Annotated in this window: 52 protein-coding genes and 2 riboswitches (2 of these 54 running past the window's edge); of the genes, 26 read left to right on the top strand and 26 right to left on the bottom strand. The window is 46.1% G+C overall.

Translation table 11 applies throughout. The features are described from left to right. A protein-coding gene (tkt, locus tag MAR181_RS17295) for a transketolase (RefSeq protein ID WP_013797885.1) crosses the window boundary here: on the bottom strand, positions 1 to 1,319 show its 5' portion. Its footprint begins 682 nt before the window's first position; only the first 1,319 of its 2,001 coding nucleotides appear in the window; the start codon lies at positions 1,317 to 1,319; its stop codon lies beyond the left edge, outside the window. A 214-nt stretch (positions 1,320 to 1,533) separates the two neighbouring features. After that, positions 1,534 to 1,609, top strand: a riboswitch (SAM riboswitch). Between the two features lie 77 nt (positions 1,610 to 1,686). Between tkt and metK the strand changes: the two genes are divergently transcribed. From metK to MAR181_RS17320, 5 genes are all read left to right on the top strand, one after another. Beyond that, on the top strand, positions 1,687 to 2,850 hold the full coding sequence (gene metK / locus MAR181_RS17300) for a methionine adenosyltransferase (RefSeq protein WP_013797886.1): 1,164 nt from the start codon (positions 1,687 to 1,689) through the stop codon (positions 2,848 to 2,850). 88 nt (positions 2,851 to 2,938) lie between these two features. Then, entirely contained in the window at positions 2,939 to 3,673 is a 735-nt protein-coding gene (locus MAR181_RS17305) for a 16S rRNA (uracil(1498)-N(3))-methyltransferase (RefSeq protein ID WP_013797887.1), read from the top strand. A 97-nt stretch (positions 3,674 to 3,770) separates the two neighbouring features. Next, positions 3,771 to 5,276, top strand: coding sequence for a TolC family outer membrane protein (locus MAR181_RS17310; protein WP_013797888.1), 1,506 nt, complete (start codon positions 3,771 to 3,773; stop codon positions 5,274 to 5,276). A 221-nt stretch (positions 5,277 to 5,497) separates the two neighbouring features. Beyond that, a complete protein-coding gene (gshB, locus tag MAR181_RS17315) occupies positions 5,498 to 6,445 on the top strand; it encodes a glutathione synthase (RefSeq protein WP_013797889.1) in 948 nt (315 codons plus the stop codon). Positions 6,446 to 6,449: 4 nt separating this feature from the next. Next, on the top strand, positions 6,450 to 7,310 hold the full coding sequence (locus MAR181_RS17320; RefSeq protein ID WP_013797890.1) for an energy transducer TonB: 861 nt from the start codon (positions 6,450 to 6,452) through the stop codon (positions 7,308 to 7,310). Positions 7,311 to 7,387: 77 nt separating this feature from the next. Here MAR181_RS17320 and rpoH read toward each other — a convergent pair whose 3' ends face one another. The 4 genes from rpoH to ftsY all read right to left on the bottom strand — a co-directional run bounded on the left by rpoH (position 7,388) and on the right by ftsY (position 11,349). Further along, positions 7,388 to 8,254, bottom strand: coding sequence for an RNA polymerase sigma factor RpoH (gene rpoH / locus MAR181_RS17325; RefSeq protein WP_013797891.1), 867 nt, complete (start codon positions 8,252 to 8,254; stop codon positions 7,388 to 7,390). A 129-nt stretch (positions 8,255 to 8,383) separates the two neighbouring features. Further along, positions 8,384 to 9,391 carry a permease-like cell division protein FtsX gene (gene ftsX, locus MAR181_RS17330; protein ID WP_013797892.1) on the bottom strand — a complete coding sequence of 336 codons (1,008 nt, stop codon included), beginning with the start codon at positions 9,389 to 9,391 and terminating at the stop codon, positions 8,384 to 8,386. Then, positions 9,391 to 10,062, bottom strand: a complete 672-nt coding sequence (ftsE, locus tag MAR181_RS17335; protein WP_013797893.1) for a cell division ATP-binding protein FtsE — start codon at positions 10,060 to 10,062, stop codon at positions 9,391 to 9,393. The genes ftsX and ftsE overlap by 1 nt, the downstream gene beginning before the upstream one ends. Positions 10,063 to 10,098: 36 nt before the next feature. After that, positions 10,099 to 11,349: a signal recognition particle-docking protein FtsY gene (gene ftsY / locus MAR181_RS17340; protein ID WP_013797894.1), complete on the bottom strand. Its 1,251-nt coding sequence runs from the start codon at positions 11,347 to 11,349 to the stop codon at positions 10,099 to 10,101. A gap of 172 nt (positions 11,350 to 11,521) precedes the next feature. Here ftsY and MAR181_RS17345 point away from each other — a divergent pair, with 172 nt between their 5' ends. From MAR181_RS17345 to MAR181_RS17395, 11 genes are all read left to right on the top strand, one after another. Next, positions 11,522 to 12,838 carry a peptidase M16 family protein gene (locus MAR181_RS17345; protein ID WP_013797895.1) on the top strand — a complete coding sequence of 439 codons (1,317 nt, stop codon included), beginning with the start codon at positions 11,522 to 11,524 and terminating at the stop codon, positions 12,836 to 12,838. Continuing rightward, complete coding sequence (rsmD, locus tag MAR181_RS17350; protein WP_013797896.1) at positions 12,838 to 13,446, top strand: 16S rRNA (guanine(966)-N(2))-methyltransferase RsmD; 609 nt, start codon at positions 12,838 to 12,840, stop codon at positions 13,444 to 13,446. The genes MAR181_RS17345 and rsmD overlap by 1 nt, the downstream gene beginning before the upstream one ends. Before the next feature lie 192 nt (positions 13,447 to 13,638). Continuing rightward, positions 13,639 to 15,525 (top strand): methyl-accepting chemotaxis protein, encoded by a 1,887-nt coding sequence (locus MAR181_RS17355; protein ID WP_013797897.1) that lies wholly within the window; start codon positions 13,639 to 13,641, stop codon positions 15,523 to 15,525. 157 nt (positions 15,526 to 15,682) lie between these two features. Continuing rightward, positions 15,683 to 16,864, top strand: coding sequence for a homoserine O-succinyltransferase MetX (gene metX / locus MAR181_RS17360; protein WP_013797898.1), 1,182 nt, complete (start codon positions 15,683 to 15,685; stop codon positions 16,862 to 16,864). Then, the gene (gene metW / locus MAR181_RS17365) at positions 16,854 to 17,450 is read left to right on the top strand and encodes a methionine biosynthesis protein MetW (protein WP_013797899.1); all 597 of its coding nucleotides are present in this window, start codon (positions 16,854 to 16,856) and stop codon (positions 17,448 to 17,450) included. Before metX ends, metW begins: the two co-directional genes overlap by 11 nt. 51 nt (positions 17,451 to 17,501) lie before the next feature. Further along, positions 17,502 to 18,107 (top strand): XTP/dITP diphosphatase, encoded by a 606-nt coding sequence (locus tag MAR181_RS17370; RefSeq protein WP_013797900.1) that lies wholly within the window; start codon positions 17,502 to 17,504, stop codon positions 18,105 to 18,107. Next, positions 18,104 to 19,273 carry a radical SAM family heme chaperone HemW gene (gene hemW, locus MAR181_RS17375; protein WP_013797901.1) on the top strand — a complete coding sequence of 390 codons (1,170 nt, stop codon included), beginning with the start codon at positions 18,104 to 18,106 and terminating at the stop codon, positions 19,271 to 19,273. Before MAR181_RS17370 ends, hemW begins: the two co-directional genes overlap by 4 nt. Before the next feature lie 373 nt (positions 19,274 to 19,646). Then, entirely contained in the window at positions 19,647 to 21,230 is a 1,584-nt protein-coding gene (locus tag MAR181_RS17380) for a BCCT family transporter (protein ID WP_013797902.1), read from the top strand. Between the two features lie 61 nt (positions 21,231 to 21,291). Next, positions 21,292 to 21,399, top strand: a riboswitch (yybP-ykoY riboswitch). An 85-nt stretch (positions 21,400 to 21,484) separates the two neighbouring features. Further along, the gene (locus MAR181_RS17385; protein ID WP_013797903.1) at positions 21,485 to 22,051 is read left to right on the top strand and encodes a TMEM165/GDT1 family protein; all 567 of its coding nucleotides are present in this window, start codon (positions 21,485 to 21,487) and stop codon (positions 22,049 to 22,051) included. Positions 22,052 to 22,062: 11 nt separating this feature from the next. Then, complete coding sequence (locus MAR181_RS17390) at positions 22,063 to 23,919, top strand: DUF294 nucleotidyltransferase-like domain-containing protein (RefSeq protein WP_013797904.1); 1,857 nt, start codon at positions 22,063 to 22,065, stop codon at positions 23,917 to 23,919. Positions 23,920 to 23,922: 3 nt separating this feature from the next. Further along, a complete protein-coding gene (locus tag MAR181_RS17395) occupies positions 23,923 to 24,633 on the top strand; it encodes a 3'-5' exonuclease (RefSeq protein WP_013797905.1) in 711 nt (236 codons plus the stop codon). A 24-nt stretch (positions 24,634 to 24,657) separates the two neighbouring features. On the opposite strand, the gene MAR181_RS17400 is transcribed toward MAR181_RS17395, so the two are convergent. The 7 genes from MAR181_RS17400 to MAR181_RS17430 all read right to left on the bottom strand — a co-directional run bounded on the left by MAR181_RS17400 (position 24,658) and on the right by MAR181_RS17430 (position 33,774). Beyond that, complete coding sequence (locus MAR181_RS17400; protein WP_013797906.1) at positions 24,658 to 25,716, bottom strand: LacI family DNA-binding transcriptional regulator; 1,059 nt, start codon at positions 25,714 to 25,716, stop codon at positions 24,658 to 24,660. Positions 25,717 to 25,865: 149 nt separating this feature from the next. Beyond that, positions 25,866 to 27,485, bottom strand: a complete 1,620-nt coding sequence (locus MAR181_RS17405) for an alpha-glucosidase family protein (RefSeq protein ID WP_013797907.1) — start codon at positions 27,483 to 27,485, stop codon at positions 25,866 to 25,868. 72 nt (positions 27,486 to 27,557) lie between these two features. After that, complete coding sequence (locus MAR181_RS17410) at positions 27,558 to 28,652, bottom strand: ABC transporter ATP-binding protein (RefSeq protein WP_013797908.1); 1,095 nt, start codon at positions 28,650 to 28,652, stop codon at positions 27,558 to 27,560. A 71-nt stretch (positions 28,653 to 28,723) separates the two neighbouring features. After that, a complete protein-coding gene (locus MAR181_RS17415) occupies positions 28,724 to 29,866 on the bottom strand; it encodes a carbohydrate ABC transporter permease (protein ID WP_013797909.1) in 1,143 nt (380 codons plus the stop codon). Between the two features lies 1 nt (position 29,867). Next, a complete protein-coding gene (locus MAR181_RS17420) occupies positions 29,868 to 30,878 on the bottom strand; it encodes a carbohydrate ABC transporter permease (RefSeq protein WP_013797910.1) in 1,011 nt (336 codons plus the stop codon). A 118-nt stretch (positions 30,879 to 30,996) separates the two neighbouring features. Beyond that, positions 30,997 to 32,349, bottom strand: a complete 1,353-nt coding sequence (locus tag MAR181_RS17425; protein ID WP_013797911.1) for an ABC transporter substrate-binding protein — start codon at positions 32,347 to 32,349, stop codon at positions 30,997 to 30,999. 453 nt (positions 32,350 to 32,802) lie between these two features. Next, positions 32,803 to 33,774, bottom strand: a complete 972-nt coding sequence (locus tag MAR181_RS17430) for a carbohydrate kinase family protein (protein ID WP_013797912.1) — start codon at positions 33,772 to 33,774, stop codon at positions 32,803 to 32,805. 203 nt (positions 33,775 to 33,977) lie between these two features. On the opposite strand from MAR181_RS17430, the gene MAR181_RS17435 reads away from it, so the two are divergent. The 7 genes from MAR181_RS17435 to ushA all read left to right on the top strand — a co-directional run bounded on the left by MAR181_RS17435 (position 33,978) and on the right by ushA (position 42,565). Then, positions 33,978 to 34,718, top strand: a complete 741-nt coding sequence (locus MAR181_RS17435; protein ID WP_013797913.1) for a response regulator — start codon at positions 33,978 to 33,980, stop codon at positions 34,716 to 34,718. After that, positions 34,708 to 36,174: an ATP-binding protein gene (locus MAR181_RS17440; RefSeq protein ID WP_013797914.1), complete on the top strand. Its 1,467-nt coding sequence runs from the start codon at positions 34,708 to 34,710 to the stop codon at positions 36,172 to 36,174. The genes MAR181_RS17435 and MAR181_RS17440 overlap by 11 nt, the downstream gene beginning before the upstream one ends. Positions 36,175 to 36,385: 211 nt before the next feature. Next, positions 36,386 to 37,633: an ABC transporter substrate-binding protein gene (locus MAR181_RS17445; protein WP_013797915.1), complete on the top strand. Its 1,248-nt coding sequence runs from the start codon at positions 36,386 to 36,388 to the stop codon at positions 37,631 to 37,633. A gap of 91 nt (positions 37,634 to 37,724) precedes the next feature. Next, on the top strand, positions 37,725 to 38,654 hold the full coding sequence (locus MAR181_RS17450) for a carbohydrate ABC transporter permease (RefSeq protein ID WP_013797916.1): 930 nt from the start codon (positions 37,725 to 37,727) through the stop codon (positions 38,652 to 38,654). Continuing rightward, the gene (locus MAR181_RS17455; protein ID WP_013797917.1) at positions 38,647 to 39,531 is read left to right on the top strand and encodes a carbohydrate ABC transporter permease; all 885 of its coding nucleotides are present in this window, start codon (positions 38,647 to 38,649) and stop codon (positions 39,529 to 39,531) included. The genes MAR181_RS17450 and MAR181_RS17455 overlap by 8 nt, the downstream gene beginning before the upstream one ends. A 69-nt stretch (positions 39,532 to 39,600) precedes the next feature. After that, positions 39,601 to 40,710, top strand: a complete 1,110-nt coding sequence (locus tag MAR181_RS17460; protein ID WP_013797918.1) for an ABC transporter ATP-binding protein — start codon at positions 39,601 to 39,603, stop codon at positions 40,708 to 40,710. A gap of 247 nt (positions 40,711 to 40,957) precedes the next feature. After that, positions 40,958 to 42,565, top strand: a complete 1,608-nt coding sequence (ushA, locus tag MAR181_RS17465) for a bifunctional UDP-sugar hydrolase/5'-nucleotidase UshA (protein WP_013797919.1) — start codon at positions 40,958 to 40,960, stop codon at positions 42,563 to 42,565. A gap of 70 nt (positions 42,566 to 42,635) precedes the next feature. On the opposite strand, the gene MAR181_RS17470 is transcribed toward ushA, so the two are convergent. The 3 genes from MAR181_RS17470 to rph all read right to left on the bottom strand — a co-directional run bounded on the left by MAR181_RS17470 (position 42,636) and on the right by rph (position 45,218). Further along, complete coding sequence (locus MAR181_RS17470) at positions 42,636 to 43,649, bottom strand: alpha/beta hydrolase (RefSeq protein WP_013797920.1); 1,014 nt, start codon at positions 43,647 to 43,649, stop codon at positions 42,636 to 42,638. Positions 43,650 to 43,779: 130 nt separating this feature from the next. Further along, positions 43,780 to 44,286 (bottom strand): hypothetical protein, encoded by a 507-nt coding sequence (locus MAR181_RS17475; protein WP_013797921.1) that lies wholly within the window; start codon positions 44,284 to 44,286, stop codon positions 43,780 to 43,782. A 212-nt stretch (positions 44,287 to 44,498) separates the two neighbouring features. Next, positions 44,499 to 45,218, bottom strand: coding sequence for a ribonuclease PH (gene rph, locus MAR181_RS17480; protein WP_013797922.1), 720 nt, complete (start codon positions 45,216 to 45,218; stop codon positions 44,499 to 44,501). Positions 45,219 to 45,365: 147 nt separating this feature from the next. On the opposite strand from rph, the gene MAR181_RS17485 reads away from it, so the two are divergent. After that, positions 45,366 to 46,232 (top strand): YicC/YloC family endoribonuclease, encoded by an 867-nt coding sequence (locus MAR181_RS17485; RefSeq protein WP_013797923.1) that lies wholly within the window; start codon positions 45,366 to 45,368, stop codon positions 46,230 to 46,232. Positions 46,233 to 46,418: 186 nt separating this feature from the next. On the opposite strand, the gene MAR181_RS17490 is transcribed toward MAR181_RS17485, so the two are convergent. Genes MAR181_RS17490 through MAR181_RS17520 form a run of 7 tightly spaced genes read right to left on the bottom strand, consistent with a single transcriptional unit; the run spans position 46,419 to position 52,843 of the window. Then, entirely contained in the window at positions 46,419 to 47,852 is a 1,434-nt protein-coding gene (locus MAR181_RS17490) for an ATP-binding protein (protein WP_013797924.1), read from the bottom strand. Beyond that, complete coding sequence (locus MAR181_RS17495) at positions 47,842 to 48,498, bottom strand: response regulator (RefSeq protein WP_013797925.1); 657 nt, start codon at positions 48,496 to 48,498, stop codon at positions 47,842 to 47,844. Before MAR181_RS17495 ends, MAR181_RS17490 begins: the two co-directional genes overlap by 11 nt. Before the next feature lie 3 nt (positions 48,499 to 48,501). Further along, positions 48,502 to 49,137 (bottom strand): tetratricopeptide repeat protein, encoded by a 636-nt coding sequence (locus MAR181_RS17500; protein ID WP_013797926.1) that lies wholly within the window; start codon positions 49,135 to 49,137, stop codon positions 48,502 to 48,504. Between the two features lie 51 nt (positions 49,138 to 49,188). After that, entirely contained in the window at positions 49,189 to 50,010 is an 822-nt protein-coding gene (locus tag MAR181_RS17505) for an SDR family oxidoreductase (protein WP_013797927.1), read from the bottom strand. Positions 50,011 to 50,018: 8 nt separating this feature from the next. Continuing rightward, positions 50,019 to 50,702, bottom strand: coding sequence for an iron-containing redox enzyme family protein (locus MAR181_RS18570; protein WP_013797928.1), 684 nt, complete (start codon positions 50,700 to 50,702; stop codon positions 50,019 to 50,021). A 9-nt stretch (positions 50,703 to 50,711) separates the two neighbouring features. After that, a complete protein-coding gene (locus tag MAR181_RS17515) occupies positions 50,712 to 52,229 on the bottom strand; it encodes an AMP-binding protein (RefSeq protein ID WP_013797929.1) in 1,518 nt (505 codons plus the stop codon). 8 nt (positions 52,230 to 52,237) lie between these two features. After that, on the bottom strand, positions 52,238 to 52,843 hold the full coding sequence (locus MAR181_RS17520) for a thermostable hemolysin (RefSeq protein ID WP_013797930.1): 606 nt from the start codon (positions 52,841 to 52,843) through the stop codon (positions 52,238 to 52,240). Between the two features lie 162 nt (positions 52,844 to 53,005). On the opposite strand from MAR181_RS17520, the gene MAR181_RS17525 reads away from it, so the two are divergent. Together MAR181_RS17525 and MAR181_RS17530 are read left to right on the top strand one after the other, a co-directional pair. Further along, complete coding sequence (locus MAR181_RS17525) at positions 53,006 to 53,584, top strand: histidine phosphatase family protein (RefSeq protein WP_013797931.1); 579 nt, start codon at positions 53,006 to 53,008, stop codon at positions 53,582 to 53,584. Positions 53,585 to 53,688: 104 nt separating this feature from the next. After that, positions 53,689 to 54,003 carry a hypothetical protein gene (locus MAR181_RS17530; RefSeq protein ID WP_013797932.1) on the top strand — a complete coding sequence of 105 codons (315 nt, stop codon included), beginning with the start codon at positions 53,689 to 53,691 and terminating at the stop codon, positions 54,001 to 54,003. 16 nt (positions 54,004 to 54,019) lie between these two features. Here the strand turns inward: MAR181_RS17530 and MAR181_RS17535 are convergent, their stop codons facing one another. The 4 genes from MAR181_RS17535 to MAR181_RS17550 form a co-directional block, all read right to left on the bottom strand. Beyond that, complete coding sequence (locus MAR181_RS17535) at positions 54,020 to 54,589, bottom strand: nucleoside 2-deoxyribosyltransferase (protein WP_041651449.1); 570 nt, start codon at positions 54,587 to 54,589, stop codon at positions 54,020 to 54,022. Between the two features lie 134 nt (positions 54,590 to 54,723). After that, entirely contained in the window at positions 54,724 to 55,638 is a 915-nt protein-coding gene (locus MAR181_RS17540) for a LysR family transcriptional regulator (RefSeq protein WP_013797934.1), read from the bottom strand. A gap of 142 nt (positions 55,639 to 55,780) precedes the next feature. After that, the gene (locus tag MAR181_RS17545) at positions 55,781 to 56,932 is read right to left on the bottom strand and encodes a M20 aminoacylase family protein (protein WP_013797935.1); all 1,152 of its coding nucleotides are present in this window, start codon (positions 56,930 to 56,932) and stop codon (positions 55,781 to 55,783) included. Positions 56,933 to 56,938: 6 nt separating this feature from the next. After that, positions 56,939 to 57,671, bottom strand: the final stretch of a protein-coding gene (locus MAR181_RS17550; protein WP_013797936.1) for an aldehyde dehydrogenase family protein. It continues 782 nt past the right edge of the window; only the last 733 of its 1,515 coding nucleotides appear in the window; its start codon lies beyond the right edge, outside the window; its stop codon occupies positions 56,939 to 56,941.

The following is a 57,671-nucleotide window of genomic DNA, read 5'->3' on the forward strand; positions in this document are numbered from 1 at the left end:
TCCATAAACATCATGAAAGTCGCACCATAATTGATGAAACCACCATGTAATGATGCTCCGTTCATGATGCCACTCATACCAAACTCACGCACACCGTAGTATACATAGTTACCCGCAGGGTCATCTTGAATGCCTTTAGAACCAGACCAAAGCGTCAAGTTAGAGCCAGCAAGGTCAGCTGAACCACCTAATAGTTCAGGTAAGATGGCACCAAATGCGCCAATGGCATTTTGTGAGGCTTTACGACTGGCAATGCTTTCGCCTTTATCTTGGCACTCTTGGATGAAAGCTTGCGCCTTTTCTTCAAAGTCCGCTGGCAAATCACCTTTGATGACACGACGCTCAAATTCAGCCGCCAATTCAGGGTAAGCGGCTTGATAGGCTGCAAATTTCGTTTGCCATTCCGTTTCGCGAGTCGCGCCCGCTTCTTTAGCATCCCAACCTGCATACACATCGGCAGGCACTTCAAATGGCGCATGTGACCAGCCTAAAAACTCACGTGCCGCCGCAATTTCTGCGTCACCCAGTGGTGCACCATGACAATCATGGCTGCCAGACTTATTAGGTGAGCCAAAACCAATGATGGTTTTGCAACAAATCAATGATGGTTTACCCGTTTCGGCTTTCGCGGCATCAATCGCAGCTTTAATGGCTTCAGGATCATGACCATCCACATCCGCAATGACATGCCAACCATAAGATTCAAAACGCTTCGGCGTGTCGTCCGTAAACCAACCTTCAACATGACCGTCAATGGAAATGCCATTGTCATCCCAGAAAGCGACCAACTTGCCCAAACCTAACGTGCCAGCAAGTGAACAAGCTTCATGTGAAATACCTTCCATCAAACAACCGTCACCTAGGAAGCAGTAGGTGTTGTGATCAACAACGTCATGACCTTCTCGGTTAAATTGCGCCGCCAAGGTTTTTTCCGCAATCGCCATACCAACCGCGTTACTGATACCGGCACCCAATGGTCCCGTGGTTGTTTCAACGCCATCGGTATAACCGTATTCTGGGTGACCTGGTGTTTTAGAGTGTAACTGACGGAATTGCTTTAGCTCTTCGATTGGCAAGTTATAGCCAGACAAATGCAACAAAGAATAAATCAACATAGAGCCATGGCCGTTCGACAATACAAAACGGTCACGATCAACCCATTTAGCGTTCGAAGGGTTATGCTTTAAATAATCGTTCCATAGTACTTCGGCAATATCAGCCATCCCCATTGGAGCACCTGGGTGACCTGAGTTAGCTTTTTGTACGGCGTCCATACTGAGTGCGCGTATGGCGTTAGCAAGTTGTTTCCGAGACGACATGTTGGTTCCACTCCTGGTAGCTTAACGAACAATAGAAAGAACATTTTCCATAGGGTAAAGATAGCATGCAATGCCAACCCTACTCATTTGCCTCATTTTTGGGCCAAGAAAAAGTATTTTCATTAAATCTGCACCATCCTAACAAAAAAACCGCCTCTTGCCTCATATAAATCCGCTTTTCATCTTGCCATCTGTGCAATTTTCGGCCATCATCCACCACTACAGCGTCGATTTGTTTCGGCTTGCGGACGCTATATAAAATCAGCTAAACAGAAGCAGCACAGATGCCTGTTTAGCGACCTACATGCTAAGCGGGTTTTTTTATGCCTTTTTAGCGCTTTTTCATTTTTTGATAGAGGCACTAAACATGTCAGAATATTCATTATTTACTTCAGAATCGGTTTCTGAAGGCCACCCAGATAAAATAGCAGACCAAGTTTCCGATGCCATTCTTGATGCCATTTTGGCCGAAGACACTGAAGCACGTGTCGCCTGTGAAACCCTAGTAAAAACCGGCATGGTTTTAGTTGCAGGCGAAGTCCGTACTAATGCTTGGGTCGACATCGAAGAAATTGCACGAGGCGTGATCCGTGAAATTGGTTACAACAGTTCCGACATGGGCTTCGACTGGGAATCATGCGCTGTCATGAACGCCATAGGCAAACAGTCTGCTGACATTGCCGTGGGCGTTGATGAAGCAGGTGAAAAAGAATTGGGCGCAGGTGACCAAGGTTTGATGTTTGGCTTTGCCACCAACGAAACCGATGTATTGATGCCAGCTCCTATTACTTACGCACACCGTCTGGTTGAACGCCAAGCACAGGTTCGTAAAAACGGTACTCTGGACTTCTTGCGCCCTGATGCCAAAAGCCAGGTAACCTTCCGTTATGACGAAAATGGCAAACCTTGTGCAATCGATGCCGTTGTTTTATCGACTCAACATAGTGCAGCGGTAAAACAAGCGGATCTTCGTGAAGCCGTGATGGAAGAAATCATCAAGCCGGTTTTACCAGAAGAGTGGCTATCGAAAGAAACCAAATACTTCATTAACCCAACTGGCCAATTCATTATTGGTGGTCCTGTTGGTGATTGTGGTTTAACCGGTCGTAAAATAATCGTTGATACTTATGGCGGCATGGCTCGTCATGGTGGCGGTGCTTTTTCTGGTAAAGACCCATCAAAAGTTGACCGTTCTGCTGCTTACGCTGGCCGTTACGTGGCGAAAAACATCGTCGCTGCGGGCTTAGCTGACAAGTGTGAGATTCAAGTGTCTTACGCCATTGGTGTTGCTGAACCGACTTCCATCAGCATTAACACTTTCGGCACAGGCAAAATCAGCGACGCGAAAATTGTTGAGCTGGTACGCGAATTATTTGATTTGCGTCCAGCAGGCTTGATAAAAATGTTGGATTTAAAACGCCCAATTTATCTACCAACAGCGGCCTACGGTCACTTTGGCCGTACCGGAGACAACTTCACTTGGGAAAAAACCGACAAAGCCGAGCTATTGCGTAAAGCGGCTGGTTTATAATTGCGTTAATTTCCGCTATAAAAAGCCTTCTTGTGTTGATGCACAAGAAGGCTTTTGTGTTTTTATCTCTTTATCATTAGGACAAGGTATGCGAATCCCAAGAATTTTTATTGACATCGAATTAAGTGAGAACGCAACGATTGCCTTGCCTGACACCAGTTTTCAACATCTCTGTAAGGTTCTAAGATTAAAGTCAGGCCATCCCATACGAGTATTCAATGGTCTAGGTGGACAATTCCATGCCACCTTATGTGACGTTGAAAAGCGCACAGCCAGCATTGCGATCGGAGCATTTGAAGCCTTAAACAATGAATCTGCCGTCAAGGTAACCATAGGTCAGACCTTATCCCGTGGTGAGCGCATGGACTACGCCATTCAAAAATCGGTCGAAGCTGGTGTGTTTGCAATCCAGCCCTTATTAAGTGAACGCTGCGAGGTAAAATTAGAAGACAAACGCATGCAAAAACGTTTGTCTCATTGGCAGCAAGTTGCCACCAGCGCGGCCGAACAATGTGGCCGTGGAATCGTACCAATCGTGCATCCACCCTTAGAGTTAACCGAATGGGTTGGGGATTGTAACGATATGTTAAAATTCACCTTACATCATCATAGTGCCAAACCCATCAAACAGTTTGATCTGCCCACCCATAAACACATTGCTTTACTCATAGGACCGGAAGGTGGATTAACCGAAAATGAAGTGCAACACTCTGAAAAACAAGGGTTTAACCCTATCACATTAGGGCCACGAGTATTGCGCACAGAAACCGCCCCCGTGGTCGCACTGAGTGTAATTCAAACCCTGTGGGGGGATATCCACTAAACGAAACAATTAATACTGGCTAACAGAACTGCTACATATTCTTAAAGAAAATCCCTTTAAGATTTTATCCAGTGAAATTTTAAGGATACGCGATCATATGCTTTACCGAACTGCTTTAACTTGCATGCTCTACATAGGGACATTTGTTCTGCCTGCAAACAGCTATGCATTAACATTAGAGCAAGCGACTTACACCGCCATTGAAAACAGTCCTACCGTCATGCAAGCCATCGCAAAATACCGCGAATCCAAAGAAAATGCTGATCTCGCACGACGTAATGGCTATTACCCAAGTGTTGACCTAGCGGCTGGCATTGGCCATGAAACCACTTACGGCGATGATGATTCATCGGATGACATTGGCCTTACTCGCCGAGAGCTATCTTTATCCTTGAATCAACCTATTTTCAGTGGCTTCGCCACTCAGAATGAAGTAGATCGCTTAAACAGTGAGGCGGAAGCCGATCGCTGGAGCGCTTTAATATCAGTTGAAAATGTCGCTCTTGAAGTTGCGCAGGCTTATGCCAACATCTTACGTTTCCGTGAATTAGTAAATCTGGCAGAAATAAACCTAGACACACACCAACGAATTTACAAACAGATTAAATTGAAAACAGATACCGGCGTTGGGCGTCAATCTGATCTTAGCCAAATCACCGCACGTTTAGCGAAAGCACATGCAAACCACTTCGCCGCCGTAAACAATTTGCGCGACGCTGAAAGTAATTACAACAAAGTCGTAGGCGAGATGCCCCCAAAAGATCTTATCTATCCGGTTCCCGATCGCGCCTTATTGCCCGAAGATTTGGACAGTGCCATTAATCAAGCCTTATCAAAAAACCCTGCCATTGAAGGCGCCTACTGGGACATCGTCGCAACTGAGAACCTTCAGAAAGTTACTGATGCTGATAAATACCCAGACATAAACTTCGTATTAGAAAGAACATGGAACAATAATATCGACGGTGATGAAGGCCCCAATGAAGACCTGATCGCCATGATTCGACTAAATTACAACATTTATAGCGGTGGCTCACTGAAACGTAAAAAACAAGCCGCTGTACAACAGAACATTCAAGCTACGGAAATCCGTCGCAGTACCATTCGTGATACCGAACTCACGGTTCGATTGGCTTGGGCTGCATTTGAAGCAACAACCGGACAAAAAAAGCATATCCGTCAATACGTTATTGCCACTAAAGAATCCCAGGTTGCTTACGAAAAGCAATTTCGTCTTGGACGTCGAACACTGCTAGACGTACTAGACAGTGAAAATGAGCTCTTTCAAGCTCGCCAGGACTATGTCAATGCCGATTACGATGAACTCTTTTCGGAGTTCCGCTTGTTCAATGCCAAAGGCGAATTAATGCGCGCTTTCCGAATTTATCGTCCACCGCTACTGGGTTTTGAAGATGAGTTTGAGACCCCTCAAACAAGCACGCAACCAAAACAAAGTGCCACAGAGGATTTGCAAACCCTAGAATCTAAAGTGGTGCCTGTCGATGGCCTTGACACAACAGACACATCAGCATCAACCGAAAGCCAAACGCCACAAGAAAGTGAGTTATTCCTAGAGGCTGATGAGAACTCAGGAAGCTGGTGATAACAAAAAGGGCGAATTCTGTATTCGCCCTTTTTGTTGACGAGGATCGATGGCCTTTGCGAAAGCTAACACCTCATCACTGAATATCTCTCACTGATTCAAACTATTGAAAAAACAGGGCTGTTTTTTCTTCTCAGCGCCCCCATATTTCTATAGCATCACTAGATATTACTCGGCTATTTCTAAACACCGCCGTCTACTCGTTTTGAGGAAGTACCACAATGACCATTAAACTCGGCATGGTAATGGATCCTATTTCATCCATTAACTACAAAAAAGACACCTCACTCGCCATGTTATGGGCCGCCGCTGAAAAGGGCTGGGAACTCATCTACATGGAGCAAAAAGACCTCTTTCTAGATAATGGCAAAGCGTATGCCATGGCCCGTTCTTTAAGCGTTTATAAAGACCCTAAACATTTCTACGACCTTGGCGAAGAAGAACGTATTGCCTTAGGAGACTTAGACATTATTTTGATGCGTAAGGATCCACCATTTGATGGGGAGTTTGTTTACAGCACCATGATCCTTGAACAAGCAGAACGTGATGGATGTATGGTAGTGAACGATCCGAAGAGCCTACGTGATTGCAACGAAAAACTTTTTGCAACCCAATTTCCTCAGTGTTGCCCACCAGTGTTGGTAACTCGCCGTGCGGATTTACTGAAAACCTTCCATAAAGAACATGGTGATGTGATTTTCAAACCCTTAGATGGTATGGGTGGTACATCCATTTTCCGCCTTAAACCCGATGACTCAAACGTTAGCGTCATTATTGAGACGCTCACTAACATGGGCCAAGAGCAGATCATGGCACAAAAATTCATCCCTGAAATCAAACAAGGTGACAAACGTATCTTGGTTGTGGATGGTGAGCCGGTTCCTTATGCTTTGGCGCGAATTCCAGCATCTGGAGAAACTCGTGGTAATCTGGCCGCTGGTGGTCGTGGGGAAGGTCGCCCTCTAACAGAGCGAGATCATTGGATTTGCCAACAAGTCATCCCCTCGTTAAAAGAAAAGGGCTTACTCTTTGTTGGTTTAGATGTCATTGGTGATTATTTAACGGAAATTAACGTCACCAGCCCAACCTGTGTCAGGGAGTTAGACAATCAATTTGATCTAAACATTGCCATGACGTTAATTGAAGCCATAGAGAAACGCTTAACCTAATATCATGCGAGTTGTCGATAAATTCTCCGTTACCCTCTTCATTGCTATTAGCCTGCATTTGCTAATGGCAATGTTGGTGAGCTTTGACTTTGAATTACCTGCACCTAAACCCAATACGCTCGAAGTAACTTTAGTTCAGCACACCAGTAAAGCACCAGTAGAAGCGGATTTCATTGCTCAAGCAAACCAAGAAGCAAGCGGTACTGAGCTAAGAAAAAAGAAATTGACGACCACGGAAGAAGCGCAATTTTTATCGGACAAGATTCAAGAAATCTCGCCCCCGGTACAACCACAATTAGCCTCAGCTGACCCCATTGAAGAACCCAGTTTATTGGCCACACAAGATCAACAAGCGGTCCTTGAAGTCGCAAAAGAGGTTGAACTAGAACCAAAAACCTTAGAAGAGCGTTTCCGAGGTGAAACCCAAATCCCCAGCCATTTATCCAATGACATCGCGACATTAGAAGCCCTACTAGACCAACAACGCCAATCATACGCCAAACGCCCCCGCATTAGACGTTTGACATCCGTTTCAGCGAAAGCCGCGGTCGATGCAAAATATTTAGACGATTGGCGTCGTCGAATTGAGCGTATCGGTAACATTCATTATCCTGAAGAGGCAAAACGTAATCACCTATATGGGGAGTTACGTCTCGCCGTTATTATCTTACCGAATGGCTATGTGGACGACATTGAAGTCTTACATTCCTCTGGTGTACGGGTGCTTGATGACGCGGCCATGAGAATCGTCCGTTTGGCCGAACCTTTCCAAGTGTTCCCCAGCGAACTCAAAAAAGAAGTGGATAAGCTTGAGATCATCCGAACCTGGCGCTTCATTCCAGGCAACCAGTTGCGCAGCCAGTAAATAGATTCAACATGGCACGCCGCAACCACAGACACAAAAAAGCCCTCACTAAGAGGGCTTTTTGATATCAAGTTTATTTAGTCGAATTGCCCGTCGCCCATAGCGACACGAATCTTCTTCATCGCATTCTTTTCAAGTTGGCGAATACGCTCTGCGGAGACACCATACTCATCAGCCAATTCATGCAGAGTCGATTTACCATCAGACAACCATCGTTGTACCAAGATATTTCGGCTACGCTCATCAAGATCCGCCATAGCAAGCTCAAGACGCTGATTAGAATCCTCTTCCCAATTGCCGTTTTCCAACAACATGGCCGGATCGGAACGGTGATCTTCTAGAAACTGAGAAGGTGCTTGGTAAGCACTGTCGTCATCGTCATCTGCAGACGCATCAAATGCCATATCAGATGCGCTCAAACGGCCTTCCATTTGACGCACGACATCTGGTGTCACACCAAGGTCACTGGCAACCGATTCCACCTCAGAGTTACTAAACCAAGATAGGCTCTTTTTCGCACTACGTAGATTAAAGAACATCTTACGTTGCGCTTTGGTGGTCGCCACTTTCACAATGCGCCAGTTTTTCAGAATGAATTCGTGTATTTCAGCTTTGATCCAATGCACTGCAAACGACACCAAACGCACACCCACTTCTGGGTTAAAACGCTTCACCGCTTTCATCAAGCCGACGTTACCCTCTTGAATCAAATCACCTTGAGCCAAACCATACCCAGAGTAACTTTTCGCAATGTGCACAACAAACCTTAGATGCGACATAACCAATGTACGGGCCGCTTCTAAATCTTCTTGATAATATAAACGTTCTGCCAGTGCTTTTTCTTCCTCCGCTGTCAGAATCGGAATTCGACCAACGGTTTGTACATAAGACTCAAGATTCTGACCCGGAGTCATCATATCGATAGGCTGAAGAGCTTTACTCATCTCTATTTCCACCTTTTAATTTTCCATACCTTGTATGACAAAATACTAACAAGTTAATTCTGCGTGTGTGTGACATAAATGTGAATAAAACGTGGCGAATTCAATCTCAGTGTAATGCGCCTGTTTATGTCACTGCAGTTCAATATTGGCAATGTGTCGGTTGACGGCAATCCAAGCCCCAAAAACACCAACAAATGCACTAATAGTTAAACATAAAACAATCTCATCTGCATTAAAAGTCTGCAGTTGAAAGTCGCTTTGATACAAATCAATCAAGCGCTCGGCTGGTGCACTCACCCACCAGCTGAGTACCAGAATACAAAGGCTAGCAAACACACCGCCTAAAATGCCAAACCAAAACCCCATATATAAAAAAGGTCGACGAATATAGGCGTCCGTCGCGCCAACTAACTTCATCACCAAGACTTCATCTCGACGACTCTCAACAGCCACTCGAATGGTATTACCCACGATTAACAGTACAGCAATCACGAGCAATACTGACAAGGCGTAAGAAAAACGTTGGCCAAAACTCAGTATATTGGCAAGGCGCTGTAACCATTGTGCATCTAATTCGGCGATATCAACTTCAGGCTTGGTTGCTAATTCATCTCGTAACGCCTGCAAACTCGACAACGTCGTGACATCAACGGCTTCTCTCGGAATGACTCTCAAGACAATCGGCAAAGGGTTTTCAGACAAAGAGGATAAAGTTTGCTCATAGCCACTGGAGCGCTCAAAGTAACGTAGGCCTTCTTCTTTTGAAATATATTCAACAGACGCCACATCTGGTTGGGCCGAAATCTGATGAGACAACGCCAGCGCCTCTGTGTCTTCCAAATTTGGAAAGAGATAAAGCGTAATCACGGATTGCCTTTCCCATTGATCTGTAACGGTTTGAACATTTTTCAGCACCACATAGAGACCACCAGGTAAAGACAGCGCAATGGCAATCACCATCACCGTCATCACACTGGCTAGAGGATAACTGAGCAAACGCGCAAAACTCTCTTTCAAGGTGGTTTTATGCTGCAGGAAATACAGGTTCGCGTTAAAACTGGATCGCGTTGGCCAATGATGTTTTGAGGCTTTTACGGACGCGCGTGTGGCGCCTCGCTGACTCGGCTTCTGTGCCATTAAGCGAATCCCCCATCATTAACCATGCGCCCTTGATTTAAGGTCAATACGCGATGACGCATGCGCGCCACTAAGGCCAAATCATGACTCGCCACCAGCACGGTCACACCGACACGGTTAAACTCCTGAAAGAGGTTCATGATTTCAGCAGACAGCTTGGGATCGAGGTTACCTGTCGGTTCATCAGCCAGCAGCAATTGCGGTTTATTCACCACGGCTCGAGCGATGCCCACGCGTTGTTGCTCGCCACCCGATAACGCCATTGGATTGAATTTTTCTTTTTCCAATAAGCCCACTTTGTCCAGCGCTGCACGCACTCGCTTTGCGATCTGTTCGTGATCTGCACCACTGACTTGCAAAGGCAAAGCCACGTTGTGAAACACACTGCGATCCAATAACAATTGGTGGTTTTGAAACACCACCCCAACACGACGACGATGTTGTGGAATCGCTCGTCGGCTTAAGGTTCGCAAATCCACACCATCAATCAGAATTTGACCGGAAGTCTGACGTTCAATCATCATCATGAGTTTCATCAGTGTACTTTTGCCGGCCCCAGAGTGGCCGGTCAAAAATGCCATTTCACCTTGTTGCAAATGAAAACTGACTTGCGATAAGGCTTCTTGACCACTGTCGTACTTCTTTCCAACGCGCTGAAATTCGATTTCCACTCTACTTCACTATCCTGATTATTAGATGGCTTGTACTTAGTCTTGATCCCCTGTGAACAGAGCATCAATAAATTCTTGCGCCACAAATGGACGCAGGTCATCAGCCTGCTCACCTACACCGATGTAACGTATTGGCAGACCGAACTGTTTCGCTATAGCAAAGATAATACCGCCTTTTGCGGTGCCATCAAGTTTCGTCAGGGTGATACCACTGACGCCAACCGCCTCTGAAAACAACTTGGCTTGACTGATGGCATTCTGACCAGTTCCCGCATCCAATACCAGCATAACTTCATGCGGCGCTTGCGGATCTAGCTTTTTCATCACACGAACCACTTTCGACAACTCATTCATGAGGTTTTGTTTGTTTTGCAAACGACCAGCGGTATCGGCAATGACAACATCAATATTTTTCGCTTTTGCTGATTCAATCGCATCGTAAATCACCGACGCCGAATCCGCTCCAGTATGTTGTGCAACCACTGGCACATTATTACGCTCGCCCCAAACCTCTAACTGTTCTACGGCCGCAGCACGAAAAGTATCCCCAGCCGCGAGCATCACACTCTTACCTTGAGCTTGATACTTCTTCGCCAATTTACCAATCGTAGTGGTCTTGCCCACGCCATTCACGCCCACCATTAAGATTACAAAAGGACCATCCGCATTAGTCGGTTCCAACTCCTGTTGGGATTGCCCTAAAATTGCTTCCATGTCGGCTTTTAAATGCGTTAACAAAGCATCTGCATCTTTTAGCTCTTTGCGATTAAGTTTGTCTGTCAGGCCTTCAATCAAAGTACGAGTCGCATCAATCCCAACATCCGCCATCAACAGCTGTGTTTCAAGCTCTTCAATCAGATCATCGTCTACTTTTTTACTGCCACTGATGATTGACGATAAACCGTTCCCCAAACCACTTCGTGTGCGAGTTAACCCAGATTTAATGCGTTCAGACCAAGACAGGCTCGAAGCGTCTTCAGCAACTTCAACTGAAGCAACAACGGCTTCTTGCTGATTAGGCACTGTCGAATCTTCTGTCTCATGTGTGCCTTCCTCATACTTAGCTTCGACCGTTTCCTGTGATTCGACGGAGAGTTCTTGGGCATTTTGAGATTCTGTATCCTTTTTCTTGGCCTGATCTATATCTGCGCTCATTTTTTTCACAAAACGACGACGAATTACAAACGCCAGCAAAGCCATCAAGGCACCAATCACTATAGGAACATAACGGGCGTATTCACCAAGATAAGGGGTAAAAAAAGCAATAATCTGATTAACAACTTCCATTCAATTCGTCTCTTTGTTTTGGCTGATGCAGTAAACACCAGTGAAATGCTATCATAAGGACTTGCGCCATTGTGATGGACGCACAAAATGACTATTTTATCATCATTCTGATTCGCAATCAGGCCTGTTTTCACACAAATTGCCCTGTTAACAGGCTGCCTAAAGGTTCATTATGCGCGACAAAAATAAGCCTCTTTTTAGCCGACCTGTGTTGGCTGCTATTATGCTGTTCTCCACATTAGCAATCTGGCTACTAAATCTCACCGCTCCGAGCGCGAAATTGCCGACGCCAAGCATTGAACAATGGACTACCGATTCAGGTATTCCTGTCATCTGGCTCAACCAAACAACATGGCAAGGCAGTGACAAACTCGAAATCCGTTTTTCCTTTCGCGCCGTAACCACAGACACCAAATTAATTCAGTCGACACTTGCCATGTTGATGAGTGACGCGTTACCACTCAGTACCGCTTCGATCAATCAAAGATTGTCTCCTTTGGCTGCCAGTGCGAATACTTACTATGATCATGAGAACCAAATTCTTGGATTGACCGTCAGTAATAACCCTTCTTATCTCGTACCAAGTCTCAAGCTCACCAAGAACTGGTTAACCCAAACAGCGTTCAAACATCGTACCTTCGACAATTGGCAAGAACGCAACCCTTACCAACAAACCGTTCAGCATGAGTTAGAGCAGATACTGTTTTTTCAACAAAACACACCGCCAATTAATCAAATCACCCTGGACGATGTCACAGAGTATTATCAAAAAATGACTCAAACCGTCGCAACGATTTATCTGGTTGGCGACATGACCGAACAAAGCAAGAACATTGTAAAAGCCGGTTTAAACGCCATTACAGAGCAATTCTCATCCGCTTTTGTTGCTGAAAATAGCCACTCAGAAACCATTGAGTTAGCATCCTTAAGCGCACTGATTCAGCAAAATCAGGGCATATTATGGCAAACTCGCAGTGCCCTTGCTCTTTCACCCGTTAGCAGCGTGCAACAATGGCTCAGCTTACAAATTTGGGGCGCCGATCTAGTAGAAAGTTTAAACGCGCAAGAGAATATCGACTTTGTTCAACTCGCCTTAGCCCTATCACCTCATCACCCTTGGGTTTGGTGGAACGTCCAATATGGTCAAACGAATCAACGCGCAGAAGCTAGTAACATTGCAACGGGGGAACCAGACATCAGCCTAAAAAGCTTTGTTTTTGTTGAACAGGTTCCTTCCATCAAGAGTAAAAAAAGATTTGAGCAATTACAGGAAAACCTCATTGCCCAGTTAGAAAAAAACACCTTATCACCCACCTGGTGGAGCGTCATTGCAGGGCAATTCACCCATCAAGACAGCGAGTTGACGCTGGAAACCTTTGCTCAAGAGTATAAGGAAGCCGTCGACAATTTCCGTTATGAAGACTACCAAGCGGCTCTAAAACAATTAATCAATGCGCAAACTTATCAAGAGATTCAGGTTTACCAATAATGAGAAAACACGCCCCCAACAACAATCACGCCAGCAAGACCAAAAGCAAGGCAACGAAACTCCGAATTATTGCTGGAGAATGGCGTTCTCGTCAGTTACCTATCCCGAACGTAGAAGGTTTGAGGCCAACACCCGATCGAGTTCGCGAAACCCTGTTTAATTGGATCAATCCTTATTTACCTGGTGCAGTCTGCGCTGACGTATTTTGTGGCTCAGGCGCATTAGGCTTAGAAGCCTTATCCCGTGGCGCGAAGCATTTAACTTTTGTCGATAACGCCAAGTTGGTCACCAAACAAATGACAGACAACTTGGCCACTTTGCAAACACAACAAGCTCAAGTCATTCAACAAACAGCGGACGCCTATCTAGGCCAACCAGCTAATCAAGCATTTGATATCGTGTTTCTGGATCCGCCATTTCGAAAAGGCTGGCTGGAAAAAATCATTCCGCTATTGGAGCAAGGCTGGTTAGCCAAACGAGCTTTGGTCTACATTGAAATGGAAAAAGAAACACCTCTCCCTCTATTGCCTGAACATTGGCAACTCAGTAAGGAGAAAGTGGCCGGCCAGCTTGTTTACCGATTGTTTGAGGTATCAACGCAACCTTAAATAAGCTTTATTCCCCTTTTTTCAAACGCGTTTGCCCCATTTAGAGGCAAACGCCCTCTATCGATACTCAACACCAGTAGACTCCACCTATCACAGCGCAAGTCATTGATCTGTGCACGGTATTTGCATGAGTCAGGTTACTTTATTCATTCATGTTTTTATCAACCGCCCACAAGGCAGGTAGGTCTAATAATGTTGAAAAACCTTTCTTTTAAAATCAAGCTCATGCTCTTACTCGTTTCCGCTGTCATCGGTTTTATCATTGTTACTTTCGTCGCCATTGAAGGGCTATCCGCTCAACAAAGTGCAAATACTAACGTGAGGACACTGTCAAAAATCCAAACATCTAATGATCAAATTAGCATTAACTTGCTGGCAATAGCCGATAGTTTTCGATCGATTTCAAGCGATAATATCGACCACTACATTCAACAGGTCGAAAACCAAGAGCAGCAAAACACCGAGCTCACACAAGCCAATATAGAAAGAACCAATAACGACAACTTAAGCGTCACATTACAAGGCAATCTTGAAATCATCCGTCAATACAGCAACATTTTATTAGACCTTGCTCGCGAACAAAACATTGTCGGATTCGACTCAACATCAGGGATGCGTGGTCAGATCGATCAGCTTGGCAATCAAATAACCGAAGACATCAGTAACCTAAGCTTGCTCAAGCGTGAATTTTCTAGCGTACGCCAAGCAGAAGCCAGCTACCTTTCAGATCCAACCGCTGAAAATCTGGAAAAATTCACCCGTAATTTTGAAAAATTTGATCGCCGTATTTCCAACTTTGGTTTCCAAAGTACCCATGGCGTAACGGCCAATGCTTATCGTGATGCGATACTTAAATACGGTCAGGAATACCAAACGCTTCTGGCCACAGAAAATCTGTTTAATCAGCAAAAGTTGGCCTTCCAGAGCAGTCAAACCAAAGCAAGCCAAATCATTGAACAACTTATGACAGAGGCCGAAACAGAGGCCGAAAGCCGATCCAGCCAAGCCAATGCAACACTGCTAACAGTAAGCTTCGCGGTGATTGTATTTGCCACATTGTTAATGATGGCCATAGGCCGCAGTGTCAATGAATCACTCAAGAACATCATCAGTGATTTAAATAAAGTGAAGCAAGGCGACATGTCTTCCAAAGCCAATATCAACAGAAAACGTCTGGACGAATTTGATCAGTTGGGACAATCGCTAAATGAAATGACCGAGGGGTTAGGCGATGTATTAAAGGATGTGGTCACCACAACCGATACCTTTAATACCATGTCCAGCGATCTAAACAACAGTATCAGCGACATCACCACCAGTAACCATTTAGTGAATCAACGTACTCACTCCTTGGCCACGGCAACAGATGATATCTCAAATCGCTTAACCGAATTGTCGAACACCACGGACACACTTAAAAATCAGTCTAACGATACTTACCAATCTGCCAAGTCTGGTGCCGATACCATCAATCTCGTGTTGACCAGCATTAACGATACCGTGAGCATTGTTCAAGTCACCAGCGAACAATTAAATCAACTCGGACAATTATCAAAAGACATTGATAACGTCATCGCCATGATTAATGATCTCGCCAACCAAACGAATTTATTAGCACTTAATGCCGCGATTGAAGCCGCCCGGGCAGGAGAAGCTGGACGCGGCTTCTCCGTGGTCGCTGATGAAGTCCGTGCCTTGGCCGAGAAAACAGTGGATGCAACCTCAAAAATCACTGAGATCGTCAACACCATTCAAGATTCAACACACTCCGCCATTACCACGATGGAAAGCGGCAAGTCGAAGCTCAATATCATTAGTGAAAATGGCAACAAGGCGGAAGAGGCCATGCGCAACATTGAACAATTCGCGATGACAGGTACTCAATCGACGGATTCAATGGCAAATTCTATCCAAGATGTGGCCAGTACCGCCGTTGAAATGAGTAGCGAAATGGAGCAAATTGCACAACAACTTAACCAAGACACAAGCTCGATTGATATTTTAGCGGATAAAACCCAGCAGATTCAGCGACTTTCTGAGCAATTGGCGCAAAAAACCCACCTATTCTCACTGGCCTAATCCAGAATCCCCTTATTACCACTTAATAAGGGGATTTCCTTCTCTATCCCTTGATGGCAAACCATGCAGCCGCTAGACTGTGTGGATTCATTTTTTGGTCTAGTTCCCCGCTTACCTTCACGGGAACACGAGTATTTCATTAGGATTACCAACACCCATGCCAGACGCCATTCCAGCCGATTCTGTGGGCCTAGTTACACCACAGATTGCGCACTTCGACAAGCCGTTAACGCTTGCCTGCGGGCAAACCTTGGCATCGTACCAACTCATCTATGAGACATATGGCACGCTAAACCAAGACGCTTCTAATGCCATCTTAATTTGTCACGCATTAAGCGGCGATCATCACGCGGCGGGCTACCATGATATGGCAGATAAAAAGCCTGGCTGGTGGGATTCGGCCATTGGCCCGGGCAAAGCCATCGACACCAATCACTATTTTGTCATTGCGCTGAATAACCTTGGGGGGTGTTGTGGTTCAACAGGCCCCACCAGCATCAACCCTGAGACCAATCAGGTTTGGGAAGCAGACTTCCCGATTGTCACTGTAGAAGATTGGGTCGAAAGCCAAGCCCGCTTAGCCGACTTGCTAGGCATTCAAACCTTTGCCGCGATTGTTGGCGGCAGTCTGGGTGGAATGCAAGCGCTTGAGTGGAGCATTCGATTTCCTAAACGTCTCAAATCCGCAGTGATTGTCGCCTCCGCACCGAAATTGTCAACGCAAAATATTGCCTTCAATGAAGTGGCTCGTCAGTCAATCCGACGCGACCCAGATTTCTTTGATGGCCGCTATCTAGACAATGAATCCATTCCAACCAATGGTCTTGGTTTGGCGCGCATGCTAGGCCATATTACCTATTTGTCCGACGATGCCATGGGAGCCAAATTCGGCCGTCAGATGCGCCATGAACAGTATCAATACAATTACGGTATAGAATTTGAGGTCGAAAGCTACCTACGTTATCAAGGGGAAGCTTTCACCAAACGTTTCGATGCCAATACCTACATGCTGATGACCAAAGCCTTGGATTATTTTGACCCCGCCGCGCAAACCAATGGTGACTTGGCGGCCGTACTGAGCCGTGCTGAGTGCGAGTTCCTTTTGGTTTCTTTTACGACAGATTGGCGCTTTTCGCCGGTGCGCAGTGAAGAAATCGTCAATGCGCTGATCAAAGCAGGCAAACCGGTTTCCTATGCCAAAATTGAAGCCACCGAGGGTCATGATGCTTTCTTATTTCCCATTCCTCGCTACATGCAGGCGGTAAACAGTTTTTTAACGCGCATCGCTGATCAAGTAATGCCACCCTCTAGCCAAGGAGAGTCTGAACATGCGCGCTGATTTAGAAATCATAGACGACTGGATTCAACCCAATATTCGCGTGCTCGATTTGGCCTGTGGTCCTGGTGAACTTCTCCATCATCTGATCCATTACAAACAGGTCAGTGGTTATGGCTTAGAAATTGGCTCAGAAGATCTGAACACCTGTATTCAAAAAGGCATTCCAGTGTTGGAACAAAACATTGATGAAGGGCTACAGAATTTTGAAGATCAAAGCTTTGATCTCGTGTTGATGACCCATGCTTTACAACAGTTTCGTCGCCCAGATTTATTGATCGATGAAATGCTACGCATTGGCAAAGAATGCATTATTACGTTTCCTAACTTTGGTCATTGGCGCAGTCGTTTACACTTAGCGCTAAAAGGTCGTATGCCAGTCTCTGAATTTATGCCTTACAACTGGTACGACACACCCAACATTCACTTTTTCACCTTTCAAGATTTTGAGCGCTTGTGCCACGAAAAAGGCATTAAGGTGTTACGTTGGGCAGCGGTAGATGGCCATCTAAAAAACCATTGGTGGATTCGCTCCATGCCCAACCTATTCAGTGAAACCGCCATTTTTCATATTAGCCGCAAAGCCTAAGTCAGCGGACAAGGTCACCACTTTATGGCAACGTTTCAAGAGGACAAATAAGTGACTAAAACCATCGTATTGGCCAGCAATAACGCCGGAAAAATTAAAGAATTTAACGCTTTGCTGAGCGATATGGGGTTTGATATAAAACCCCAAAAAGAGTTTCAAGTAGAAGACGCCGATGAAACAGGGCTAAGCTTCATCGAAAATGCCATTTTGAAAGCCCGCCATGCTTGTGAAAAGACTGGCCTACCCGCTCTGGCAGATGATTCCGGCATTGAAGTTGACTATTTAAATGGTGCTCCGGGGATTTACTCGGCCCGCTTTGCTGGCGAACACGGTAATAACCAAGCCAACAATGATTTGCTGCTACAAAAACTAGACGGCGTACCAACGGAGCAAAGAAGCGCTCGTTTCCACTGCGTGCTGGCCTACATGCGCCACCAGAATGACCCGACACCAAAAGTCTTTCATGGTGTTTGGGAAGGTCGCATTCTAACCTCAACAGAAGGCCAGGAAGGTTTTGGTTATGATCCGCTGTTCTTCGTACCTGAATGCGATTGCAGCGCCGCCAGTTTGCCGAAAGAAGTCAAAAATCAGATCAGCCACAGAGCCAAAGCCCTACAACAACTACTGGCGGCATTTCAGCAGGGTCAGACCTTGTGAGTCGATTGCTGCCACCACTCAGCTTGTACATCCACCTACCTTGGTGTGTCAAAAAGTGTCCTTACTGTGATTTCAACTCCCATCAAGCAGATCGTTTTACACAAGACGATCAACTGCCCGAGGAAGCCTATCTCGCACAATTATTGGCGGACCTTGAAGTCGATTTACCTTACATCGCAGGGCGACCAATACAAACCGCCTTCATTGGCGGCGGTACGCCCAGCTTAATGAGCGAAGACTTTTATTATCGCCTAATGGATGCACTTCGCGACAAACTGACTTGGGCTGACGACGCCGAAATTACCATGGAAGCCAACCCAGGTACCTTTGAACAAGAGAAGTTTCGTCACTTTCGACAAGCAGGCATTAATCGACTCTCCATTGGTATCCAAAGTTTTCAGCCAAAGCTGTTGAAAACCCTAGGAAGGATCCACAATCGTGAGGAAGCCATTCACGCTGTGGATAAGTCCAGAGCGGCTGGCTTCGATAATATTAACCTAGATTTAATGCACGGATTACCTGAACAAAGTTTAGACATGGCCATGGCGGATTTAACATTGGCCATGACACTAACCCCTGAACATCTTTCTTGGTATCAACTCACCATTGAACCCAATACTGAGTTCTATCGTCGTCCTCCTGCCTTACCAGAAGACAATACGCTGTGGGAAATTCAAGATGCAGGGCAAGCTTTATTGGCTGCGCAAGGTTATGCGCAATATGAAGTGTCAGCTAACGCCAAACAAGGACGCCAAGCCGCACACAATTTAAATTATTGGCGTTTTGGTGATTACATTGGCATAGGAGCGGGAGCCCACGGCAAGATCACATTAGTTAATGGTCAAATATTTCGTACTCGAAAGACCCGTCACCCAAATCACTATTTGAACAACCTACCAGAAGCATTGGTTATCAAGGAAGCCATTAACCCAGAGGATATGCCTCTGGAGTTTATGATGAATCGATTACGCTTGTTTGAATCCTTTGATTTGCAGGAATATCGAAGATATGCGCAGAATGAGCTGCCAAAATCACTGATTCAGGCCTGTAATGTCGGTTTAAAGCGAGGGTTACTCGACGAAAATGCGTGGCAAAAAGAACACATTAAAACCACGGAAAAAGGCAAACTCTTTCTCAATGAGTTACTTGAACTCTTTTTACATTAATGCCTGCATCAAGGGTGCATCGTATTTACTATAATTTGACATCTAACTAAATTGATGTAACTCTTGCCCCGATAATTCAAAAAAGGCCGTCTTCGATGGCCTTTTTTGGCTTAATTGGAATATCAAATTAGTGATTTTTTCAATGAGACACTCAATGTTAAATACTTGATTGCGTTCTGTTTTGAACCATAAGTTTCCTTGTAAGCCGAATGCTATGTTTAGCACTCCTATGATTCAAAACAGAACAAAATAAGTCGCTTAAAGAACAATTTAAGAAGCATTATTCTTATAGGGTTAAGTGATAAGTCGTGACATTCACGCATGTAGTTTCACATAGAGAAATTGGAAAGTTTCACTTCATCAGGAGAATATTATGAGTAATAAAGCACCTGACAGTGGTCGGGCGGAATACAACACGTCTTATAAGGTTGGACAGGATAATATCCAATTCTTTGGTTTAGACGTTCTCAACCCAGTGTTCACCACCAGCGCCTTGATCATCTTGGCTTTCATTCTTGGTAGTATCTTATTCCCTGCCGATGCAAGTGCGGTTCTTTCCGGTGCCAAAAGCTGGTCGATTAATAACTTCGACTGGTTCTTTATGGTTGCAGGTAACATCTTCGTTCTATTTTGTTTGGCTTTAATCCTATTGCCTTTTGGTCGAATCCGCCTTGGCGGTACTGAAGCGAAAGCTGAACACTCGACCATCACATGGTTCTCCATGCTGTTTGCCGCTGGTATGGGCATAGGCTTGATGTTCTGGAGTGTGGCAGAGCCTGTCGCCTACTATACGGGCTGGTACGGTACACCATTCGAAGTCATGAAAAACACCCCTGAAGCGAAAGATCTTGCCATGGGGGCGACCATGTTCCATTGGGGGCTTCACCCTTGGGCTATTTACGCAGTTGTGGCACTTTCATTAGCCTTTTTCGCTTACAACAAAGGGTTGCCTCTAACAATCCGTTCCGCTTTTTACCCATTGTTTGGTGAAAAAGTATGGGGCGTTATTGGTCACTTCATTGACATCATTTCTGTCATTGCAACCATCTTTGGTTTGGCAACCTCTCTTGGCTTTGGTGCGCAGCAAGCCACCAGTGGTTTGAATTTCTTGTTTGATATTCCCAACACACTCACCACACAAATTGTGGTGATCTGTGGTGTGACAGCGATTGCCATCTTCTCTGTCGCTCGTGGTCTTGAAGGCGGTGTGAAGTTGCTATCCAATATCAACATGATCATTGCTGCCGCATTGGCCATTTTCATCGTGATTGTTGGTCATACTGGTGCGATCTTCGCAGCGATGGGATCTTTCTTACTGAACTACGTTGAGCACATTATCCCATTGAGTAACTGGATTGGCCGTGAAGACGAAACCTTCTACCACGGTTGGACTGTGTTCTACTGGGCTTGGTGGATTTCCTGGTCACCTTTCGTCGGTATGTTTATTGCGCGCGTTTCTCGTGGTCGTACCGTACGCGAATTTATCATTGCCGTATTACTTGTCCCCACTCTGGTAACACTTGTCTGGATGTCTGTATTCGGTGGGTCGGCATTGGAACAGGTTCAAAATGGTGTTGGCGCATTGGCAAATGGTATTAGTGATTCTTCTTTGGCCATGTTCCAAATGTTTGAGCAATTACCACTTACTGCGATTACCTCTTTCGTTGGTATCATTCTAGTTTTGGTATTCTTTGTCACCTCATCTGACTCAGGCTCCCTAGTAATCGATGGTATTACTGCCGGTGGTAAAACCGATGCGCCAATGGTCCAACGTGTTTTCTGGGCTGTCTTGGAAGGCATCATCGCCATTGCATTGCTTGTCGGTGGTGGTTCTGAAGCGCTTGGTGCCATTCAAGCTGCCGCCATTACCATTGGCTTACCTTTCACACTATTGATGCTGGTTATGTGTGTCAGTTTGTGGAAAGGCTTGAGCAGCGATATACATCTCTACAAATAAGTCAAAAACGCGAACGACCTCTGTCGTTCGCGTTGTTTTTTTCTCACAGATACACTATCATCGCCTCATCTTAGGGGAGTAATCTTCTTTGCTATTTGCAAAGATTCTTTGTCAACATAATTGAGCCTCATGCTCATGGCAAAGAAGTCCTGACGCCATTCGCAGGATTGATGAGACTTAAGACAAGGACTTGACTCAGGTGGGCTCAAGTTGTTTGTCTTTCGTACTATTGCCCACCTAGGACACATCAAACAATGGAAGCGCTGTTTACTTCTACTTCAACTGTTGCTTTAGCCGAGATGGGGGATAAGACCCAATTATTGGCGCTCTTTCTAGCGACACGATTTGCCTCAAAAACCCCCATTGTACTTGGCATCTTCATCGCCACCTTACTGAATCATGCTGTGTCGGCGTGGTTTGGCGCAGCGGTTGCGGCATGGATTCCAACCTATTTTGCTAGCTGGATTGTGGGATTCAGTTTCATCGCAGTGGGGTTTTGGTTGCTGATTCCAGACAAGGATGAAAGTGAGGAGAACTCTTTACTGAAATATGGTGCGTTTGGCGCCACGTTTTTGCTGTTTTTCCTAGCTGAAATTGGCGATAAAACACAAATCGCCACGGTTTTATTGGGTGCTCACTATGGCAGTGTTTGGGCGGTCTTGATAGGCTCAACACTTGGAATGATGCTTGCCAACCTGCCCGTAGTCTATGCTGGGCGCTGGTTGATGGATAAAGTGAACGCCGACAGCACTCGAAAACTGGCTTGCTTACTCTTTATCATCATCGGCATCATCACCATTATGACTCCGCTACTCACTTAAAAGGCCTAGTTATGGACGTTGAGTTAACTGAAATCTTGGAAGCCATTTGTCAACACGCGCCCTTCAATGATATGGCAGAAGAAGCCCAGCTTAGTGAAATGACAAAGGAAATCGACATCCAATACGTTCGCGCAGGCGAATGGGTTATTTCCCCTGGCACGCTCAACAATACTTTATTTTTTATTCGAAGCGGGGCCATTGAGGCCTTAAGTAGAGAAAGCAAACTCATTCGTCGCATGAATGAAGGGGAATTGTTTGGCTACGCTTCCTTATTACGCGGCGGCAAGTCATCACAATCCATGCGCGCTATAGAAGACAGTTTACTGTACCGCATTCCAGCACGTTGGTTTCTTAAGTTATACGAAGAAAACGACACCTTCTCCGACTTCTTTGAGCTTGCACGGGAAGTGCGACTTCGCCTTGCAATGGATGCCCAAAGTTCTAATGTCTCGCTAATGACCTGTCCCGTCATCAGCTTATTAAGACGTCAGCCAATTAGTACCAAAGCGGATTCAGACATACTCACCGCAGCGCAAATCATGACCGAAAAGCGCGTCTCCAGTTTGTTAATCACAGAACAGGATGAGTTGATTGGCATCGTCACCGACCGAGATCTACGAACTCGGGCCCTAGCCAAAGGCTTGCCTCTTGATACGCCGATTGCCACCATTATGACACCAGACCCTATCGTCATGGACAGTCGTGACTACGCTTCTGAAGCGGTGCTCAAGATGATGGAACGCAATGTTCACCACTTACCTGTGATTAAAGACAATCGGCCCATTGGGGTTGTCAGCACGGGCGACATTGTCCAAAAAGAAAGTCACGGCAGCGTGTATTTAATCAGTGATATCTTCAAACAATCTAGCATAGAAGGTTTACAGGCCATCAGCCGTAAAATGACGCATACCTTCACACAGCTGGTCGTGGCTGACGCCAACACACAAATGATTGGTAATGCCATGTCACACATTGGCACCGCATTTGTTAAGCGTTTACTTCAGCTTGGCGAGGAACAGTTTGGTCCGGCACCAATTCCTTACTGCTTTATTGCATTAGGCTCTCAAGCTCGAGAGGAACAAATCATTAAAACCGATCAGGATAATGCTCTGATTCTCAGTGATAAATACGATGAAGCCATTCATGGTGACTATTTTGAAAAACTCAGTCAATGGGTGTGCCAGAACCTCGACAAATGCGGCTATGATCTGTGTAGTGGTGACATTATGGCGTCTAACCCGCGCTGGCGTCAGCCTATATCCGTATGGAAGCAGTACTTTACCGATTGGATACGTGAGCCCAAAGCCGAAGCCTTGTTACGCATGTCTATCTTCTTTGATTTACGTGACATTTATGGGGACAAAACCCTAGCGACCAAACTCAATCGCCACATTCGCGCAGAAGCCAAAGCCCATTCAGGCTTTCTCACCTTCATGGCGCGTAACGCGAACCAAAGAAAGCCGCCTCTGGGTTTTTTCCGTCAGTTTGTCTTGGACGGTGAAGGCAAACAATCACGCACCTTCAACTTAAAAGAAAGAGGCATAGCCCCCATTATCGACATAGTGCGAGTGCACGCTTTGGCCATTGGCAGTAATAAACTCAACACCTTAGAGCGACTCGAAGACATAGAGGCAGAAGGGCTTCTCCCTGATGGACGAGCAAAAGATTTGGCGCTAGCCTTAGAAATGATTGGCATGGTGCGTGTTCGTCACCAAAAAGACCAAATTGATGCGGGCGAAATCCCCAATAATCACGTCAACCCAGCCAACTTATCCTCTTTCGAAAAGCGCCACCTCAGGGACGCTTTTCACATAGTGTCGCGCCAACAAGAATTCATTAAATTTCGCTATGCTGGTAAACGCAGTTAAATTATGGCCAAAATTGAGTTTAATCAAAACGTTACCTTCCAAGATTGGCAAGCTAACTTTGAACAATGGGCCGAAGAAGCTCCTGAGGGTGCTCTGAAGCGATATTATCAAGCGGGTATGATGAGTGCCGCGACACCACTAAAAGACAGTCCGTTATTAGCATTGGATTTAGAAACCACGGGATTGGACCCGAAAACCGACGAAATCATCAGCTTGGGATTAATCCCCATGACGCATAACGCCATTCGATGTCAGGGCGCGCGCTATTGGATTGCGAAACCCAAGCACGACTTGCACGCCGAGTCCGTTACCATTCATGAAATTACTCATGCCGAATTGGCCGAAGCGCCAAGATTGGACAGCATTTTAGATGAGATTTTGGACACCCTAGTTCAGCAAGTAGTGGTCGTACATTGTGTCGCCATTGAGCGTCAGTTCCTGTTAGAAGCCTCGCTTAAACGCTACGGTTACCCGTTATATTTCCCCGTATTAGACACCATGGACATAGAGCGACAAGTGCAACACAAACCTTGGTGGAAGCGCTTTGGCAAGCCACCTTCATTGCGCTTGGATGCCTGTCGACAACGTTACCATTTGCCTAGATACAAGGCCCATCATGCCCTCACGGACGCATTATCGTCTGCTGAGTTACTGCAGGCACAAATTGCTTATCACATGAATCTGGATGCTGACATCAGTGACTATTGGCTTTAACTGTTCGCTATAACAGCCCAGCCCTTACTGGGCTGGACAGCTCTCGCGAATCACTAATTCGGTTTCTAATACGACGTCTTTGGCTTCGCGTAACCCAAGAAACACTTCCGCAGCGACTCGACCTTTCTCCACGGTTTGCTGGTGAATAGTGGTAATGGATGGATGAAAATTTTCACTTTCAGCAATACCGTCAAAGCCCACCACTTGTAGATCTTCTGGCACACGTAGACCAAGTTGAAGTGCCGCTTGAACCGCCGCAATGGCAATGCAATCACTCATACAAAGCAATAACTTGGGGCGATCCGCCATGGTTAACGCTTCACGAGCGGCTTGGTAAGCCAACTTGTGACTATTTTCTGGAATGTTCCATATGCACTCTGATGGTACGGTAATTTGATGTTCTTTTAAGGCTTCAAAATAACCGTACAATCGTTGAATCGAAATGGAGGCCGCACGATCAAATAATTCATCTTCACGAATACGACAAACTCGGTCAGTATCCAATAGACTCAACCCTAGAATGGCCACGGTTTCCGGATTGTGCTGCAAGGCATGTTTCGCAATGATGTAAGCACCACTGTGGTTTTCGACATTAACCGATGTCGTACCAGGAATGAAACTGTCAACTGTGATGATGTTTTTATTAGGCATCAGCCACGGAGCATTAATACACTGTTGAGGTTTATGGCCATATACAATGAACCCATCGACCATGGAAGACTGCATACGGCTTTGAGCATCTTGTTCCACTTCATCAGAGGACAACAGCAGCATATTATATTCATTGGCTTCAAACACTTCCGCCATGCCTTTCAGAAATTGATTCGCGACGGGGTCTGTTAAGCTGTAACTTAAATCATCCGACAACACTATGCCAACAATCCCTGTTCGCCCAGTTCGTAAGCTTCTTGCGGCGGCATTTGGGCCAAAATAACCCATTTTTTCACATTCGTTAAGAATGTTTTCGCGCAGATTAGCCGACAATTGATCGGGACGATTAAAGGCATTTGAGATGGTTGCCGTTGAGACCTCTAAGCGTTCCGCAACGTCTTTTAAGGTCAGTTTTTTTATACTTTTTTTCATACAAGCACTCACTAGAATTAAAAGTCTTATCCACCTAATAGTCCATTATGACACTCTGGATAAGACTCAAACATTCTATCAAGCTTTCTGAAAAGTACGAATAGCCACAGTCACCTTAAGGGTTTTATGCGGCTTTCGTGAATTTTTCTTTAACGCATACGAGCGTAACAAGCTTGATAAGCAGGTAAAGTCAGAGTTTGACCGACTAACTGACAAGTAAAACCATGGCCTTCTAACAGCTCAATGTCCGCTGTACTCAAGGCCGCTACTTGCTCTTTACCCGTCATGTTTAAAACCACCAAGATCGACTGATCTTCATAATCACGAACAAAGGCGATCAAATCACCGTTGGCCACGTCAACTTGAGTCAGCTCACCGTTCACCAATTCAGGCTGTTGTTGACGCCATTTAATAAACTGACGCATTTTGTGCAGCAAGGAATTCGCATTGGCTTCTTGCTCCGCGACACTCAATGGCAAATGATTTTGATCGACTGGCAACCAAGGTTCAATGGTCGAAAAGCCACCCTGAGGTTTGTTTTCCCATACCATTGGCGTACGGCAGCCGTCACGACCCTTAAACACAGGCCATAAAGGAAAACCGTATGGATCTTGAATGCGCTCATAAGGTACGTCCGCTTCTGGCAAACCAAGCTCTTCACCTTGATACAAGCACACACTGCCACGAATTGACGCAATCAGAGCTGTGGTAATCAATGGGTAAGCTTCACCATCATCATCCGCGCCCCAACGAGTACGTGCACGCACTACGTCATGGTTAGATACCGCCCAACATGGCCAACCATCACCTACGATGTCCTGCATGTTTTTCAGTACATCACGAATGTAAGCTGGGGAATGAGGCTTGTTCAGTAAATCAAAGGTATACGCCATGTGCAGCTTATCGCCGCCAGAAGTGTATTCCGCCATACGATTTAATGGGAAGTCATCGCCGATTTCACCCACCGTGGTACTACCTGGGAACTCATCCATCAAAGCACGCAGCTCTTTCAAAAAATCTATGTTCTCAGGACGACTCAAATCATACACATGACGCTGATAAGTATATGGATTGTCTTCTGGTGCCCCTTTGGTTTTTGGCTCACCAGCAGGCACAGGAGGATTGTCTTCAAGACCTTCACTGTGGAAGTAGAAGTTCACCGTATCCAAACGGAAACCATCCACACCCAGCTCCAGCCAAAAACGCATATTATCTAGGTGCGCTTTACGGACTTCCGGATGGTGGAAATTCATGTCTGGCTGAGACTCTAAGAAGTTATGCAAATAGTATTGCAAGCGACGACTGTCCCATTTCCAAGCACTGCCTCCAAAAATGGACAACCAGTTATTTGGTGGTGAGCCGTCTGGCTTAGGATCCGCCCAAACATACCAATCGGCTTTCGGATTGGTTTTATCCTGACGACTTTCTTCAAACCAAGGATGCACATCAGAAGAGTGACTAATTACCTGGTCGATCATGACTTTTAAATTCAAATCATGGGCACGATTAATCAATTTTTTAAAGTCTTCTAGACTGCCAAACATCGGGTCGATGTCGCAGTAATCAGACACATCGTAACCAAAGTCTTTCATCGGTGACGTGAAAATAGGCGATAACCAGATCGCATCCACACCAAGGGACGCGACATAATCCAGTTTACTGGTAATACCAACCAAATCCCCTACACCATCACCATTGGCATCCATAAAACTACGCGGGTAAATTTGATAAATGATCCCGCCTTTCCACCAGTTCAAGTTGGTTGTCATATCGACTCTCCAAAAACAAAAAATTTGGGATGAGTACTCGGCTCATCCCAATCAACAATAAGACTTTAAAAATTAACGACGATAAGACAGTTCGTTATCATCAAATAAATGCATTTTTTCTGGCAAAGCCGATAAGTGAACCTGGTCACCACGCTGAGTTTTCAAAGTACCAGACTCTTTTGCAATCACCATCTCTTCACAACCTGGCACTTTCACATACAGCAAAGTGGCTTCCCCTAGGGATTCAACAAACGCAACGCTACCGGATAAAAAGCCTTCTTCTTGGCTCGCCACAACACTCAGATCTTCAGGACGAATACCGAAGAATGCGGCTTTAGACTGTTCACTCGCCTCCGTTGCAATAGACGCCGTCAACGTCATCTCAGAGGACAAAGAGACCTCTGTTTGTGCTCCCGTTTTTTCAATGCGGCATGGCAGAACATTCATGGCAGGTGAACCAATGAACTTCGCCACAAAGACATTTGCAGGGTGTTCATAAAGCTCAAGCGGTGAACCAACTTGCTCAATATTACCCGCTGACAAGAGCACGATTCGATCCGCCAAGGTCATGGCTTCGACCTGGTCATGGGTAACATAAATCATGGTGGAGTCAGGCATGCTTTCTTTAAGGTTGGCAATTTCCATACGTGTTGCAACACGCAGCGCCGCATCCAGATTCGACAAAGGCTCATCGAATAGAAACACTTTTGGACGACGAACAATCGCACGACCAATCGCCACACGCTGACGTTGACCACCAGACAAGGCTTTTGGCAAACGATCTAAATAAGGCGTCAATTGCAGCATATCAGCGGCTTTACGTACTTGCTGATCAATGTCTTCTTTGCTGGTTTTAGCGATTTGCAAACTAAACGCCATGTTGTCATAGACAGTCATGTGCGGGTACAAAGCGTAACTTTGGAATACCATCGCGATACCACGTAACGCTGGTGGAATATCATTGACAACTTGGCCGTCAATTTCCAACGTACCAGCCGAAATGTCTTCCAAACCTGAAATCATACGCAGTAGCGTGGATTTACCACAACCAGACGGCCCAACAAACACGATAAATTCGCCCTGTTTGATGTCTAGGTTTATGTCTTTAAGTACTTCCACTTTATTGGAGTAAATTTTCTTTACATGGGTTAACTTAACATCAGCCATGATTTAAATGCCTCAATCTAAATGCTTACCTTGAGTGGGGAGCTTGGCTCAACCCACTCGCCTAGGTGGTTTTATTTCACAGAGCCTGCCAGCAAACCGCGCACTAAATAGCGCTGTAAGCTAAAGAAGACCAATAACGGAATAATAATGGTGATAAAAGCAGACGCCGTCAGAATCTCCCAGTTACCACCTCGGGAACCCAATAACTCACGAAGTTGACCCGTCAGCACTAAATGCTCTTGGTTATTACCCAAAAACACCATGGCAATCAGTAAGTCGTTCCATACCCAAAGGAATTGGAAGATGGCAAAAGACGCCAACGCAGGGAAAGACAATGGCAAAATGATTTTGCGGAAAATATCAAAGTCAGAAGCTCCGTCGACACGTGCCGATTCGATAATTTCTCCCGGCAAACCTGAGATGTAATTACGCAGTAGATAAATCGCCAGCGGCAAACCAAATCCAGTATGCGCCAGCCAAATTCCCACATAGGTTTTTGACCCCACCCCGAAGAATTCACCGATCAAGTTGTAACTCTTTAGCAACGGAATCAACGACATTTGCAAAGGCACCACCAATAATCCCACCACGCCAGCAATCAGCAGCGCGCGCCCAGGAAAACGCATCCAAGCCAAAGCATAAGCTGCAAACGCCGCCACCAAAATGGGGATAATGGTCGCTGGAATCGTTACGGTCAGCGAGTTAATAAAGGATTGTCCGAGACCTTCGGCGTTCAACACTTCACGATAATTGTCTAAAGTAAAGCGCGGAGGGATTTCGGCCGTATAGAAAATACGCTGACCACGAGACCCTTTCCATTCAGTCGGTGAAGACAAGACATAATCGCCATTTGCATTTACTTGTAATGTGCGGCCTTTTTTCATCTCGGCTACTTCGCCAGCGGCAAAGTTTTCAGGCTTTAGCGAGCTGAAACCGAAACGAGCGATTTCACCTTTACCACCTTCCAGCAAATTACCACTAATCACAAATCGATCACCTTGCTGCACTTGTGATTTAGGCTCATGAGCCCGTACCACAAGACGCTGTTCAGACGTTGATAACGCCGTCCACCAGCCGGATACCGAAAGTTGATCTTTGTCTCGAATCGAAGAAATAAACAGGCCCGCCGTGGGAATCGTCCACAACACCACCAAAAACAGAACCGTCGCATGCACTAAAAAAGTCAGTGGCGTACGTTTTGAAGAAGAGACCATCTTAACGCCCCTCCATTTCTGCGTTTGCACGCTTTATATTCCAAATCATAATAGGAATAACCAATACCATAATCACAATCGCTACCACTGCGCCACGACCAAAGTCGCCGCCACCACGGAACATCCAATCAAACATTTGATTCGCCAGAACTTGCGTATCCCACTGACCATTGGTCATCGCCAACACTATGTCGAAGACCTTCAACACCAAAATGGTAATCGTCGTCCAAACCACGGCAATCGTACCCCAAATTTGCGGCACCATGATTTTGAAGAAAATTTGAACACCATTGGCACCGTCTAACACCGCGGCTTCAATAGTCTCGTCAGGAATACCACGTAATGCGGCAGACAAAATCACCATAGCGAACCCAGTTTGAATCCAAACTAAGATGATCATTAAGAAAAAATTGTTCCAGAAAGGAATGGTGATCCAGTTTTGAGGTTCACCACCAAAAAACACCACAATAGCATTTAACAAACCAATCTGAGCATCGTCACCACTGCGGAAATCGTAAATAAACTTCCAGATCACCGAGGCGCCAATGAAGGAAATGGCCATTGGCATGAAGATCAGACTTTTGGCGATATTACCCCACCAAATACGGTCGGTCATGGTGGCAATAATCAAACCAAAGAAGGTCGCTGCCGTCGGCACAACAATCAGCCACAACATGTTATTGCGGAAAGATTCAAAGAATTCATCACTGCCAAATAACCAAACATAATTGGATAGGCCAACAAATCCATCTCCCGTTCGGTCAAAGAAAGACAGACGGAAAGAGTCGATCACGGGATAGAATAAATAAAAGGTTAGCAGTAGAACAGCTGGGCCTAAAAACAACCAAGGACGAACCATATTCGCAGTACGCAAATTTCGCGCGATCTGCTCATAAGGTCGATTTTTGGTCGGAAACAGTTTATCTAATAGAAAATTAGATCCGTAGAAATAGGCTGCGCATCCCAATACACCCATTATCATAATCGCTAATGCAGAAGCGAGCTGGGCCATAACATCTCCAAGGTACATTGACGATGAATAGGACTCACGTCCTTCATCTTTTATCTGGCAAATAAATTACAAAAAGCCCCCAAGCAAACAAGGTTACTTGGGGGCTTAACAAATGGGATTACTTCAACGCATCCCACGTTTTCTGAATGTCTTTCGCGACTTCTTTAGCTTCTTTGCCACCAGTGTAATCGACCATACCAGTCCAGAAAGAACCCGCACCGATCTTACCCGGCATCAAGTCAGAGCCATCGAAACGGAAAGTAGTAGCATAACGCAAAATTTCACCCTGCTTACGTGCCGCATCGCTTGAGTACAACTCTGGGTTAGCACCCAAATGAGCCGACAAGAAACCGGTTTGCGCCATCCACAATTCGTGGGCAATAGGTGAACGGATGAAATCAATAAACGCACGAGCACCTTTAGAGTCATTGGTAATACTCACCAAAGTACCGGCACCCAATACTGGATTACCTAGCTCTTTCGACTCGTAAGATGGGAAGTAAAAGAAGTCAGCATCCAAACCAAGCTCCGTGCCTTCCGGGAAGAAAGCAGGGATGAAAGACGCTTGTCGGTGCAGGTAACATTTTGGTGGCGACTGGAACAAGCCTTTCGGACTGTCACGGAAGTCCGTTGAAGACACCGCACCGGCACCACCATCAACGTATTCGTCGTTACGTGCAAACCAACCAAACTCTTCGATGGCACCCACGATACGTGGATCATCAAATTTCACTTCATTGGTCACCCACTGGTCGTAAACAGACGCAGGCTGAGTACGAAGCAACATGTCTTCCACCCAGTCTGTTGCTGGCCAACCCGTTGCTGCACCGGAACCTAGACCGATACACCAAGGCGTACCGCCGTCAGCAACGATTTCTTTGGTCAGTGCTTTCAATTCTTCCATGGTTTCTGGGATGTCATAACCCGCATCCGCAAAGTTATCAGGCGAATACCAAACCAGAGACTTCAAATCAGCACGGTAAAAAACACCGTAAAATTCTTTCTCGCCTTGAGAATCTTTAAAGGTCGCCAAATCAACCCAAGATTGACCTGCCGCGTAATCTTTCGCGACAGCGTCTTTAACATTGTCGTTTAGTGGCGTTAGAAAACCTTTCGCAGCTAAGTCTGCCGCCAATCCTGGCTGAGGAAATACCGAAACATTTGGTGCACTGCCCGCTTGAGCATCAATCACAATCTGTTGTTCAAAAGAGTCAGAACCTGCATAACTAACTTTGGCGCCAGTCGCTTCTTCAAAATACGCAATTACACGATCGAAGTTGGCTTTCTCATCGCCCATCCAAGGGCCGAACACAGAAATGGTTTCGCCAGACAAATTAGTTGATTTTAACGCTTCGTAATTTTCCCAATGGAAACGAGAGTCTTCGCCAGGCTTGAATACAAGATCAGCAGCCGATGCCGACGTTGCAGAAAGTGTCATAGCAATTGCCATAGACAGAATGGATTTTTTCATCATTGCTCCTTACAGACTTGCTAAGGAAACTCCTAAGCTTGCCTTTGTTTGTTATTATCATGCGTCGAAACAAGGTTCTCAATCCTTCTATAAGGATTAAGAAGATTTTTAATTATTAACAATCAAAGCCCCTGCTTCAAGCTTAAGAACCCCTTAATATCGTCTTAATTCTGTTTTCAATTTAGTATACTTTGGTGAAAAAGCGAGCTAATTTTCACCTCAAGAAGTGTCTAAAAAAACAACAGAGTTATTTTTTTACCAGTTTTCAGTAGGTTAAATCCCATTAAAATCGCTCAATTTTATACTTTTAGCCCCCTAACTTGATTGGGCTAAGATTTATATTCGACATAAAAAAAGCGCGGATAAGCCGCGCTTTAAAGGAGTTTCTTAATACTCTAAATAAGTTCTTAACCGTTTAACTAAATCAACTAAGTTATAGTATTACCTAACATCTTAAAAACGTTTTAGTTGTGCTTTTGCTTCGGCCAAATTAGGCAAAGATGGATAAGCACCAAGCTTGGTCACAGAGTCAGCACCACAGGCGGCCGCGAAACGAATCACATCGACCAAGTCTTGCTTTGAAAAAGCCGTAATAGATTGACGATCACCGCCTTTTTCTGCCAATTGATACAACAATCCACCGACAAAAGCATCGCCCGCGGCTGTCGTGTCTTTTACCTCAACCTTCGGTGTCACAACCTCGCCTTCACCTTGCTCTTTGGTGTAAAAACGAATGGGATTACCGCCATCCGTTAATACAAACAAGGTGACACCTGCGTTTAAAGACTCGTCAATCAAAGCAAACGGATCTTCGGCCATCACCGCCAATTCTTCTAGACTAGCTTTGACCACATCCGCCGACTGCATCCAGTCAATTACACGCTGACAATCTACTTCGCCATTTGGCCACAAGTTAGTACGCAAGTTCACATCAATACTGACAATCCAATTGGCTTGTTTTGCCATTTGAATGCCAGCTAAAGTCGCTTTCGTAATGTCAGCATCGGTTAACGTGTTTGAACAGGTATGGAACACTCCTTTCGCATCGGCAAACCAACTCGCATCAAAGTCTTTTTCACGGAACAAGATGTCCGCTGACGGGCTACGGTAAAACTCAAAACTACGCTCCCCCGTGTCATCCAAATTGACGAAGGCTAAAGCGGTTTTTGCTGCTTGAGTCATCAGCATTTTGCTGGTTTCGACACCATAGTCTTCTAATGACGCTTTTAAAAAGTGACCAAAAGCGTCGTCGCCAACTTGGCCAACAAAGTGACTGTTACCGCCTAAACGTGCGACGGCAACCGCCACATTGGCTGGAGCGCCGCCCGGAAATTTGGTGAAGGACTCTAATTCACCGGCTTTTGTCGCACCATTGGATAGGAAGTCAATTAGGGCTTCACCGAACGCCATCACTTTTGTTGTCATTGTCTTTATCTCTTAAATTTCATAAACAAGGGTAAGATTAGTTGAAAAATTATGCAGGTGAGAAGAAATTAAATCAATTTAATTTATTTAAATACCAAAGGCGCAAACTCTCCTTAGCCAATTGGTTCAAAGATACTTTCTTGCTAGACTCGAAGCCGATAACAATTACAATTTAACTTGTCCGCGAGTAACTGAGCAAAAGTATGACCAAAGCCAAACGTATCTATGTTGTAGACGATGATGACGAGATTCGCACCCTGCTCAAATCCTATTTGGAAAAACATCAATTTACTGTCTTCACAGCAGATTCAGGCGAATCGTTTTTAGCCGATTTTGATCCAGACCAACACATAGATCTGGTTATTTTAGACATCATGCTACCCGGTCAAGATGGCTTTTCTGTCTGTCGCGGACTAAGAGAGCAGTCCCAAGTCCCTGTCATTATGCTGACCGCCAACTCAGATGAAATGGATCGCATTATTGGCCTCGAAATTGGCGCTGACGACTACCTTGCCAAACCCTTCAATCCACGCGAGCTGCTGGCCAGAATGAAAGCCATTCTACGTCGGATGGAACAAATCGAAGTCAGTGAACACAGTCATACCAACGAAGCTCATCGTGTTTATCATTTTGCCGATTTCACCCTAGACACCTTATCCCGCGAGCTACATTACGCTGATGAAAAAGAATCCCTATCGGGTGCCGACTACAACTTACTCATGTTGTTTTTGAAAAACCCAGGAGAGGTATTGACCCGAGAACACATTGCCGAAAATACTCGCGGACGTGACAGTACGCCTCTAGATCGTTTCATTGATGTGCATGTCAGCCGCTTACGACATCGATTAAGAGAAGATGCCCGTCACCCGCAGTTAATCAAAACGGTTCGCGGTCAGGGCTACATATTAACCGCTTCCGTCAACGCCCTCGATCATGCCAACTAACTCGCCTCCCCTTCTATCCAAACGCCTAAAGCGCTGGTCTCAGTCCTTAACCGGGCAGATCCTCATCATTATGGCGTTAGGGGTTGCGAGCGCTCAATTTATTAGCTCTACTTTCTGGCTCCGACAACTGGAATCGGATACCGAACAAAACGTACGAGAAGTGTCTAAACACATGGCGTTTCGTATTGCTGCCACGGTCAGTTACTTCACCTCATTACCAACCAACTATCGCCACATCGTCATTGACCAATTACAAGACATGGGCGGCACACGCTTTTTTGTCACGCTCAACAAAGAAGAAATTCTTATCAACCCTTTGGAAGCGTCTCCACTCAAGGACGTTGTGAAACAGGAAGTAAATGACACACTGGTGAAACAGCTTGGTATTCATAATGCCAAAATTGCTTTTTCCAGTCCCAGTGACTTACACGTCATCAATAACCAAACCCGTTTGATGGACTTGCCGGAACGTTGGGGACATCACAGTTTGCTTGTGAAACCACTCACCCCGCCGATTATTGTGATTCAAATCCCCATCAACGACAAAGATTGGCTCTATCTTGCCAGCTTAATGCCAGACCCTTATTTTTTAGATGACACCACAGCAGTCAGTGGCGACCGGCTCTTTTCTATGGCGATGTCGGTGATCACAGTGCTGTTATTAAGCATTGTTATTCTTCGCCGCGTTACCAGACCTCTGGCCACGCTCGCCCGAGCAGCGGAGCGTTTCGGACAGGGTGATTGGCGCCCCATGAAAGAAAATGGCAGTGTAGAGGTACGCAATACCGCCAAAGCCTTCAATGATATGCAGCGTCGGATTCAACGCTACTTAAATGACAGAGAAAGATTGTTCGCCGCCATTTCGCACGATTTAAAAACGCCCATTACTCGATTACGATTACGAGCGGAGATGCTCGACGAAGATGATATCCGCGATGCCATGATCCGTGACCTTGAAGATTTGGACATGCTGGTCAAAGGAGCCCTTCAGAGCGTTAAAGAGACAGACATTCATGAAAACCGTGTCGAAGTCGACATTAGCCGCATGCTCAAAGACATGCAGTCAACAGCAAATATCCAGCGTCCTAAAATCATCATTAAGGGGGCTTTATCTCATCCTTATATAGGAAAACCACTGGCCATTAAGCGCTGTTTAGGCAACTTGGTCGACAATGCCTTGTATTATGGAAAGTCCGCCACCATTCACATAGAAGACGATGACGAAGCCGTGTGCATTCGTATTTGCGACCAAGGTCCAGGCATTCCCATCGACAAAATAGACAAAGTATTTCAACCCTATACACGACTTATGGCCGATCACACAGGTCACCCAACAGGGATGGGGCTGGGGCTCAGTATTGCCCGCAACATCGCACGGGCCCACGGCGGAGAAGTCACCTTGAGCAACCATCCAGAGCAAGGTTTGGAAGCAAAAGTCTGGCTACCTCGTCACTAGAAAATCATAGTTAATCCTCAGTTATGCAAGACTTTGTTACATTAGGTTGCTCTACTTTACCCCTTCTCTTTATTTACTTTGCTAAATTCACTAACTCGTATAAAGGCTTAAGCTAAATTTTAGTAAATTTGTACGAAATAAGAATAATCAAACATAGTCAAAGTCAACGCGCATTTGACAAGATGAAATAACAATAACAAAGGTTTCTATCATGAAAAAAATTGCCTTAGGATTAACATCTGTTGCACTTTCATTAGCCGCGGTACAAAGCCAAGCTGGTGAAGTAGAAGTTCTTCACTGGTGGACATCAGGTGGTGAAGCAGCGGCTATTAACGTACTTAAAGACGAAATGGTTGATGCTGGCCACACTTGGAAAGACTTCGCAGTCGCAGGTGGTGGCGGTGAGTCAGCCATGACAGTACTAAAATCTCGCGCCATTGCTGGCAACCCACCTTCTGCTGCTCAAATCAAAGGACCAACCATTCAAGAATGGGGTGACCTAGGTTTCCTAACCAACCTTGACGACGTCGCTGAAGCTGGCGATTGGGATGTTATCCTGCCAGGCGTTGTGAGCGAAGTCATGAAGTATGATGGCCATTATGTTGCTGCACCGGTTAACGTTCACCGTGTAAACTGGATGTGGGCAAACCCAGAAGTATTCCGTAAAGCCGGCGCTTCTATCCCAACCACTTGGGATCAATTCATCGTCGAAGCGAAAAAGATCAAAGCAGCGGGTTTCACACCATTGGCTCATGGTGGTCAAGCTTGGCAAGACGCGACTCTGTTTGAAGCCATTGCACTGTCCAAAGGCTCTAAATTCTACAACAGCGCGTTCCTTGGTCTATCTGACAAAACCCTACGCAGCCAAGACATGATCGACGTATTCAGCACATTCAAACAAATGCGTGAATTCGTTGACACAGGTTTCTCTGGTCGTGATTGGAACATCGCTACGTCTATGGTGATCAATGGTGAAGCCGCCATGCAAATCATGGGTGATTGGGCGAAAGGCGAATTCACCGCAGCGGGCAAAAAAGCCGGCATCGACTATGTTTGCTACCCTGCACCAGGTACAAGCGAGGCGTTCACCTTCAACATCGACTCTCTAGCGATGTTCAAAGTTGACGGTAAAGATCAGCAAGTCGCACAAAAAGACCTTGCTCGTTTGATTCTTGAGCCTAAGTTCCAAGAAACGTTTAACTTGAATAAAGGTTCTATCCCAACGCGTTTAAACATGCCTCGTGATAAGTTTGATACTTGTGCACACTCTGCAATGGATTCTTTCCTAGCCAGTTCAACAACAGGCAACCTAGTACCAAGTATGGCGCATGGCATGGCAGTAAACTCTATGGTTCAAGGCGCTATCTTTGACGTCGTGACAAACTTCTTCAACGATGACTCTATGACATCTGAAGAAGCCGTAGACAAGCTAGCTCGTGCAATCAAAGCCAGCATGTAAGCACCTATTCGCAAGTCTGTCTTGCAATAAGTAAACGAGGCTGGCCCTCAAGCCAGCCTCTTCGTTTCTTCTCTGTAGTGAAGCATCAATTATGAATACAAAAGCTGCCAATTCTGAGCCCAAAAAGGCTCAGTCAGGACGTCCTGCACGCCTTAGTTTGGCTGATTGGATGCCAAAAATCGTCATGGCGCCGACCGTAGTCGTTACCCTAGTGTGTATATACGGCTATATGATTTGGACAGCCGTTCTGTCTTTTACCAACTCTCGTATGTTACCCAGCTACAAGTTTGTTGGTGTTGAGCAATACGAGCGTTTATTTAACAACGATCGCTGGATCGTTGCGCTGACCAACCTTGGTATATTTGGCGGACTTTTTATCTTGATCTGCCTATTCCTTGGGGTGGTACTGGCCATCTTCTTAGATCAAAAAATTCGCGCCGAAGGGGCGATTCGTACCATCTACTTATACCCTATGGCGATCTCATTCATCGTCACAGGTACCGCTTGGAAATGGTTACTAAACCCAACTAACGGTTTTGAAAAGCTGATGATCGATCTGGGCTTCGAGAACTTCAGATTTGATTGGTTAGTCAATCCAGATATGGTGGTTTACTGTTTGGTCATTGCCGCGGTATGGCAGGCATCTGGTTTTGTTATGGCACTTTTCCTTGCCGGTTTGCGTGGTGTCGATGGTGACCTAATCAAAGCGGCTCACCTAGACGGTGCCGGCACGTTTACCACTTACCGTCGCATTATCCTACCGTCGTTGAAACCAGTCTTCTTCAGTGCCATGGTGATCTTGTCTCACATTGCCATCAAGAGCTTCGACTTGGTCGCCGCATTAACCAACGGTGGTCCAGGTTATGCGTCTGATCTACCGGCTAACTTCATGTACGCCCACACCTTTACCCGTAGTCAGGTTGGTTTAGGGTCGGCTTCTGCAATGGTGATGCTAGGTTGCGTGTTGGCGATCTTGATCCCATATCTGTACTCAGAATTACGAGGTGAACGCCATGAGTAAAACATCTACTGGCCGCCAAACTACCTGGGTAGAAAAGGCCTTACGTGCTGCCCTGTACGCTGTGTTAATCATTATGGCAGCTGTGTATCTGATGCCGTTCTTGGTTATGTTGTTGACGTCACTTAAAGACGTTGAAGAAATTCGTACCGGTACCTTATTGTCTTTACCTAGCACCTTGGATTTAAGCGCTTGGGGCAAAGCATGGGGCGAAGCTTGTACAGGTAACAACTGTGGCGGGATTTCACCTTACTTTTTGAACTCCTTCCAAATCGTTATTCCAGCAGTATTAATTTCAACCTTGCTGGGCGCCATCAATGGCTATGTTATTTCCCTATGGAAGTTTCGTGGTAGTGACTTATTCTTTGCGGCACTTTTAGTCGGTTGTTTCATTCCTTTCCAAGTCATTCTATTGCCAATGGCGCGTACGCTTGGATGGTTGGGCATTGCGAATACCACGACAGGCTTAGTCTTTGTTCACGTGGTTTACGGTGTGGCCTTCACAACACTGTTTTTCCGCAATTTCTACCAAGCGATTCCTGGCGAATTGGTGAAAGCCGCACGCCTTGATGGCGCGGGTTTCTTTACCATTTTCTACCGCATCATTTTGCCACTGTCGACGCCCATTATTGTGGTAACGGTAATTTGGCAGTTCACTCAAATCTGGAATGATTTCCTATTTGGCGTGGCCTTCTCTGGCTTTGACACTCAGCCTGTAACCGTGGCCTTGAACAACTTGGTTAACACCAGTTTTGGCGGGAAAGAATATAACGTGGATATGGCCGCAGCCATCATCGCAGCCCTACCGACTCTGGCTGTGTATGTGCTAGCAGGCAAATACTTCGTCCGTGGTTTAACAGCCGGTGCCGTAAAAGGCTAAGCCTTTACCGTGCCGCACTTCCTAAGCACAACAAACAGCTTAGGAGATACAAAATTTTGGAGTAATAACATGGCAAATTTAGTCATTGATAATGTTAAAAAGCGCTACGGTACGACCGAAGTATTGAAAGGCATTAATATCGCCATCGAAGCTGGGGAATTCCTGATCCTAGTTGGCCCATCAGGTTGTGGTAAATCAACGCTGATGAATTCCATTGCTGGTTTGGAAGACGTGTCTGAAGGCCGTATTTTGATTGCCGATAACGACGTCACTTACACCAGTCCGAAAGACCGCGACATCGCCATGGTGTTCCAGTCATACGCCTTATACCCAAACATGACCGTCGCACAAAACATCTCGTTTGGCTTAGAAATGCGTAAAGTCGCCAAAGAAGAGCGTGAGGTGGAAGTACAACGAGTGGCTGAGCTGCTGCAGATCAACCATCTGTTGAACCGTAAACCTGCGCAGTTATCAGGTGGCCAGCGTCAACGTGTGGCAATGGGCCGTGCATTGGCACGTCGCCCTCAGCTTTACTTGTTTGATGAGCCGCTGTCTAACCTAGACGCCAAGCTGCGAGTGGAAATGCGTACCGAAATCAAAAAGCTGCACCAGAAACTGGGCACCACCATCGTCTATGTAACCCATGATCAGATTGAGGCCATGACCTTAGCCGATCGTATCGCCGTGATGAAAGATGGCGAAGTACAACAACTGGGGACACCACAAGAAATCTATGACAACCCTGCGAATCTTTTCGTAGCGGGCTTCATGGGCTCACCTGCGATGAACTTCATCCCAGCCAAGGTGGTTTCTCAAGACGGTGCGCCTATGTTGGAACTGGCGACTAACTCAACCGTTAGCTTGCCATTCCCAAAACCAGACGCCTTAGCAAATCACATTGGCCAAACTGTATTACTGGGCTTACGTCCTGAAATGATCACTGAGCCACAGCCTCATAAAGTGGGCCAGAACTTCGTGACGACAACAGACATCAAGGTAGAAGTGACTGAGCCAATGGGGGCCGACACCATGATCATCACTCGCGTTAACGATGCCGAGATCAACTGTCGTTCCAACCCAGCTTATCCAGCAGCACCAGGGTCTGTGATTGAAATGATGTTTGATACTTCTAAAGCCGTAGTCTTTGATCAAGCAACAGGTCAGCGCTTAGACAAATAATATTGCGTCATTAACGACCCAATATTTTAGTAAAGCCCATGCAAAGTTTGTCAGATTTTGCGTGGGCTTTTTTTACATTCATGATTAAATTTTGCACAAATGGTCAGTTTTTTTCCTTAATCTCTCGAACTTGTCACAAATATGAGATACATTTCTGTAATAATTGATCAGAAGTGCTATTACATAAATGCACTCGATTGATGTATTTGTTCAACCAATCTCAGTATTACACTCAAGGAATCACAGCATGAAATCAACAAAGCGTTTTGTTACGCATCTTGCGGTCTCCAGTGTTGTCCTAGCCATTGCAGGCTGTTCAATGATGGGCCCAAAACAACCTGATTGGCAGGAAGATAAAGAATATCGAGTAACCATTTTGCACACCAATGACCATCACGGTCGCTTCTGGCAAAGCAGTCGTGGCGAATATGGTATGGCGGCTCGCAAAACTCTGATCGACAATATTCGTGAAGAAGTCGCGCTAGACGATGGCAATTCACTATTGTTATCAGGTGGTGACATTAACACAGGCGTTCCTGAATCTGATCTACAAGACGCTGAGCCAGATTTCCGCGGCATGAACATGCTGAAGTACGATGCCATGGCATTGGGTAACCACGAATTTGATAACCCTCTTTCCGTACTTAAACAGCAACAAGAATGGGCAGGTTTCCCATTCCTATCGGCAAACATCACAGACGCAAAAACCGGTAAGCCATTATTCGACGCTTACAAGATTTTCCAAGTCAATGACTTAAAAGTGGCGGTAATGGGTCTAACCACTGACGATACCGTAAAACTAGGCAACCCTGAGTACCTAGAAGGCATCAAGATTGAGTCGCCTATCAAGGTAGCGGCGAAATTGGTTCCTGAGCTACGCAAAAAAGCCGACATCGTGGTTGCTGTGACACACATGGGTCACTACAACAACGGTAACTACGGTGGTAACGCGCCAGGTGATGTGACGCTAGCTCGCACAGTACCAGGCATTGATGTGGTTGTCGGTGGACACTCTCAAAACCCATTGTTCCAACCAGATGAGCAAAACGGCACCCTTATCCTACAGGCTCACGAGTGGGGTAAATACGTAGGCCGTCTAGACTTTGTCTTCAAAAACGGTGACATCGTATGGTCTGAGTACCGCCTGATTCCTGTTAACTTGAAGAAAAAAGTGAAAAACGCAGAAGGCAAAACTGAACGGGTTTTCATCGAAGAAGAAATTGCTCAAGACCCAGAAATGCTAGCCATGTTGACGCCTTTCCAAGAAAAAGGTCAGGAAGAGCTAAACGTTGAAATTGGCTTCTCTAACGGCGATTTTGTCGGTGAGCGTGGCGTGGTACGTAATCAAGAAACCAATCTAGGTAACCTGATCTCACGCGCCATGAAAGAAAAAGTTAACGCTGACATTGGTATCATGAACTCTGGTGGTATCCGTGACAACATGGAAGCCGGTGTGATTACCTACAAGAGCGTCCTAAAAGTACAGCCTTTTGGTAACGCCATTTCTTACGTTGACCTTACCGCCGCTGAATTAACTGACTACTTGTCCGCCGTAGCAAGCAAACAAGCTGGCACAGGTGCTTTTGGTCAATTTGACGGTGTAGCGCTTACATTGAAAGACGGTAAAGCAACTAATATCATGGTAAATGGCCAACCATTAGACGCAGCTAAGAGCTACCGTGTTGCCATCAACAGCTATGTTGCAACTGGCGGTGACGGCTACCCTAAAGTGATCGACCACGCTAACTACGTGAACTCAGGTTATGTCGACGCTGACGTCTTGGTAGAATACGTTCAAAACAACGCTCCATTGGATATTGCTGACTTCACCCCAACGGGTAACGTTAAGCGCTAATCCAATCAATAACCCGTTATAAAAAAGCCCTGACTGTTAAGGTCAGGGCTTTTTTTTGCCACCAAGATTATTAACCCTGTGCTCCTCTTGGCCCAGTAGCTAATGCTTCTTGAATGAATTGATCGACTATATTTAACACCTCATCTTGCCAAAAGGGTGCCCTTCCATGATCAGCGCCATGTAACCGAATTAGCCTAGCTTGATGTCCATCCTGTTGCAGTCGAGCAAACAGTTTGACACTTTGCCCAAACGGTACCAGTCGATCCTTATCGCCATGAAGGATTAAAAAAGGCGGCATGTCTTCATTGGCCGAGATGTAATGCATTGGGCTAGCAAGCTTTGCCTTATCTCGATTGTTCAGTACATTGACACCACCCAATAACATCCCTTCAGGGGAGTTCGCTTGTATATGATCATAGGTAGAAGGCTCTTCGTTCATTTGATCAAGTGCCGTCGGGCCATAGTAATCAATCACAGCTTTTAATTTAATAGCCGATTTCGATACGTCATCAAAATCCCGAGTATCCAGTGTTGCCCCCACCATTGCTGCCGTATGGCCACCAGAAGAATCCCCCCAGACTATGATGTTATTCGCATCACCATAATATTCCTCGGCATGCTCAGCAATGAAATGAATAGCGGACTTCGTATCCTCTACCTGAGCAGGAAAAGGCGCCACTGGTGAAGGTCTATATTCCACCATAGCGACCACATACCCTCTCTCTGCAAAGCGCGATAACTGCGCCATACTCAACCCCAAATCCTGCTTAAACCAAGCCGAGCCTTGGACATAGACAATAATAGGGAAAGTCGTTGTGGCCGCCTTCTCTCCTAATGCCTCTCGAAGTACTGGACGAATAATATGTAACTTTAAATCTCTTCCAGATTTGTGGGCATAGGTGACATTGAACACAGTATTGAGCGAACGACGCAGCCGCTTTGCATCCAAGCTTTCCATCCCATCGATGACCACACGGCTATAGGGAAAATCGTCATAGCTAGCAGGCTCAGCAGGGATAATAGGGGCGGCGGCCCAAGCATTTAGTCCGATGGACAAGGCCAGTAGAGACCAGAAAGGTTTCATATCAAACTCCTTTTTATTGTTATCTGAATAGACGCTGATTAGCGCCTATTCAGTATCTGTCCGGAGTCTGTATTAAGCCATTTCAATCTCTGCTCTAACGATTCATTTTGCGCCGCATAAAGACATGACCTTAACGTCGGTAAATCAATGACCAAGTTAGGGGTGTTGGGAGTTTTTCGGATTCCAATTTGACCGTATATTTCAATTCATTGTCAGCCGTTTGCAACCAGGTATTGGTTCGTATACCGCGCTCAGATTCCACAATCACCACAATCGCTTGATCGGTTTCGCTAAAGGTGCCTGAGATTTCCAAACCCTCTTCGTCGGTTTTAAACACCTCACCTTGCGCTGTCAGTGGAATATTGTCTGCTTCTTGCTGATCACATTGCCAAGAGAACTCACTGGCTTGCTTCGCTAACAACCACTGCTGACAAATTTGAGTTTGCTTTTCCAATACCGGCCGCGCTAAAGCACGAATGAAAAAGTTCATTTCCTGTACCACATTCTCAACCGCTTCATCGAGCTTGGCTTGGGTATTCGCTGCGTCTTGTAATTGCCAACGACCTTCTAAACTGGCCGCCTGCGCACCACTCGTCAGTACAGCGGCAAACACACCCATAGCAATCAATTTCTTCACGTTTCTTCTCCTTTATTTTTATTGTCTTCTGATCATCGCAGAGAAGTTTCATGATGTGAGGTGCAAAAACACCCACAATAACTAACAATAAACGCCAAAACCCTCTTATTCAGGCAAATTTTAGCGCCAAAAAAACCTGACCACCTCATTTGATGATCAGGTTTCTTAGCATTAACAATGACTTACTTATCGAACCTTTACTTATTGATTCTTTACTTATCAAACAAGGCGGCGCGTTGAAGCTCAATGATTTCGGCGATGCCTTTACGAGCCACCGCCAACATGCCCATCATGTGTTCGTCACCAAAGGCCTCGCCTTCTGCGGTACCTTGGATTTCAATAAAACCACCTTTGTCATTCATAATGACGTTCATGTCGGTTTCTGCATTGGAATCTTCTGGGTAATCCAAATCCAACACTGGCGTGCCTTTGTAAACACCCACTGAAATCGCAGCGATCTGAGAAACAATTGGATTTTCTTTGACCTTTTTCTTCTCAACAAGATGACGCATGGCATCGGCTAGGGCCACAAACCCCCCCGTGATGGAAGCAGTACGCGTGCCACCGTCTGCTTGAATCACATCACAATCAATCGTAATAGTATGCTCACCCAGCTTCTTCAAATCCACCGCGGCACGCAACGAACGACCAATCAAACGTTGGATCTCAACCGTACGGCCACCTTGCTTACCACGTGCCGCTTCGCGGTCCATACGATTGCCTGTTGAACGAGGTAGCATACCGTATTCCGCTGTGATCCAACCCTGACCCTTGCCCTTCAAAAAACGAGGAACGCCTGGTACAACCGTTGCCGTACAAATGACTTTGGTATCACCACATTCAATTAACACGGAACCTTCGGCATGTTTGGTAAAATTTCGCGTAATTTTAAGGGGACGTAACTGATCAACGGCTCTTCCACTTGGGCGCATACTAGCTCTCTCTGTTGGTTAATCTTTTGTAAAGCCGCAATTATAGCGAACCCTGATAAAATTGCGCCCCTTACAATAGGGAAACTGTCGTCTTGCTATGGCATAAGCTACAATAGCGCCACATTTTTCTTAACTTAGGTATTCAAAATGACAGCAAGCATGACCGCCTTCTCACGCCAAGAAGCCCGCTACGATTGGGGCACCATCAGTTGGGAAGTTCGCTCAGTGAATCAGCGCTATTTAGAACCTAACTTTCGGTTACCAGAACAATTCCGAGAACTGGAGTTTTCCTTTCGCGACCTATTAAGAAAAAAACTCAATCGCGGCAAGCTGGAATGCCAACTACGCTACCAAGCCGTCGACAAAGCGGCCACCAGCTTGACCATCAACCCAGACAACGCCCAAGCCTTGGCCAATGCCATTCATCAGTTAGACACTTGGTTTGACGACATCAAAACCCCATCACCGCTGCAAATTTTACAATGGCCTGGCATCCTTAGTGATAGCAGTGAAGACGCGGACACCATCAAAAAAGCCGTTGTCGAACTATTTGGTAAAGCCGTCAACGAGCTCATCGAAATGCGATTACGTGAAGGCGAACAACTGGTCGCCATCATAGAACAGCGACTTGATAGCATTGACGCCATCGTGGCCGAAGTACAAGGCAAGTTGCCCACCATCATCGCCGCGCAAAAACAAAACCTGACCGACAAACTGGAAGCCGCCAAAGTCGAACTCGACCCAATGCGAGTAGAAGCGGAAATTGTACTATTGGCCCAAAAAGCCGACGTGGCCGAAGAACTGGATCGCCTCGCGACCCACACCAAAGAAGTCCGCCGCCAGCTACAACAAAAAGGCCCTATCGGCCGCCGCCTCGACTTCCTCATGCAAGAACTCAACCGCGAAGCCAACACGCTTTCGTCTAAGTCCATTGTGGTCGAAACGACGCAGAGTGCCGTGGAACTGAAGGTGTTGATTGAACAGATGAGAGAACAGATTCAGAATATTGAGTAAGACAAACACTTAATCATATAAACTCTTACTTCTGACCACAGCATTTCCGTCTCATTTTTTTGAGTTGGACATGGTTGATGACGTTAAGCAGATGACAGCTTCTGACTTAGCAGCAGTTTCACCGTAATTTTGTCGAGCTTGTTCGTATTATGCATAGGTATCGACACATAAAATGAACGTGTCGATCTAATCCACTTGAAAACGCACAAAGAAGGTATTGCGGTCAGCGCTGCGCGGCAATAATTCCAGTTCGGCCTGATGAAGTGCCACTATGTCTTTGCATATGGCCATGCCTAACCCAGCGCCATCGCCTCGGTCGGATTGACCGCGATAAAAGGCTTCAAATAAATGCTCTCGAGTTTTCGCTGGGATAGCCTCTCCGTTATCCGATATCAAGACTTCAATTTTGTTATTTTGTGCCTTTAAGGTGACAAAAATCTCGCTACCTTGGCCGGAATAGCGAATCGCATTGTCAATCAAGTTACGGAATAGTACTTCCAGCAATACGCTGTCCCCAAGCAGTCGAGACTCATCCCCTTCGAGGGCGATGTCTTGTTGCTGTTTCAGTGCTAAGGGCGCAAGGTCTGCAATGACATTTTTTAGCAGTTGTTTGAGTTCTACGGATTCGATTGAATGTTCGGATGTGCTGTCCACTTTGGCCAACATAAGCAGTTGATGAATCAAGCGATCGGTGCGCTCGATACCGAGTAAAATGTTGTGTAAATCTTGCTGTTTTTGTTCGGCGATTTTCGTGGCGAGTGCGTTTTCGACATTGAGCCGTAAAATCGTGAGAGGTGTTTTTAGCTCGTGCGCCGCTGCCCGAGTGAAGCGTTTTTCTCTTTGCCACGCAAGATCCAGCTCTTCCAACAATGCATTAAGGGAGTTCACCAGTGGTGCCAGCTCGATGGTATTGTCTTTTACGTGAATTTTATCCAGATGATGCGCGTTTCTCTGTGCGATGGCAGTGCGAAGTTGGTCAATCGGTCGCAAGTACTTGGCAATCAGCCACAAAAGAACAATCAGCAAAGCAGGCAATAACAGCATTTGTTCTGTCACTGTGGATAAGGCAATTTCGTTGATCAATTCTTGGCGAACGCTGTACTTTTCAGCCACCACTACATACCTTTCTAAGCCCTGCCCATTCGGCAAAGAAAGCTGAAAGGTGCGCCACCGTCCACCACCAATTTCAAGGTCTCGAAACCCTTTATCCAGCTCTGAATTGGATAATGCTGGCAATCCTTTCATCGAGCTCCACAAGAGTTTGTCTCGGCTAAAAAACTGAAAGACGAGATGCTGTTCATAGGGGTGACCGTATAAGGTGGCTTCATCGTCACTGTTATTTTTCAGGGTTAACTTGCGCAGGTTGTCCATCCAAGCGTCAAATTGATCACCATAGTGAATAATGTCGTCTTGGCTTTTCGATAACGAGGTAGCCAACAGCAAAAGTTTGGCGGATTGCCCAAGCCGAGCATCATAGACTTCTTCGACTTCATGCTGGGCCGACAGAAAACTGAAGTAGAGCGATACGCCCAGTAAAACACTCACCAAGATGGTGACCGAGAGGGTCAACTGACGTTTTATCGAATAAGGTGCTTTTGTGCGCATCGGTTTATTTTTCAAGGATATAGCCTACTCCACGGATATTTTTGATCGCCTGATCGGGTATTTTTTTACGCAGGTTATGAATGTGTACCTCAATCGCATTATCACTTGAACCTTCCTCCCAGCCGTGCAAATACTGCAGCAATGTTTCTTTGCTCTGCACGCGTCCGGCATTGATCATCAGCCCGGCAAGGATTTTATACTCGTTACGCGTCAGCTTAAGCGGCACATCAGCGATACGAATACTCTGCTCTGAAAGTGACAGGCTTAATTCCCCCACCACAATATGTTCATCTGCACGACCAGATTGACGGCGAATCATCACCCGTAGCCGAGCCAACAATTCTTCAAGCGCGAAAGGTTTGCCTAAGTAATCATCGGCACCGCCATCTAATCCGTTCACCCTATCGCGAATATCATCACGCGCCGTTAGGATCATGATGGGCAATTCGTAACCCTTTTGGCGAACTGCCCGAAGGACCTGCAAACCGTCCATGTCGGGAAGGGTCAGATCGAGAATGACGGCGGTAAAGGTTTGCGTTTTTAAGGCCGTCGTGACGCCCGAACCCCGTTCCAACCAATCTATGGTATAGCCCTGACGACTCAGTGACGTCACCATAGATTGGCCCAATAAAGTATCGTCTTCTACCAGTAATATACGCATGAATTAGTTAAGACTCGACATAATGGCTTCTATCTCTTTCTTACGACCTGCATCTGCTAAGGGACGATTTGCTCTCGGTTTAGCCTGCAACGCTCTACTTAAGTAGATTTTTGCTTCTTTTTCGTGACCTTCTTGCACTAAAAAATCACCATAAAAATAATTGGCATCAATGCCTTGTGGATCAATTGCCAAGGCTTTTTGTAACATTTTTTCCGCTTTATCGTTATCACCAAAGCCAATCGGCCAACCTGGTACTTGGTAATACAGTGACCCTAAAGAAGTATAAGCCGACCCAGACAAGGTGTTGGGTGCCGTGTCAATAACTTGTTCGAGTAAAGCTTTGGCTTCTTTCACTAATGATAGCGCACCAAATCCGCCTTTTACGCCAGCCAAAGAAGCTTTATTGATCGCTAACCAGACTTTCCACTGTGGATTGTCAGGATGAGCCTGCAAGAGCTCATTGTTTTTCACAATGAGCGTCTCAAGACACGCTTGTCTTGCGTCGTCTTCGACCAGATCGTACTGGCATTTTGCCCATGCGGTTTGGATCGCCAGCAGTGAACTGTCATCGTTACTTGCGAATGTCTGTCCACTGACCACGAATAATAACAAACCAAATTTTAGGGATTTCATTAACATTGTGTTTTCCTCATTTTAGGTGAAAGTACGAACACGTCTAGTGAAAGCGGGTTATTCGCACCTTCTCTCTTGACTCATTTTATGTATGTATTGATGGATGATGGTGTGCTGTTTATGGATACCGGTGGAAACCATGTTGGGAAAAATTTGATTTATGCGTGCAAAAAGCTTTTCTGGCCAACCGATCCACTTAGCACTGATCTCTTTTTCCAACACAGCTTGAACGTGTTTCGCGACGTACTCAGGGGAATCAATCGCATTGCCCAGTTGATGATTCAGTTGGTTCACCGCATGACTATTCAGAGCCGTATCCGTCGCACGAGGTGCCAAATATAAAGCACGAATGCCGCTGCCATTCAGTTCTCGATCGAGTGCTTCGGTAAAGCGATGCAAACCGGCTTTGGCCGCACAATAAGTGGTATAACCTGGGTAGCCAATCGAGCCGAACGTGGAGCCAATATTCAGAATCACGCCCGGTTGAGACAGCAAATCCACAAGAGATTGGCACAGCATGATGGGCGCCAATAAGTTAAGGCGAATTTCTTGCTCAATCTGATGGGGCTGTTTACTACTTAACAAGGCAAAGTCGTTGCAACCGGCATTATTAATCAAGCCATTGATTCTGCGCTGTTCCACAATCGCCTGACGAGCATAGTCCGTTATGGTCGCAATGCCTTCCGCCGACGCAATGTCCGCCACTAAGACACGATGGTTTTCCTGGTGATTTAGAGACTGAAGAAGCGTCTCTAAAGGTTCCAAACGGCGACCAACAAGGGTTAAGCTTGCTCCCGCAGAAGCAAGCTGCATGGCGATGGCACGTCCAATGCCACCGCTCGCCCCCGTCAATATGAAATGACTGTCTTGAATCTTCATGTTACGCCTCACGCCACTTGCTGAATGCTTGGGGTTGGCAAAGAACGCAACATCTGACCATAAAGGTCAAACACCATATTGGCCGAATCAATGATCACTTGTTGATCGTCTGGGTTTGTTACTTGATTCATCAAGTTTTCAAAAAAGGTCAGGTGAGACTGATCCAAGACACTGTGGGAAATCAGGTAAGTCATCGCCTCTGGCGGAAGCTCTAAGCGACTCTGAATCAGGCTTGCCATTTTACCGCCAATGCCAACACTAGTGCCTTCTAAGACCCAAACCATACCAAACAAGGCCAAAGGATTATGACGATCAATCTGGTGATATAGGTAAGACATCATCAGCTCGATCGCCTGACCAACCTGACCTTTTCCACTATTGTTACGCACCTGATCGGCATCGCCACCACAGGCTTTGATGTCATTTAAAATCCATTCCTGATGACCATGTTCTTCTTCCACATATTCTACAATGGCTTCTCGAACCCATTCATAGTCGGAGGATAATCGTCCGCCACAAGCCATCAGCAATGGCACGGTATGCTTAACGTGATGGTACGCCTGTGTCAGAAAAGCGAGATACATCTCCTTATCTATGTTGCCCGATTGCACCTGAGCAATCACTGGCGCCATTAACATGGCCTGTTGTGCACTGGCCGTTTCTTGTTGCAGTTTTGAAAAGAAATGATTCATCTTGTTCTCCTATGAGGATGTTGTAAGTTCTGAATTGACATTAATTCGTGTGACAGGCTGACCATGCAGTTGCGTTTGAGACGGATCCATCAAGAAACGCGTTACATCTTGTTCCAGCAGATTGCGTCTGATTTTTCCGTTTGCCGTGAACCATGGCGTGATACCTTGGATGTTATCCAACACCAGTAAGCAGCCGATTCGGGCATAATCTGGTAACAACTCGTTGAGTACAGACACCTTGTGCTGTAAATCAGAACACTGCTGAGTAACTGCGCATAAGCTGTGTAAGTCATTACCAACAACGAAAAAGGGTAAGGTTTGCAAATAGGTAAACGCTTCTGACTCAATCCACTCTGGCGAAACATTACGTCCGTAAGCAGTTACAATCAGGTTCTTTTTCCGGCCCATCAGCGTGATGAAACCGTCGTCATCCACTTGCGCTAAATCTCCCGTCGCCAGCCAAGTCTCTGTAAAGGGTTCGCCTAGATAGCCAAGCGCATTGTTACCTTTGACTTCTAACTCTCCATCTTTCGCTATACGGGCCTGAATGTGTGGTAATACGCATCCACTTGTTCCCGCTTTATTCTGAATTGGCGTATTTAGGCAGACCACTGAACCGCACTCAGAAAGGCCGTACCCTTCGTAAGCCGGAATCCCAAGTTGCCAAGCGGCTGCCATTAATGACGCCGAAACACGAGCGCCGCCAACCGCCACAAACGTCAAGGTTTGCGCTAATTCAGGGAACTGTTTGACGAGGGAAAGCAGAGCGATCAGCAAGGCGGGCGTCAGCACCAGACTATGTGGACGATATTGCGTCAGCGCGATCATAAAACGGCTGATATCAAATTGATTAGAGCCCATCAGCCCAGTGTGTTCACCAGACACCACATAAGACGTGGCGCCTAACAATAATGGAACATAGACACCCGTTATGTTCTCAAGCAAGGTGGATAAGGGTAAAAGGATTAAGTGACGGCTTGCCTGCCCCGTGATGCTGTCAGCAAGAGACAGGGACACTCGATCAATATTGTCAGCACTTAAACACACGCCTTTTGGCGCTCCCGTAGAACCTGAGGTAAAGGTGATTTTTTGGGTGCCTGGCAAATACGCTTTGGTAGCGGATGTTAGATGTTGATAAGCGTTCAGACCCGCCATGGTGCCGAGTTGCTTACCCACATAATGGCCTTCATCATCCGCCCACTCCCCGATCAGAATATCGGCAGCGGAGGATTGCAATATATGCTGAACTTGCGACTCGGAAAAAAACGTAGGAACGGGTATCACTACAATGCCGCTGTACATAGCCGCTAGGTCGACAATGACCCAATTCAGTCTGTTATCGGCTCTTAACGCAATCGCCGTCGCATCCGCTGCTTTTAGTTGTTTGGCGACAGCATGAACGCGTGCCTCTAATTGTTGATAACTTATTGATAAGAGTTCACCCGTCTCATCATGACCAACGAAGGCGATATGATCTGGCGTCTCTTTCGACCATTTTTCAATCGCTTGGATAATGTGCGTCATCATCTTTTCCTCTAGGCAATTTTGCCGGTTTTTTGGTGAATGAGGCTCAGACGCTGTAGCCCTTTAATCAAGCTACCCGCAAAGACATTGGGTTGGTGGTCGTAATACGTCCCCCAAATTTTGTCCGCATCCGTCACCTTGTTAGCGTCTGCGCGGGTAATGAGTTTGGGCTTCAGCCCTAAACGTGACATCAACACAAACAAAGGGTCAGTGGCGGTGAAAATACACCATTCATAGCCACTCTCTACGAGACGTTCGGCAATCAACAAAAAATGATACGGTGACACCCATTTGGCGAATGAGGCTAAATGCCCAAACTCCACCAAACTCGTGCGGTCAACCTTTTGATCGAATAATTGCGAGATAAGCTCTTGCGCAGGCACGTCAAGGTACTGCTCTAAAAACAGAGATTCCTCTGAAGCGACTCGAAAACCGCAAACCGACGCAATTTGATGATGATCAAATAAGGTTAAATACGCCGGCATGAAAGCCTTTAATTCCGCTTGAAAGGCTTGCTGATAGCGTTGGGACACATGCCGAATGACCTGCGGCCAAAGCTCGTGTGTTGGATCAACGATGTCTAGATTGCAGTGGTCAAATGAGGTTTGAAGTTGCATTTGCGTCTCCTCGTTAAGTTTCTTGTGGATACAATAGAACTCGAAACTTAAGGAACGCTTAAGGAACCCTTTAATTGATAAATTTTTTAATGATCCTGCCCCTACAGGCTATTTTTCACGTATAGACTGACTATAACGTCTGTTGCTATGAGAGGATTCAGCATGCAAGGCTTCAAGTGGATACGCCATTTTGTGATCGCGCTGGCGGTGTGCTTATGCTCTGTGGTGCAAGCGGAACAATCCATTAGGGATAAGCTTGTACAACCTGGCGTGCATGTGTTGATGCGCCACGCTCTTGCGCCTGGGATGGGAGATCCGTCAAATTTTCAGCTGGAAGACTGCACAACACAACGCATTTTAAATCACACAGGTCGTCAGCAGGCCACGCAGATAGGTCAGTTGCTACGTGATCAAGGTGTGAGCTTTAATCAGGTTTTCAGCAGTCAGTGGTGTCGTTGTTTAAAAACAGCGCAATTAATGGCGATGGGCAAAGTACAGCCCGCACCTATGCTAAATTCTTTTTTCCGTGATCCCAGTACCGCAAAGTCTCAAACTCAAGACTTGCGTGAGTTACTGAACTCACTTCCCCAACACGAAAAAGCTTTATTAGTGACACATCAGGTCAATATCACGGCTCTAACTGGTATTTTTCCTCGATCAGGGGAGATGATCTTGGTGGCTGTCTCCGGAAACAGCCGATCTTTAAAAGTCATCGGACGCTTTTTACCAAACGCGCCCTAAGCCATTTCCGTCATCTCAATGAAACCGCTCATTTCTTCTCACCATGGTATCCATTACTATTCATAGCCAGTAACTGGTTTTGTTGTCGATTAAAAGGAAAGACTGTGTCTGAATACAACACCCTCTTCGAATTTGATGCGAGTTGGAAAGTCACTCAGCTGGTGGTCACACGCGCTTTAGACGAAGTTCAAAGTGGGCTGCTGGTAACCTTTGCTCAAGAAGAGCAAAGCATCACCTTGGCCTTCGAGCACATTGATGACCCACAAAACATCATGGAGTTGATGGATTTTCAGCAGGTGACAGTCAGTGAAGAGTGCAATGTGGAGCGCGATTTCAGCACCATCAAAGTCGAACTCTTTTGTGATTCCTACGCCGAGTTTTGGTGCGATGCGGTCACCACAAAACAGATCGACTCCTAACGAGTGATAATGATCGCTACGAATATCGGGCTTTTAGCTGTTTTAGAACCTCTTCAAATGCGGTCAAATCGGTAAAGCGCTCCAGCCCTTCCACATGCCGGGCCACAAACACGTCACTGGAAGCCAGAATCCCGCCTTGTAACATCAGATTATCCATCAGGCCGAAATTCTCAATGCTGTTGCCATCTAGATCTCGCACGTCTTTATCTTCAGTGATGGGTGCCTCACCGTCTGCACACGTTTGCCAGACGCGATCAAAGTAAGGTGTTACGCAATTTGAATAACCTGCGATTGGCAGGTTTAACCCCCGTCCCATACCGAGTTCATAAATGGTGCCAGCATCCGCACTAGGGCCACGAAATGGGGTGAGATTGGCGATTATGATGTCACTGCGCATGATCAAGGCTTCATTGCCGAGACTAATTGCCATGGCGGTCTCGAAGCGACTTGGTTGAGGTTTGATGTCTTTATCGAGAGGAAACAAACCTATAAAGCCATACTGTTCACATAAGGCTTTTTTGGCATCGCCAATCGCAGTTGGATCGGGCAAGAAAACCTCTGGCCCCGCTAAATAAATGGTTTTCATATAACACACCATAAAACATTAATGGTTGTTTATCATACTCTAAAATCGTCTTTTAAGACTGAGTAAAAAGCCGTAAAAATGACCCTAGGAATGATCCAACTCAATCAATCTGTAGTGATGTTTGTAGTGAGCGGTTAATGAGCATGGAAGTCTCGCATCCATCGTTGTAAGTGCGTCAACATGGCTAAAGGCGCCTCTGTTAATTGTCGTCCAAGACGAGTGGCAATGTGCACTTCACCAGACGATAAGATAGGGTCTTCAATGGGGAGCGAAATCACCTGTTGGTCATCCAGTTCACGCCGCACAACAAACTCCGGCGCGATGGTCACGCCCATGTTCGAGCGAACAAATTCCTTCAATAAGCCAAATGAGTTGACTGTCATCGCAGGTGACAGTCTTACTCGGTGTTTAAACTCCGCCACCGCAATTAACTGTCTAACGCCAAACTCTTTCTCTTGTAGCACCAGTGGGTAAGGCATCATATCTTCCAAACGCACCGGGCGATTTAAAGCAATTAATGGATGCCCGGGTGGCACAATGGCATACAAAGGGTGTAACGAGGTTTCATGAGAGCGCAGCTTTTGATGATTCGGCGGGTGAAATAATACACCAATATGGGCTTCATCCTGTTCGACTTTTCTGATCAGTTCATTCGAGCCACCCACGTGAACAGAATAGGTCAAATTTGGATACTTTGTCTGAAATTCTGGCAAAACATGAGACATGATTTCACCAATAAAGCCCTCACCAATGGCCAAGGCAATGTGTCCAGACTTGAGACCCTTTAAGGCTCGAAGTTCAGACAAACAGATTTCTTCATTGGCGGAGGCTTCTCGGTAATATTTTAATAATAATTCGCCAGCATCGGTCGGATAGACACCTTTGCGGTGACGCTCTATTAAAATGCACGCCAACTCTTCTTCCAATTGGCTAATTTGGCGACTAATGGCCGATGGGGCAATGCCTAATTTGTCGGCGGCCGAACGTATTGTGCCAGAGGCAACCGCTTCATAAAAATAGGTTAAACGCTTTGCGTTAATTTCATTCATCCTGTTGACCCCAAGTCGCTATCGGCACCGTGTTACACAATAGAATAAAAAAGGCAGCCAGAAAAGCTGGCTGCCAACGGGAGGCTGATCCAGCCTTGCTTACAACACTGAATAGCGTAACCAAAAACACTTTAAATACAGTCTAATCGCTAGGCTGTTGCTGACTCACTAAATCACACCAAAACTGTATCCCAGTGCCGATGACTTGGTCGTTAAAATCATAATAAGGGTTATGCAGGGCAATGGACTCGTCAGCATCGACGCCTAACCAGAAATACGCCCCTGGACACTGCTCTAACATGAAAGCGAAGTCTTCCGACGCCATAGAAGGCGGCAGGTTATGATGCGCTTTATTCTCACCCAATTGCGTTTTTGCCACCTCATAAACAATGGCGGCCTGCGCTGGGTGATTACTGGTCACAGGGTAACCACGCTGAAAAGACAGGGAAACCTTTAAGCCTGGCGCCTGATTATAACTGGCGACATAGTCTGCCATCAGCTGTTCCACTCGCTCGCGAGTCGCTGCATTTAAGCACCTTACTGTGCCTTTTAGGGTAGCGGACTCGGGCAAGACATTAATGGCTTCGCCACTGTTAAACATGGTCACGCTGACCACCGCAGACTCTAACGGAGAAACATGTCGCGACACTATGGTTTGCAAACGCAAAACCAATTCTGACGCCGCGACAATCGGATCAATGCCCATATGCGGCATCGCCGCATGAGAACCTTTTCCGGTGACCATCAGGGTAAAGGTATCGAGCGATGCCATCATGGCGTCATCGTTAACGGCGATGTGTCCTGCCGGCAATCCCGGCCAATTATGCAAGCCATAAATCGCGTCCATTGGAAAGCGTTCAAACAGACCGTCCCGGATCATTTTTTGCGCTCCGCCTAAATTTTCTTCAGCCGGTTGAAAGACAAAATAAAGCGTGCCACGAATGTTTTTTTGCTGTGCCAAATAACAGGCCGCGCCTAATAACATGGCCGTATGGCCATCATGACCACAGGCGTGCATGCAGCCTTGATGCTGAGACTTATGATCGCAGTCGCCCAGTTCCTGCATGGGTAATGCATCCATGTCGGCTCGCAAGCCAATCGCAGGTCCTGAGCCATTTTTTAGCACGCCCACCACACCGGTTACGCCTATGCCAGTGTGCACTTCTAAGCCAAATTCACGTAACAGCTCGGCCACTTTTTGTGCAGTTTGATGTTCAGCAAAACCAAGCTCAGGGTGGCGATGAAATTCTCTTCGCCACTGGGTCGCTGTTGTAATGAGTTGTTCCATATTCATCGTTATTTATTCCAAATTCGCGCTGTAGCCAAAATTGGCGGCTGGGGTTCGAGCGGTTTCCACCCAAACACTTTTCACTTCACTGTATTCGCGTAGTGCTTCCAGACCCGATGAACGACCATAGCCGCTTTCGCCATAACCACCAAAGGGCGAGGAAACATGGATTGTTTTATAGCCATTAATCCAAAACGTACCGGCGTTGACCTGTTTCGCCACTCGATGTGCTCGGCCAACATCCTGAGTCCACACAGCACCGGCTAAACCAAAACGACTGTCATTGGCGATGGCAATGGCCTCGTCTTCATCTTTAAAGGGAATAGCGACCACCACAGGGCCAAAGATTTCTTCTTGAGCGCAGTGCATGGCGTTATGGCCTTTCAGCAAGGTCGGATTGACATAGTAACCTGAGCTTTCAGGAATCGCTGGACAACCATTGTCGATGGCCGTTGCGCCTTCGCTTTGCGCACGGGTGATCATGTCGGTGACATGCTGATACTGCTTCTGATTATGAATGGGGCCTATCTGGGTTGCATCATCACTTGGATCCCCTATCACAAAATGCTTGGCGGCCTGTGATACGGCTTCACAAAAACGTTCATAAATAGTGTCTTGCACCAATAATCGAGAGCCCGACACACAGCTTTGCCCTGCCCCTGAGAAAATCGCCGCTTGCGCGCCCTTCACGGCTAAGTCTAAATTCGCATCGTCAAACACAATATTCGCAGATTTACCGCCCAGT

Origin of the sequence: Marinomonas posidonica IVIA-Po-181, from assembly GCF_000214215.1 — a bacterium.
Lineage (GTDB): Bacteria > Pseudomonadota > Gammaproteobacteria > Pseudomonadales > Marinomonadaceae > Marinomonas > Marinomonas posidonica.

Coding starts and splice junctions, on each gene's coding strand:
- MAR181_RS17545 (WP_013797935.1), bottom strand. CDS start 56,932: ATGAATATGGAACAACTCATTACAACAGCGACCCAGTGGCGAAGAGAA.
- MAR181_RS17460 (WP_013797918.1), top strand. CDS start 39,601: ATGGCAAATTTAGTCATTGATAATGTTAAAAAGCGCTACGGTACGACC.
- MAR181_RS17450 (WP_013797916.1), top strand. CDS start 37,725: ATGAATACAAAAGCTGCCAATTCTGAGCCCAAAAAGGCTCAGTCAGGA.
- MAR181_RS17440 (WP_013797914.1), top strand. CDS start 34,708: ATGCCAACTAACTCGCCTCCCCTTCTATCCAAACGCCTAAAGCGCTGG.
- ushA (WP_013797919.1), top strand. CDS start 40,958: ATGAAATCAACAAAGCGTTTTGTTACGCATCTTGCGGTCTCCAGTGTT.
- metK (WP_013797886.1), top strand. CDS start 1,687: ATGTCAGAATATTCATTATTTACTTCAGAATCGGTTTCTGAAGGCCAC.
- MAR181_RS17410 (WP_013797908.1), bottom strand. CDS start 28,652: ATGGCTGATGTTAAGTTAACCCATGTAAAGAAAATTTACTCCAATAAA.
- MAR181_RS17380 (WP_013797902.1), top strand. CDS start 19,647: ATGAGTAATAAAGCACCTGACAGTGGTCGGGCGGAATACAACACGTCT.
- MAR181_RS17535 (WP_041651449.1), bottom strand. CDS start 54,589: ATGAAAACCATTTATTTAGCGGGGCCAGAGGTTTTCTTGCCCGATCCA.
- MAR181_RS17355 (WP_013797897.1), top strand. CDS start 13,639: ATGTTGAAAAACCTTTCTTTTAAAATCAAGCTCATGCTCTTACTCGTT.
- MAR181_RS17390 (WP_013797904.1), top strand. CDS start 22,063: ATGGACGTTGAGTTAACTGAAATCTTGGAAGCCATTTGTCAACACGCG.
- MAR181_RS17520 (WP_013797930.1), bottom strand. CDS start 52,843: ATGCAACTTCAAACCTCATTTGACCACTGCAATCTAGACATCGTTGAT.
- MAR181_RS17500 (WP_013797926.1), bottom strand. CDS start 49,137: ATGTTAATGAAATCCCTAAAATTTGGTTTGTTATTATTCGTGGTCAGT.
- MAR181_RS17515 (WP_013797929.1), bottom strand. CDS start 52,229: ATGATGACGCACATTATCCAAGCGATTGAAAAATGGTCGAAAGAGACG.
- MAR181_RS17525 (WP_013797931.1), top strand. CDS start 53,006: ATGCAAGGCTTCAAGTGGATACGCCATTTTGTGATCGCGCTGGCGGTG.
- MAR181_RS17400 (WP_013797906.1), bottom strand. CDS start 25,716: ATGAAAAAAAGTATAAAAAAACTGACCTTAAAAGACGTTGCGGAACGC.
- MAR181_RS17345 (WP_013797895.1), top strand. CDS start 11,522: ATGCGCGACAAAAATAAGCCTCTTTTTAGCCGACCTGTGTTGGCTGCT.
- MAR181_RS17405 (WP_013797907.1), bottom strand. CDS start 27,485: ATGACAACCAACTTGAACTGGTGGAAAGGCGGGATCATTTATCAAATT.
- MAR181_RS17320 (WP_013797890.1), top strand. CDS start 6,450: ATGCGAGTTGTCGATAAATTCTCCGTTACCCTCTTCATTGCTATTAGC.
- ftsY (WP_013797894.1), bottom strand. CDS start 11,349: ATGGAAGTTGTTAATCAGATTATTGCTTTTTTTACCCCTTATCTTGGT.
- MAR181_RS17435 (WP_013797913.1), top strand. CDS start 33,978: ATGACCAAAGCCAAACGTATCTATGTTGTAGACGATGATGACGAGATT.
- MAR181_RS17420 (WP_013797910.1), bottom strand. CDS start 30,878: ATGGCCCAGCTCGCTTCTGCATTAGCGATTATGATAATGGGTGTATTG.
- MAR181_RS17470 (WP_013797920.1), bottom strand. CDS start 43,649: ATGAAACCTTTCTGGTCTCTACTGGCCTTGTCCATCGGACTAAATGCT.
- MAR181_RS17485 (WP_013797923.1), top strand. CDS start 45,366: ATGACAGCAAGCATGACCGCCTTCTCACGCCAAGAAGCCCGCTACGAT.
- rph (WP_013797922.1), bottom strand. CDS start 45,218: ATGCGCCCAAGTGGAAGAGCCGTTGATCAGTTACGTCCCCTTAAAATT.
- MAR181_RS17385 (WP_013797903.1), top strand. CDS start 21,485: ATGGAAGCGCTGTTTACTTCTACTTCAACTGTTGCTTTAGCCGAGATG.
- MAR181_RS17430 (WP_013797912.1), bottom strand. CDS start 33,774: ATGACAACAAAAGTGATGGCGTTCGGTGAAGCCCTAATTGACTTCCTA.
- gshB (WP_013797889.1), top strand. CDS start 5,498: ATGACCATTAAACTCGGCATGGTAATGGATCCTATTTCATCCATTAAC.
- MAR181_RS17505 (WP_013797927.1), bottom strand. CDS start 50,010: ATGAAGATTCAAGACAGTCATTTCATATTGACGGGGGCGAGCGGTGGC.
- MAR181_RS17415 (WP_013797909.1), bottom strand. CDS start 29,866: ATGGTCTCTTCTTCAAAACGTACGCCACTGACTTTTTTAGTGCATGCG.
- metX (WP_013797898.1), top strand. CDS start 15,683: ATGCCAGACGCCATTCCAGCCGATTCTGTGGGCCTAGTTACACCACAG.
- MAR181_RS17395 (WP_013797905.1), top strand. CDS start 23,923: ATGGCCAAAATTGAGTTTAATCAAAACGTTACCTTCCAAGATTGGCAA.
- rsmD (WP_013797896.1), top strand. CDS start 12,838: ATGAGAAAACACGCCCCCAACAACAATCACGCCAGCAAGACCAAAAGC.
- MAR181_RS17495 (WP_013797925.1), bottom strand. CDS start 48,498: ATGCGTATATTACTGGTAGAAGACGATACTTTATTGGGCCAATCTATG.
- ftsX (WP_013797892.1), bottom strand. CDS start 9,391: ATGGCACAGAAGCCGAGTCAGCGAGGCGCCACACGCGCGTCCGTAAAA.
- MAR181_RS17310 (WP_013797888.1), top strand. CDS start 3,771: ATGCTTTACCGAACTGCTTTAACTTGCATGCTCTACATAGGGACATTT.
- MAR181_RS17305 (WP_013797887.1), top strand. CDS start 2,939: ATGCGAATCCCAAGAATTTTTATTGACATCGAATTAAGTGAGAACGCA.
- rpoH (WP_013797891.1), bottom strand. CDS start 8,254: ATGAGTAAAGCTCTTCAGCCTATCGATATGATGACTCCGGGTCAGAAT.
- MAR181_RS17445 (WP_013797915.1), top strand. CDS start 36,386: ATGAAAAAAATTGCCTTAGGATTAACATCTGTTGCACTTTCATTAGCC.
- MAR181_RS17540 (WP_013797934.1), bottom strand. CDS start 55,638: ATGAATGAAATTAACGCAAAGCGTTTAACCTATTTTTATGAAGCGGTT.
- MAR181_RS18570 (WP_013797928.1), bottom strand. CDS start 50,702: ATGAATCATTTCTTTTCAAAACTGCAACAAGAAACGGCCAGTGCACAA.
- MAR181_RS17455 (WP_013797917.1), top strand. CDS start 38,647: ATGAGTAAAACATCTACTGGCCGCCAAACTACCTGGGTAGAAAAGGCC.
- MAR181_RS17425 (WP_013797911.1), bottom strand. CDS start 32,349: ATGAAAAAATCCATTCTGTCTATGGCAATTGCTATGACACTTTCTGCA.
- metW (WP_013797899.1), top strand. CDS start 16,854: ATGCGCGCTGATTTAGAAATCATAGACGACTGGATTCAACCCAATATT.